Origin of the sequence: Cellulomonas sp. GbtcB1, assembly GCF_019091725.1 — a bacterium.
Lineage (GTDB): Bacteria > Actinomycetota > Actinomycetes > Actinomycetales > Cellulomonadaceae > Cellulomonas.
The window spans coordinates 1-42,792 of sequence record NZ_JAGXJG010000038.1 but is presented as its reverse complement, the minus strand read 5'-3'; the positions used below and the strand labels follow the sequence as shown (position 1 = coordinate 42,792).

32 protein-coding genes are annotated in these 42,792 nt (G+C 75.8%); 11 read left to right on the top strand and 21 right to left on the bottom strand.

All coding sequences use genetic code 11. The features are described 5' to 3' along the window. Positions 1-689 precede the first annotated feature (689 nt). The 11 genes from KVT14_RS13790 to KVT14_RS13740 form a co-directional block, all read right to left on the bottom strand. Positions 690-1,112, bottom strand: coding sequence for a DUF1801 domain-containing protein (locus tag KVT14_RS13790; RefSeq protein ID WP_217616191.1), 423 nt, complete (start codon positions 1,110-1,112; stop codon positions 690-692). A 160-nt stretch (positions 1,113-1,272) separates the two neighbouring features. Further along, the gene (locus tag KVT14_RS13785) at positions 1,273-2,457 is read right to left on the bottom strand and encodes an aminoglycoside phosphotransferase family protein (protein ID WP_308161074.1); all 1,185 of its coding nucleotides are present in this window, start codon (positions 2,455-2,457) and stop codon (positions 1,273-1,275) included. A gap of 296 nt (positions 2,458-2,753) precedes the next feature. Then, a complete protein-coding gene (locus KVT14_RS13780; protein ID WP_217616190.1) occupies positions 2,754-3,587 on the bottom strand; it encodes an EI24 domain-containing protein in 834 nt (277 codons plus the stop codon). A gap of 9 nt (positions 3,588-3,596) precedes the next feature. Further along, positions 3,597-5,123 carry an MATE family efflux transporter gene (locus KVT14_RS13775; RefSeq protein WP_217616189.1) on the bottom strand — a complete coding sequence of 509 codons (1,527 nt, stop codon included), beginning with the start codon at positions 5,121-5,123 and terminating at the stop codon, positions 3,597-3,599. Between the two features lie 172 nt (positions 5,124-5,295). After that, positions 5,296-6,054, bottom strand: a complete 759-nt coding sequence (locus KVT14_RS13770) for a CoA pyrophosphatase (protein WP_308161073.1) — start codon at positions 6,052-6,054, stop codon at positions 5,296-5,298. Beyond that, entirely contained in the window at positions 6,051-6,755 is a 705-nt protein-coding gene (locus KVT14_RS13765) for a type 1 glutamine amidotransferase (protein WP_217616188.1), read from the bottom strand. The genes KVT14_RS13770 and KVT14_RS13765 overlap by 4 nt, the downstream gene beginning before the upstream one ends. 129 nt (positions 6,756-6,884) lie before the next feature. Continuing rightward, a complete protein-coding gene (locus KVT14_RS13760) occupies positions 6,885-8,339 on the bottom strand; it encodes a GuaB1 family IMP dehydrogenase-related protein (RefSeq protein ID WP_217616187.1) in 1,455 nt (484 codons plus the stop codon). A 94-nt stretch (positions 8,340-8,433) separates the two neighbouring features. After that, positions 8,434-9,354 (bottom strand): carbohydrate ABC transporter permease, encoded by a 921-nt coding sequence (locus tag KVT14_RS13755; RefSeq protein WP_217616186.1) that lies wholly within the window; start codon positions 9,352-9,354, stop codon positions 8,434-8,436. Next, the gene (locus KVT14_RS13750) at positions 9,351-10,535 is read right to left on the bottom strand and encodes a carbohydrate ABC transporter permease (protein WP_217616185.1); all 1,185 of its coding nucleotides are present in this window, start codon (positions 10,533-10,535) and stop codon (positions 9,351-9,353) included. Before KVT14_RS13750 ends, KVT14_RS13755 begins: the two co-directional genes overlap by 4 nt. 4 nt (positions 10,536-10,539) lie before the next feature. Continuing rightward, complete coding sequence (locus KVT14_RS13745) at positions 10,540-11,814, bottom strand: extracellular solute-binding protein (RefSeq protein ID WP_217616184.1); 1,275 nt, start codon at positions 11,812-11,814, stop codon at positions 10,540-10,542. 44 nt (positions 11,815-11,858) lie between these two features. Next, the gene (locus KVT14_RS13740; RefSeq protein ID WP_217616183.1) at positions 11,859-12,887 is read right to left on the bottom strand and encodes a LacI family DNA-binding transcriptional regulator; all 1,029 of its coding nucleotides are present in this window, start codon (positions 12,885-12,887) and stop codon (positions 11,859-11,861) included. A 192-nt stretch (positions 12,888-13,079) separates the two neighbouring features. On the opposite strand from KVT14_RS13740, the gene KVT14_RS13735 reads away from it, so the two are divergent. From KVT14_RS13735 to KVT14_RS13710, 6 genes are all read left to right on the top strand, one after another. Beyond that, positions 13,080-15,149, top strand: coding sequence for a glycogen debranching N-terminal domain-containing protein (locus tag KVT14_RS13735; protein ID WP_217616182.1), 2,070 nt, complete (start codon positions 13,080-13,082; stop codon positions 15,147-15,149). Between the two features lie 146 nt (positions 15,150-15,295). Beyond that, positions 15,296-17,188: a 1-deoxy-D-xylulose-5-phosphate synthase gene (gene dxs / locus KVT14_RS13730; protein ID WP_217616181.1), complete on the top strand. Its 1,893-nt coding sequence runs from the start codon at positions 15,296-15,298 to the stop codon at positions 17,186-17,188. A gap of 140 nt (positions 17,189-17,328) precedes the next feature. Then, complete coding sequence (pflB, locus tag KVT14_RS13725) at positions 17,329-19,596, top strand: formate C-acetyltransferase (protein ID WP_217616180.1); 2,268 nt, start codon at positions 17,329-17,331, stop codon at positions 19,594-19,596. A 118-nt stretch (positions 19,597-19,714) separates the two neighbouring features. After that, positions 19,715-20,602, top strand: a complete 888-nt coding sequence (gene pflA / locus KVT14_RS13720; protein ID WP_217616179.1) for a pyruvate formate-lyase-activating protein — start codon at positions 19,715-19,717, stop codon at positions 20,600-20,602. Positions 20,603-20,696: 94 nt separating this feature from the next. Continuing rightward, a complete protein-coding gene (locus KVT14_RS13715) occupies positions 20,697-20,957 on the top strand; it encodes a hypothetical protein (RefSeq protein ID WP_217616178.1) in 261 nt (86 codons plus the stop codon). Between the two features lie 5 nt (positions 20,958-20,962). Further along, entirely contained in the window at positions 20,963-21,292 is a 330-nt protein-coding gene (locus KVT14_RS13710) for a CopG family transcriptional regulator (protein WP_217616177.1), read from the top strand. 23 nt (positions 21,293-21,315) lie between these two features. On the opposite strand, the gene KVT14_RS13705 is transcribed toward KVT14_RS13710, so the two are convergent. The 4 genes from KVT14_RS13705 to KVT14_RS13690 all read right to left on the bottom strand — a co-directional run bounded on the left by KVT14_RS13705 (position 21,316) and on the right by KVT14_RS13690 (position 26,626). Continuing rightward, a complete protein-coding gene (locus tag KVT14_RS13705) occupies positions 21,316-23,517 on the bottom strand; it encodes a 3-hydroxyacyl-CoA dehydrogenase NAD-binding domain-containing protein (RefSeq protein WP_217616176.1) in 2,202 nt (733 codons plus the stop codon). 403 nt (positions 23,518-23,920) lie between these two features. Further along, positions 23,921-25,246: an HRDC domain-containing protein gene (locus KVT14_RS13700; RefSeq protein ID WP_217616175.1), complete on the bottom strand. Its 1,326-nt coding sequence runs from the start codon at positions 25,244-25,246 to the stop codon at positions 23,921-23,923. Between the two features lie 74 nt (positions 25,247-25,320). Then, positions 25,321-25,896 (bottom strand): LuxR C-terminal-related transcriptional regulator, encoded by a 576-nt coding sequence (locus tag KVT14_RS13695; protein ID WP_246855068.1) that lies wholly within the window; start codon positions 25,894-25,896, stop codon positions 25,321-25,323. Positions 25,897-26,044: 148 nt separating this feature from the next. Continuing rightward, on the bottom strand, positions 26,045-26,626 hold the full coding sequence (locus KVT14_RS13690) for a DUF3000 domain-containing protein (protein ID WP_217616174.1): 582 nt from the start codon (positions 26,624-26,626) through the stop codon (positions 26,045-26,047). Positions 26,627-26,737: 111 nt separating this feature from the next. Between KVT14_RS13690 and gndA the strand changes: the two genes are divergently transcribed. Then, positions 26,738-28,177: an NADP-dependent phosphogluconate dehydrogenase gene (gndA, locus tag KVT14_RS13685; RefSeq protein ID WP_217616173.1), complete on the top strand. Its 1,440-nt coding sequence runs from the start codon at positions 26,738-26,740 to the stop codon at positions 28,175-28,177. Continuing rightward, positions 28,174-29,445, top strand: a complete 1,272-nt coding sequence (locus tag KVT14_RS13680) for a hypothetical protein (protein ID WP_308161072.1) — start codon at positions 28,174-28,176, stop codon at positions 29,443-29,445. The genes gndA and KVT14_RS13680 overlap by 4 nt, the downstream gene beginning before the upstream one ends. Positions 29,446-29,533: 88 nt before the next feature. On the opposite strand, the gene KVT14_RS13675 is transcribed toward KVT14_RS13680, so the two are convergent. Together KVT14_RS13675 and KVT14_RS13670 are read right to left on the bottom strand one after the other, a co-directional pair. Then, positions 29,534-30,019, bottom strand: coding sequence for a hypothetical protein (locus tag KVT14_RS13675; RefSeq protein ID WP_217616172.1), 486 nt, complete (start codon positions 30,017-30,019; stop codon positions 29,534-29,536). Positions 30,020-30,079: 60 nt separating this feature from the next. Next, positions 30,080-30,871 (bottom strand): dihydrofolate reductase family protein, encoded by a 792-nt coding sequence (locus KVT14_RS13670; protein ID WP_217616171.1) that lies wholly within the window; start codon positions 30,869-30,871, stop codon positions 30,080-30,082. Between the two features lie 31 nt (positions 30,872-30,902). Here KVT14_RS13670 and zapE point away from each other — a divergent pair, with 31 nt between their 5' ends. Next, entirely contained in the window at positions 30,903-31,958 is a 1,056-nt protein-coding gene (gene zapE / locus KVT14_RS13665) for a cell division protein ZapE (protein WP_308161071.1), read from the top strand. A 97-nt stretch (positions 31,959-32,055) separates the two neighbouring features. On the opposite strand, the gene treZ is transcribed toward zapE, so the two are convergent. The 3 genes from treZ to glgX are packed head-to-tail and all read right to left on the bottom strand — an operon-like array spanning position 32,056 to position 38,695. Further along, a complete protein-coding gene (gene treZ, locus KVT14_RS13660; protein ID WP_308161070.1) occupies positions 32,056-33,894 on the bottom strand; it encodes a malto-oligosyltrehalose trehalohydrolase in 1,839 nt (612 codons plus the stop codon). Beyond that, on the bottom strand, positions 33,891-36,422 hold the full coding sequence (gene treY / locus KVT14_RS13655) for a malto-oligosyltrehalose synthase (protein ID WP_217616169.1): 2,532 nt from the start codon (positions 36,420-36,422) through the stop codon (positions 33,891-33,893). Before treY ends, treZ begins: the two co-directional genes overlap by 4 nt. Beyond that, on the bottom strand, positions 36,419-38,695 hold the full coding sequence (gene glgX / locus KVT14_RS13650) for a glycogen debranching protein GlgX (RefSeq protein WP_217616168.1): 2,277 nt from the start codon (positions 38,693-38,695) through the stop codon (positions 36,419-36,421). Before glgX ends, treY begins: the two co-directional genes overlap by 4 nt. Before the next feature lie 273 nt (positions 38,696-38,968). Here glgX and KVT14_RS13645 point away from each other — a divergent pair, with 273 nt between their 5' ends. Together KVT14_RS13645 and KVT14_RS13640 are read left to right on the top strand one after the other, a co-directional pair. Further along, positions 38,969-39,178, top strand: coding sequence for a hypothetical protein (locus KVT14_RS13645; protein ID WP_147796510.1), 210 nt, complete (start codon positions 38,969-38,971; stop codon positions 39,176-39,178). A 116-nt stretch (positions 39,179-39,294) separates the two neighbouring features. Next, a complete protein-coding gene (locus KVT14_RS13640; RefSeq protein ID WP_217616167.1) occupies positions 39,295-40,479 on the top strand; it encodes a bifunctional 2-polyprenyl-6-hydroxyphenol methylase/3-demethylubiquinol 3-O-methyltransferase UbiG in 1,185 nt (394 codons plus the stop codon). On the opposite strand, the gene KVT14_RS13635 is transcribed toward KVT14_RS13640, so the two are convergent. Beyond that, on the bottom strand, positions 40,461-42,792 hold a 2,332-nt coding region (locus KVT14_RS13635; protein WP_217616166.1), incomplete at its 5' end, for a hypothetical protein. The two genes, KVT14_RS13640 and KVT14_RS13635, sit on opposite strands and share 19 nt — an antisense overlap.

Here is a 42,792-nt window from a genome sequence, read left to right as displayed (position 1 = left end):
CTTCAGCGCCGATGGTACTGCACTCGCCAGGGTGTGGGAGAGTAGGACGCCGCCGGACATCATTTCAGAAAGAGCCATCCCTTCGGGGGTGGCTCTTTCTGTTTCCCCGGAAGCGCCGCAGACGGTCATGAGCACCCCGTCGCGCAACACCCCGTCCGCGCACGCGCCCCACCCGTGTCCCGCACCCGTGTCCCGCACCTGTAGCCCGCATCCGTGTTCCGCACCCGTGTCCCGCACCCGGGGGAAGTCCTCGCCGAGAGGGCAGTGGGTGCTCCCTCTCGTGCGCGGGAAGCAGCACCTCCTGCCCGCTCGACGGCTGCTGCGTGACAGTCCACTCGGACGGCGGCGTGCGTGTGGGCGGGGTCGCCCCGCCGACATGGCGCCTCTCGGCTCTGTCCGCACGCGGACGCACAGCCGAGAGTTGCCATCTCGGCGAGCGGACGTTCCCGCGGCGCGAGAGCCGGCCGCATCGACGCGCCGCGTGCAACGCCGCGTCTCCCGCCGAGTGGGCAGGAGATGCTCCCTTCAGGGCGCCGACGGGAGCATCAACTGCCCACTCGGCGGGGGTGGGTGCGGGTGCGGAGCGGCGAGTCTCCATCCGTTGCGTGTGGACGAGTGGTCGCGCGGAGTGCGGAGATGGAGAGTCGGCGCCCGCGGGCGTGTGGGTGATCGCGTGAGTGGGCTCTGGGTCAGGAGCGGGGGTTGGCTCCGCGGGCGTCCCAGCTGCGGACGAGGATCCGCTCGAGCGCCGGCTGATCGACGGCGTCCAGGTCCTTCAGGTAGAGGCAGCCGGTGCCCGTCGTGTGCGGACCCAGCTCCGCCAGGTCGGCGGCGTGCGCCTCCAGACCGTCCATGAGGTAGAGCGTCAGCGCGGTCTTCCTGGGGGAGAAGGCGACCGGCGGCCAGTCGCCCTCGTGCCCGGAGGCGTAGCGGTAGTGCGCGCTGCCGAAGCCGACGATCGACGGACCCCACAGCACCGGGTGCTCGCCGGTGATCCGCTCGAGCAGCTCGCGTGCCCGCACGGCGTCCCGGCGACGGCGTTCGGGCTGCACCGCGGCGAGGAACGCGTCGACGTCGGCGTCGTTCGGCACGGTCTTCGGGGAGTCGGGCATGCGTCCATGATGCCGGAGGCACCTGACGACGGGCGTGCGCTCCGTGGGTCAGCGGTGGGCGATGTGTGCCGGTGCCGTGGGTCGGCGCTCGGCACTCGGTGTCCGCACTCAGTGCTCGCGCCGAGGGTCGGCGGTCGACGGCCGGCGACGCCAGCGGTGGTCAGTCGCCCCGGACGAGACCCGCGATCGCGTGGGATCCCGCGGCGGCGATCACGGGATCGTCGTCGCCGTGCGTCACCAGCGCCGATGCCATGACCAGCGCCCAGCCCGCGGCCCGGCGCCAGCGGCCGGGGTCGCGCGGCCCCCGGGCGTCGGCCAGGGCGTCGGCGCGCTCCCGGAAGGCCGCGCGGCCGTCGGCGTCGAAGGTCAGCCACGCGGTCGCGAGGTCGCACGCGGGGTCGCCGGCCGTCAGGTCGCCGAAATCCAGCAGGCCGGCGAGCCGGCCGTCCGCCGCGACGAGGTTGCCCGGGTGCGGGTCGCCGTGCAGCCACACGGGCGGGCCCGGCCACGCGGGTGCGGCCAGTGCGTCCCGCCAGAGGGCGTCCAGGCGAGCACGACCGGCGGGTGTCCTGGCGGCCGCGCTCGTCGACGTTCCGCCCGCTGCGCCCGCTGCGCCCGCTGCGCCCGCTGCGCCCGCTGCGCCCGCTGCGCCCGCTGCGCCCGCTGCGCCCGTCGCGTCTGTGCTCCCGGGGCCTGTGCTCTGGGCCGTCGTGCCCGTGTCCGTAGCCGCCTCGTCCGTGCTTGCGATGTCCGTGGCTGCGCCGTCCGTGCCGGCGTCGTCCTCCCGCGTCCGCAGCGCGCCCCAGTCGTCCGAGCCTGTGCCCGCCGCCGCCGCGATCGCGCCGTCGAGGTGACCGGCGTCGAGCCGCGCCTGGAGCGCCGCCGCCCGGCCGGCGAGGGCGCCCCCGCGGAACGGGTTCACCGGGGCGCCCGCGGGAGCGGGGACGTGCAGCGCGACCAGCGCCTCGGCGAGCTCGGGCGCCCACGCGGTGCGGTGCGCCACCGGCTGCTGGGCGACGTGCACGCCGTCGACCCACGGCACCACGCTCCAGGACCACGAGAACTGCTGGCCCGGTCGGCCGATCCGCACGGGCGCGGGCACCGGGACGGGGCAGAGCGCGGCCAGTGTCGGGAGCCAGCGCTGCTCGTGCTCGACCAGGTGGGCCGCGAGCTCGCGCCTCGGCAGCCGCACGGCGAGGTCGTCCCCCAGCCGGAAGGTCGCGTTGTCCCAGCCGTGGGCGGCGAGCCGGAGCGGGAGGGCAGCGAGGTCCGGGTGCTGGTCCTGGAGCAGAGCGCGGACGAGCTCGGTGGTCAGGTCCACCTCGGCGGGCGGCTTGACGGGCACGGCGGGCTCCTCGGGTGCGGCACGGCTGGCCCCCGGGCGGGGTGCGCGGGCGGACCGGTCAGGCTACTCGTTCCGAGGGGCGGGGCGGGCTCGGGGTGCCACATCCCGGCGAGCGCGCTCACGGTGTCGGTGCTGGCGTTCGTCCGGGCCTGAGCGTTCGTCCGGGCCTGAGCGTTCGTCCGGGCCTGAGCGCTCGTCCGGGCCTGAGCCCTCGTCCGGGCCTGAGCGGTCGTTCGTGCCCGGCCCGGTCGACCGGGCCGGCCGCTCGCGACGGGCCGCGCAAGCACCGCCCGGCGTCAGCGGCGCTCCGCGTCGTCCCCCGTCGGGAGCGTCAGCGGCGCCGAGCCCGTCCCGCCCGACGGGGACGCCGCCACGGCAGGCGCGCCGGCGGGCGCCGGCCCCGCACCCCGCGGCAGCACGGACTGCGCGAGCAGCGTCGACCCGGCGACCGCGGCGGGCATCGTCGCGACCGCACCGCCCGGCACGAGGAAGCACAGCTGCGTCGCGACGCCGAACCCGAGCGCCCGCGCCCGGTGCGCGCGCAGCAGCGCGTTGCGCTCCCGACGTGAGAGGCCGCGCGCCACGAGGGCGCGGGACGACAGCTCGTGCGCGAGCACCCAGCCGGTGAGCACCACGCCCGCGATCCAGCCGAGGGGCGCGCCGACGAGCGGCACGAGCCCGAGCAGCCCGGCGACGGCGGCAGCGACGAGGCCGCGCGCGACGAGCGCCACACCGTCGACCGCGCCGCGCCACACCCCGGTCGAGCCCTCGGGGACGGTGCCGGTGGTGTCCTGCTCGACGGCGCGCCAGATCCGGTCGTAGAACGGCTCGCCGACCGCGAGAGTGAGTGCGGTGAAGGTCACGACGACCAGCACGACGGCGGCCACCAGGACCACGCCCTGCGCCGCGAGCTCGGCGGTGCGCTCCCAGCCGGGCGACCAGCCGTCGGCGAACGGGGTGAGCGTCTCGCCGACGGCGTCGAGGTTGACCACGAGCGCGATCAGCGCCGCCAGGACGACGACGCCGACGATGACCGCGGGGATCAGACCGCGCGCCATCGCGCCCGGCCGTCGCCGCCACCAGGACCAGCCGCCGCCGAGCAGGCGGGCGCCCGCGAGGAACTCGTGCATGCGGGCAGCCTAGGTGGCGGGCACGTCGTCCCGCCGCCGGGGAGCGTCGTCCGCCCCGGCCGCGGGGGTCGGGACGCCCGGGCCCCGAGCCGGGTCGTGCTCCGCGGGGAGCGGCACGACCGCGTCGACGACCATCGACCCGTCCGTCGGCCCCTCGACCGGCACCGGCACCGGCGTCGCCTCGACCCGGTCGAGCGGCGCGATCGGCTGCTGCGCGAGTGCCCGGTGCGCCCGCAGGTACGCCGGGACGAGCAGCACCACGGCCCCGGCCCACGCGAGCGGGTTGCCCCACACGACGCCGAGGTAGCCGAAGGCCGCGCCGAGCACGATCGCGGCGCCGACCCGCATGACCAGCTCGATGACGCCGGTGAGCGTCGGCACGCCCGTGCGGCCGAGCCCCTGCAGGGCGCCGCGGAGCACGAACAGCACGCCGAGGACCGCGTACAGCGCCGCGTTGACGTGCAGGAACTGGGTCGCCATCGTCACGACCTCCGAGGCGCCGTCGCCGACGAACAGCCGCACCAGCGAGGCACCCGACGCGAACAGCACGACGCCGAGGACGGCCGAGCCGGCGACCGCGAGCCACGACGCCTGGACGACGCCCTGCCGGATGCGGTCGGGGCGACCGCCGCCGAGGTTCTGCGCGACGAACATCGAGACCGCGAGGCCGAGCGACTGCAGCAGGGCGACCGCCAGGCCGTCCACGCGGGCGGCGGTCGTGTACGCGGCGACGGCGTCGGAGCCGAGGGTGTTCAGCCGGACCTGCACGGCGAGCGTGCCGATCGCGATGATCGACGCCTGGAAGCCCATCGGCAGCCCGAGGCGCAGGTGCTCGGCGAGCTCGGCCCGCGGCACCCGCCAGTCCGCGCGGTGCACGTGCAGCACCGGCACCCGCCGACGGACGTACTCCAGGCACAGCACGACCGACAGCGCCTGCGACACGACGGTCGCGAGCGCGGCGCCGCCGACGCCGAGCCGCATCGGCCCGACCATGACCACGACCAGGACGACGTTGAGCACGCACGCCAGCGTGAGGAACCACAGCGGCGTCCGAGAGTCGCCGATCGCCCGGATGACGGCGGCGAGGAAGTTGAAGAACATCAGCGCGCCGGCGCCGAGGAAGCTCACCTGCGCGAACGTCGTGGCCTCGGCCATCAGCGACGACGGCGTCTGCAGCAGCGCGAGCGCCGGCCCGGCCAGCAGCGGTGCGCCGACGGTGAGCAGCACGCTGGTCGCACCGGTGAGGATCGTGCCGGCGGCGACCGAGCGGCGCACGGCGGCCTCGTCCCGCGCACCGAAGGCCTGCGCGGTGGGGATCGCGAAGCCCGAGGTCATGCCCCAGGCGAACCCGAGCAGCAGGAACAGCAGGCTGCCGGTGGTGCCGACCGCGGCGAGCGAGTCGACGCCGAGGTGGCGGCCGACGACGACGGCGTCGGCGAACTGGTAGAGCTGCTGGACGACGTTGCCCACCAGCAGGGGGACGGCGAACACGAGGATGACGCGCCAGGGACTGCCGGCGGTCAGGACCTTGGCCATGACGAGGGTGCTCCGGGGCAGGGCGGGGGTGGGTGAGGATCGGTCGGGCGGGGGGAGGGGCGGTCGCCGGTCGTGCCGTCGCGCCGCAGCGCCGATCGTATCGTTTCGACGGCCGTTGACCAGAGGGTCCGGCGGGCGATTCCACCCGTTCGACGCGCCGCTGCGGGCGACGTCACACCGGCGCGGGCACCGTCCGGCCCTCGTCCCACGGGACCGCCCACCCGACGGCGTCGAGCAGCCGGTCGAGGATGAACGCGGTGAAGCCCCACACGAGCACCCCGTCGGCGTCGAACGCCGGCCCGCGCCACTCGTCGCCGCCCCGGCGCAGCACGGTGGTCACCCGGCGCGCGGGGTCCACCAGGTCCGCCACCGGGACCCGGAACACGCCGACGGTCTCCGCCGGGTCGGTCGCCGCCACCGCCGAGGGCCGGTCCCACCACCCGAGGACGGGCGTGACGAGGTTGCGGCTGACCGTGACGGGCAGCAGCGGCAGCGTGCCGAGCACCCGCACGCCCGCCGGGTCGAGGCCGGTCTCCTCCCGCGCCTCGCGCAGCGCCGCCGCCTCGGGGCCCGCGTCGGTCGGGTCGATCCCGCCGCCGGGGAACGAGACCTGGCCCGGGTGGTGGCTCAACGTGGGGGAGCGGCGGGTCAGCAGCACGTCGAGGTCCGCCGCGACCGCGGGCTGGTCGGCGCGCGCGTCCGCCGCGTCGAGGACGCCGAACAGGACGAGCACCGCGGACTGCCGGACCGGCCGCGCGTGCGACGCCTCCCGCCCGGGCGGCGGTGCGTCGAAGGCCCGCTCGGGGTCGGGAGCCCACACGGGGCGCGCGGCGCACAGGGCGACGAGGTCGGCGAGCGCCCCCGACGCCGCGCCGGCCCCCGACGCCGCGCCGGCCCCCGACGCCGCGCCGGCCCCCGACCCCGCCGTCACCCCCGCTCCCGCACGGCCGTCGCGAACGACGCCAGCCCGAGGTCCGCGCCGGGCCGCAGCGCGGCGAGGTGCTGCCGCGAGCCCAGCCGGATCGCGGCGACCTCGTCGGGCTCCAGGTCGGCGACCATCTGCGGCGTCGACAGCCACAGGTCGAGCACGGTCGCGTCGACCTCGAGGTGGAACTGGGTGCCGACCGCGGACCCGGCACGGAACGCCTGCACGGGGGTGGTCCCCGTCGACGCGAGCAGGGTGGCCCCGGCGGGCAGGTCGACGGCGTCGGAGTGCCAGTGCAGCACGGTCGGTCGCGGGCCGGCGGGGGCGAGCAGCGGGTCCTGCGCGACGACGTCGACGGGCGCGAAGCCGATCTCGGTGCCGTGCCGCCGGTGCAGCGGCGCGCCGAGCGCGAGCGCGAGCAGCTGCATGCCGAGGCAGACGCCGAGCGTCGGCAGGCCCGCGTCGACGGCCTCGGCCAGGAGCCGGCGCTCGGCGGCCAGGCCGGGGTGGCCGGCGTCGTCGTCCGCGTCCTGCGGGCCGCCCATGACGACGAGGCCGGCCAGGTCGGCCACGGCGGGCAGCCGCGGCGACGGGTCGTCGAGGACGGTGCGCGTCGTGATCGGCAGGCCGTCGAGCGCGCGGGCGACGAGGCCCGGCCCCTCGTGCGCGACGTGCGTGAGGACGAGGACGGGACGCGGCTGGCTCACGGGGCGACCCTAACCGGTGCGCGGCGCGGCGCCCGGCGGGACGCGGACGGGCCCGGGCCGGGGCGGTCGCACCCCGGGCCCGGGCCCGTCCGTCACCTCGTCAGGCGGCGCGGTGGCACCGCGCGCCGGTCACCAGCCGTCGGGCAGCGGGCGGCCCTCGTCGTAGCCGGCGGCGGACTGGATCCCGACGACGGCGCGCTCGGCGAAGTCGTCGAGCGAGGTCGCCCCCACGTAGGTGCAGGAGGACCGCACGCCGGAGGTGATCCGGTCGACCAGGTCCTCGACGCCGGGGCGCTCGGGGTCGAGGTACATCCGGGAGGAGGAGATGCCCTCCTCGTACAGCGCCTTGCGCGCGCGGTCGAACGCGGACCCGCCGCGGGTGCGGGCGGCGACGGCGCGGGCCGAGGCCATGCCGAAGCTCTCCTTGTAGAGCCGGCCGCTGCCGTCGGCGTGCAGGTCGCCGGGGGACTCGTGGGTGCCGGCGAACCAGGACCCGACCATGACCTGCGAGGCGCCGGCGGCCAGGGCGAGCGCGACGTCGCGCGGGTGCCGCACGCCGCCGTCGGCCCAGACGTGCTTGCCGAGCTCGCGCGCGGCCGCGGCGCACTCGAGGACGGCGGAGAACTGCGGCCGCCCGACGGCGGTCATCATCCGGGTGGTGCACATGGCGCCGGGGCCGACGCCGACCTTGACGATGTCGGCGCCCGCGGCGATCAGGTCGCGGGTGCCCTCGGCGGTGACGACGTTGCCGGCGACGACGGGGACCCGCGGGTCGAGGGACCGCACGGCCTCGAGCGCGTCGAGCATCTTGCGCTGGTGGCCGTGCGCGGTGTCGACGACGAGGACGTCGACCTCGGCGTCGAGCAGCGCGGCGGCCTTGCCCTTGACGTCGCCGTTCACGCCGACCGCGGCGGCTACGCGGAGGCGCCCCTGCGCGTCGAGCGCCGGGGTGTAGATCGAGGACCGCAGGGCGCCGACCTGGGTCAGCACGCCGACCAGGCGGCCGTCGCGGACGACGGGGGAGAACTTGCGGCGCGAGCCGTGCAGCCGCTCGAACGCGGCCTCCAGCCCGGCGGTGCCGCCGGACTCGACGACGGACAGCTCGACGGTCGTCGGGTCGCCGGACATGACGTCGGCGATCTGGGTGAACCGGTCGACGCCCTCGCAGTCGGCGGGGGTGACGACGCCGACGGGCCGGTCGCCCTCGACGACGACCGCGGCGCCGTGCGCGCGCTTGCCGATCAGGGTGAGCGCGGTGTGCACGGTGTCCTGCGGGGACACGACCACGGCGCTCTCGACGACGGTGTGCTTGGCCTTGACGGACGCGACCACGTCGGCGACGACGTCGGTCGGGACGTCCTGCGGCAGCACGGCCAGGCCGCCGCGGCGCGCCACGGTCTCGGCCATGCGGCGGCCGGCGACCGCGGTCATGTTGGCGACGACGACCGGGATGGTGGTGCCGGTGCCGTCGGTCGACGAGAGGTCGACGTCGAAGCGGGAGGCGACCTCGGACCGGGACGGGACGAGGAAGACGTCGCCGTAGGTGAGGTCGGAGGAGGGCTGGTGCCCGGGCAGGAAGCGCATAGGTGTGTTCCCCTTTCCGCCCGATGCTACCGGGCGCCGTGCGGCACCCACCCGGGACCGCGGGACCCCGCACCGGGGCCCCGCGGGACGGGCACTACTCCTTCACAGCACCGGCGCTCTGGTTCATGATCCGCTTCTGGAAGATGAAGAACAGGACGGCGACGGGGATCGTCATGATCGCCGCGGCGGCCAGCTTCAGCGGGTACTGCGTGCCTTGGGACAGCTGGCCGGACGCCAGCTGGGCGACGCCCTTGGTCAGCGTGACCAGCTGCGGGTCCTGGGACGCGACGATGAAGTGCGACAGCTCGTTCCAGGAGCCCTGGAACGACAGGATCACGATGGTCACCAGCGCGGGCCGGGCCATCGGCAGCACGACGGACCAGAACACCCGGAAGGTCCCGGCGCCGTCCATGCGGGCGGCCTCCTCGACCGACGGCGGGATCGACTCGAAGAAGTTCTTCATGATGAAGATGCCGGCGGCGTCCGCGAGCAGCGGGATGATCAGGCCCGCGAACGAGTTGTAGATGCCGACCTGCTTGATCACGAGGAACTTCGGGATGAGCAGCACGACGTTCGGCACGGCCATGACGGCGACGAGCCCGGCGAACACCAGCCCGCGGCCCCGGAACCGCAGCCGCGCCAGGGCGTAGCCGGCGAGCGAGTTGATGAACACCCGCCCGATCGTCACGACGACGGTGACGACCACCGAGTTCCGGAACCACAGCGGGAAGTCGGACCGCAGGAACAGCCGCTCGTAGGCCGCGGTCGACCAGGTCTGCGGGATCAGCGAGATCGCGTTCTGGGCGGCCTCGGCGTCGGTCTTGAACGACGTCGAGACCTGGATGAGGAACGGGTAGACGTACAGGATCGCGAGGACGACGAGCACCGCGTAGGTGAACGACGTCGCGAGCATGCGGCGCCGGCTGCGGCGCGCCCGCGGCACCGGGCCGCCGGCGGGTCCGGACGCGCCGCTGGACGCACCCCGGGTGCCGCTGGTGACGGTGGCGGCGGTCATCGGTCGCTCCCGGTCGTCGAGGTGGAGGTCGTCGCGCCGGCGCCCGGGCCGCCGGTCGTGGTGGCAGTCGCGGCGACGGCGGCCGGGGGAGCAGGCGGGTCGCGGTGGAACCGCTTGCGGCGGGGCACGTCGCGCTCCCGGAGCACGACCCGCTGCAGGACGGTGAGCAGCACGATGATCGCGAACAGCACGAACGCGATCGCGGCGCCGCGGCCCCACTCGTTGTTCTGGAACGCCGCCGTGTACGACAGGTACGCCGGGGTGAGCGTGGTCTTCGCCGGACCGCCCTGGGTGCCGGTGTAGATCTGGTCGAACACCTGCCAGGTGCCGATCAGGCCGAGGGTCACCACGGTGAACACGGTCGGCTTCAGCATGGGCAGCGTGACCCGGAAGAACCGCTGCCGGGCGTTGGCGCCGTCCATGACCGCGGCCTCCTCGACCTCGGCGGAGACGGCCTGCAGCGCCGCGAGGAACAGCAGCATGAACGTGCCGGAGGTGGTGAAGATCGCCAGCAGGATGAACGCGGTCATCGCCACGGACGGGCCGGCGGCCCACTCCCACAGGGAGATGCCGAGGAACCCGTGCTGCGCCAGCGCGGCCGGCGCCGAGTCGACGCCGAGGGTGCCGAGCAGCAGGTGGATCACGCCCTGCGGGTCGTTGAACCAGTTCGGCCCGGTGATCGACAGCTTCGCGAGGATCGCGTTGATGGTGCCCGAGGCGGAGAACAGGAACAGCCACAGCACCGTGATGGCGACCGACGACGTCACGGACGGGAAGTAGAACGCCGTCCGGAAGAAGCCCTTCCCGCGCAGCGCGGCGCGGTTGACCATCGTCGCGAGGAACAGGGCGAGCGCGGTCTGCAGCGGGACGACGAGCAGGACGTAGTACGCGTTGTTGCGCATCGCCGTGCCGAAGTCCTGGGTGGCGAGGCCGCCGCCGAGCAGCAGGCGCTCGTAGTTGTCGAGCCCGACGAACCCGACGTCCGACGACAGCGGGCTGCCGCGGCCGGTCCAGTCGGACAGGCTGACCCAGAGCGCCATGAGCACGGGCACGACCAGGAACAGCCCCAGGATGACGAGCATCGGGGTGAGGAACAGCCACCCCGACGCGGCCTCGCGGCCCCGGGCGGACCCGGGGCCGCGCGACCGGCGGCGGAGCGGCACCGCCGCCTGTGTGGTCATCGTGTCAGGACGCGTTCTCGTCGAGCACGGCCTGCAGGTTCGTCTGCACCGAGCCGAGGATCGCGGCCGGGTCGCCGGACTTCAGGCCCTCGAGCTGGGCGTTGAAGTCGGTGATGACGTCCGCGGCACCGCGGGCGTTGACGACGTTCTGCGCGAAGTCGGCCGAGTCGATGAACGCGGTCATCTCCGGGAACAGCTCCTTCCAGCCGTCCGCCGCGGACTGCACGGACGGCATGACGCCGAACGCCTCGGAGAACGCGAGCTGCTGGTCGGTGGCCGTCAGGTACTGCACCAGGTCGACGGCGTCGGACTGGCTGGACGAGTCGGCGGCGACGCCCCAGCAGTTGGTGAACTGCAGGGTGCCCTGGCCGGCCGGGCCGGCGGGCAGCTCGACGACGCGGTAGTCGACGTCCGGGTAGTCGTTCTCCATGGCGCCGGTGATCCAGTTGCCCTCGATGGTCATGGCGGCGGCGCCGGTGCCGAACGCCTCGCCGCCCCAGCCGGTGCCGAGGTCGGCGGCGTAGGCCGCGGAGCCCGATGCGAGCAGCTGCTGGACGTAGGTGAGGCCCTCGACGTTCTCGGCGGAGTCGGCGGTGGCCTCGGTGCCGTCCTCGCTGACCAGCGTGCCGCCGGCCTGGGCGAGGAACGCGCCGACGCGGGCGTACTCGCCGGAGAAGCCGAGGCCGACCTGGTCGCCCGTGGTGAGCTTCCCGGCGACGTCGGTCAGCTGGTCCCAGGTGGTCGGGACGTCGGCGTCGGTGAGGCCGGCGGCCTCCCACGCGGCGGTGTTGATGATGAGGCCGAGGGTGGAGAAGTCCTTGGGCGCGCAGACGAGCTCGTCGTCGTAGCTGAACTGCTCGACCAGCGACGGGTAGAAGTCGTCGGCGTTGTCCAGCTCCGAGCCGTACGGGTACAGCGAGCCGTTCGCGGCGTAGGTCTGGAACTGGTCGGCGCTCACGTAGAACACGTCGGCCGGGTCGCCCGAGGCGAAGCCCTGGCTGAGCTCCTGCGTGAGGTCGGAGGCGACCTGCACGGTGGCGTCGACGCCGGACTCCTCGGACCAGGCGGCGACGGCGGCCTTGACGGCGTCGGTCTCGGCGTCGCCGGACGAGCCGATGAGGATGCTGAGCGAGCCGCCGCCCTCGGTGGACGCGGCGTCGGCGCCGTCGTCCTCGAAGCCGGAGCCGCCGCCGCAGGCGGACAGGGCGAGGATGCCGGCTGCGCCGACGGCGGTGGACGCCAGGAGGCGCCGTCCTCGCACGGGGATGCGGTGCTGCATGGGGGTTCTCTCCTTCAGGGGGTGGTGCACGGAGGGTCGGGTGGTCAGGGGGTGCGGCTGGACGCGCGCTCGACCAGGTGGGGGGCGAGCAGGACCTCGCGGCTGCGGGTCCCCCCGGTGCCGTCGAGCTGGTCGAGCAGCAGGTCGAGCGCGCGCTGGGCGGCCTCGGAGAGCGGCTGGGCCACGGAGGTCAGGCCGACGGCGGCGGCGACGGGGGTGTCGTCGAAGCCGACGACGGCGAGCGTCGTGCCCTGGCTCCGGGCGACCGTGAGGGCGCCGAGGGCCAGGGAGTCGGAGGCGCACACCACGGCGGTGGGCGCGGCGTCGGCGAGCACGCGCTCGATCGCCTGGGCGCCGGCGGCGACGCCGTCGGGGACGCGGGCGTGCAGCCGGCGGAGCAGGGAGCCGTCGTGCCCGGCGTCGACCATCGCGGCGGCCCAGCCGCCGGCGCGGTCCTCGCCGACGTCGGAGCCGTCGGGCCAGCCGAGGTAGGCGATCCGCTCGTGGCCGAGCCGGCGCAGGTGGGCGACCGCGGCGCGGGTGCCGGCGGCGCCGTCGACGTCGACCCACGGGTGCGCGGCGGCGCCGTCGGGACGGTCGCCCCAGGGCCGGCCGAACGTCACGAACGGCACGTCCCGCTCCGCGAGCCAGGCGGCCCGCTCGTCGTCGCGGTGGGTGCTGGTGAGGACGAACGCGTCGAGGTCGGCGGTGTCGAGCAGCTCGCTGTACTGCGCGATCTCGCCGGCGTCGTCGGGGGCCGTGAACAGCATGACCCGGTACCCGCGGGCCTGGGCGCTCTCGGTGAGCGCGTGCAGGAACCGGTCGAGCACGGCGCCGTTGATGCCGTCGTGCACCGGCTCCAGGCGCAGGCCCAGCACGCGGGACCGGCCGGTGCGCAGCTGGCGCGCGGCCGAGGACGGCCGGTAGCCGAGCGCGTCGATGGCGGCGCGGACCCGGTCGGTGGTGTCGGCGCGCACCAGGTGCGGCGCGTTGAGCACGTTCGACACGGTCTGGCGGGACACGCCGGCGCGCTGGGCGACGCTCTCCAGCGTGGGCCTCGTCGTGGCGTCCATGGGCGCTCCCTCGCGTCGCTCGGTGTGCATATGATCGTTCCAAGTTGCGATTGGAACGCTCAAACGGTTGCCCCTAGAGTTGCCAGCGCCCCCGGGCCTGTCAAGCCGGGCGGGGCCGCCCCGGGTCACGATCCTGTCTCGGCGGGCCCCGCCACCGACCACCGCACACCCCTCCCGAACGACGAGGTACCCATGGAGCTCCAGCCCCTGCTGCACGACCTGCTGGTCGCGGTCCACGCCCCGACGCAGGCGTGGTCGGACGCCGACGGCCAGATCGGCCTGGCGGACGGACGCGGCGCCCAGGGCGTCTACCACGGCGACGTGCGGGTGCTGGCCGGCGCCCGGTTGACCGTCGGCGGCACCGCGCCCGAGGCTGTCGCGTCCGGCGCGGACGGCCCCGGGCGCGCCCGGACGGTGCTGCTGGCGCGCTCGGTCGACGGCCCCGGTGCGGACCCGACGGCCCGGCTGGAGCGGCTGCGCGAGGTGGTCCCGGGCCGGGTCACGGAGACCCTCACGCTGTCCTGCTCGACGGCGGAGCCCGTGGCGGCGCGCCTCGAGGTGGCGCTGCGCCCGGACGGCACGCCGATGGACTGGATCAAGTCGGGCGCGGCGGTCCAGGCGGCGCCGGCCCCGGAGCGCACCGCCGACGGCGCGCGCTGGCAGGCCGACGCCGACGTGGCGGCGGTGCTGTCCGCGCCGGGCGCGGACGTCGCCGTGGCGGCCGACGGGACCGTGCGGCTGGCCTGGGACGTGAAGGCGACGACCGGGGAGCCGGACGCGGTCGCCTGGACCCTCGACGTCACGGACGCGGCCGGCCCGGTGACGGCGCCCCGCCGCGCGGAGCCCGAGTGGCAGCCCCTGGACGTCGAGGCGGCGGACCGCCGGCTGCCCGCCCTCCTCGACCAGGCCCTCGCCGACCTCGGCACGCTGCGCCTGAGCGCCCGGTTCGCGCCGGACGACGTGTTCCTGGCCGCGGGCGCCCCGTGGTTCTTCACCCTGTTCGGCCGGGACTCGATCTGGGCGGCGCGGATGCTGCTGCCGCTCGGCACCGAGCTCGCGGCGGGCACGCTGCGCACGCTCGCGACGCTGCAGGGCACGAAGGTGGACCCCACCACCGCCGAGCAGCCCGGCAAGATCCTGCACGAGGTGCGCCGCGCCGAGCTGTCTATGCCCGGCGAGGGCACCGTGCTGCCGCCGGTGTACTACGGCACGGTCGACGCGACGCCGCTGTGGGTCTGCCTGCTGCACGACGCGTGGCGCTGGGGCATGCCGGCCGAGGAGGTCGAGGCGCTGCTGCCCGCCATGGAGCGCGCGCTGGCCTGGATGTCCGACCACGGCGACTCGGACGGCGACGGGTTCCTCGAGTACGCCGACGAGACCGGCTCCGGCCTGGCGAACCAGGGCTGGAAGGACTCGGGCGACTCGGTGCAGTGGAAGGCCGGCGGGCTCGCGACCGGACCCATCGCCCTTGCGGAGGTGCAGGGGTACGCCCACGAGGCCGCCGTCGCGGGCGCCGCGCTGCTCGACGCGTTCGGCCGCGAGGGCGGGGACCGGTGGCGCGCCTGGGCCGCCGCGCTGGCCGAGCGGTTCCGGGCGTCGTTCTGGACCTCGGACGAGCGCGGCGCCTACCCGGGCATCGCGCTGGACGCGGACAAGCGGGTCGTGGACACGGTGACGTCGAACATCGGCCACCTGCTGGGCACCGGCATCCTGTCCGCCGAGGAGGAGGCGACGGTCGCCGCGCGGCTCGTCGGCCCGGACATGGACTCGGGCTACGGCCTGCGCACGATGTCGACGGAGTCGGCCGGCTACTGGGAGCTGCGCTACCACGGCGGCGCCGTGTGGCCGCACGACACCGCGATCGTCGTGCAGGGGCTGGCGCGCGCCGGGCACGCCCGGGAGGCGGCGGCGCTCGCGGAGGGGCTGCTCGCGGCCGCGCAGGACTTCGACCAGCGGCTGCCGGAGCTCTACGGCGGCGACGCCCGCGGCACCGTGCCGCGCGCCGTTCCGTACCCGGCGGCGTGCCGCCCGCAGGCGTGGTCGGCGGCGGCCGCGGTGTCGGTCCTCGGCGCGGCGCTCGGGCTGGCGCCCGACGTGCCCGGCGGCCGGCTGACCGTGGCGCCGCCGGTGCCCTCGCCCCTCGGGGCGGTGGCCGTGCGCGGGCTGCGCCTGGGCGGCGCGCCGCTCGCGGTGCGGGTCGGCGCGGACGGCTCGGTGCAGGTCGAGGCGGAGGCCGACGTGGCGGTGCACCTGCGGTCCTGACGGCCGCGGGCGGCTCCGGCGCGGCGGTCGCGCCGGAGCCGCCCGCCGGTCGCGGGCACGTCGCCCGCGCCCGGGGCGACCCCGCCCCGTAGGGTGGGGGCCTCTCGTGCGCGAGCCGCGCGGACGACGGCGACGGGCGGTGGGACATGGGGCTGCTGGACCGCATCGGGTCCCCGGCCGACCTGCGCGCGCTGTCCGCGGGGCAGGTCCGGGCGCTGGCGGGGGAGATCCGCGGCTACCTGGTCGACCAGGTGTCCCGCACGGGCGGGCACCTGGGGCCGAACCTCGGCGTGGTCGAGCTGACGATCGCCCTGCACCGGGTGTTCGAGTCGCCGCGGGACACGCTGGTGTTCGACACCGGCCACCAGTCCTACGTGCACAAGCTGCTGACGGGGCGGCAGGACTTCGGCCGGCTCCGCAAGAGCGGCGGGCTGTCGGGCTACCCCAGCCGGGCCGAGTCCGAGCACGACGTCGTCGAGAACTCGCACGCGTCGACGGCGCTGTCCTGGGCGGACGGCATCGCGCGGGCGAACGCCCTGGCCGGTCGCGGCGACCGGCACGTGGTGGCGGTCGTCGGCGACGGCGCACTCACCGGCGGCATGGCCTGGGAGGCGCTCAACAACATCGCGGACGGCACCGACCGCCGCCTGGTGGTCGTCGTGAACGACAACGGCCGGTCCTACGCGCCGACGATCGGCGGGCTGGCGCTGCACCTCGACGCGCTGCGCACCACCCGCGGGTACGAGACGGTGCTGTCCTGGGGCAAGCGCGCGCTGCGCCGCTCCGGGCCCCCCGGGCGGGTGGCGTACGACGCGCTGCACGGCCTGAAGAAGGGCATCAAGGACGTCGTCGCCCCGCAGGGGATGTTCGAGGACCTCGGCCTGAAGTACGTCGGCCCGGTCGACGGGCACGACGAGGCGGCGGTGGAGTTCGCGCTGCGCCGGGCCCGGTCGTTCGGCGGGCCGGTGATCGTGCACGTCATCACGGAGAAGGGCCGCGGGTACTCGCCGGCCGAGCAGGACGTCGCGGACCGGTTCCACGCGGTCGGCCAGATCCACCCCGAGACCGGGCTGCCGGTCGCGCCGTCGCGGTTCGGCTGGACGGGCGTGTTCGCGGACGAGATCGTCCGGATCGGCCGCCGCCGGCCCGACGTCGTGGCGATCACGGCGGCGATGCTGCAGCCGGTCGGGCTCGCGCCGTTCGCGGAGGCGTTCCCCGCCCGCACGTTCGACGTCGGGATCGCCGAGCAGCACGCCGTGACGACGGCGGCGGGCATGGCGTTCGCCGGGCTGCACCCGGTGGTCGCGGTGTACGCGACGTTCCTCAACCGCGCCTTCGACCAGGTGTTGATGGATGTGGGCCTGCACCGCGCCGGGGTGACGTTCGTCCTGGACCGCGCCGGGCTCACCGGCGACGACGGCGCGTCGCACAACGGCATGTGGGACATGGCGCTGCTCGGGGTCGTCCCGGGCCTGCGGCTGGCCGCGCCGCGCGACGAGGACACGCTGCGGGCGGCGCTGCGCGCGGCGGTCGACGTCGACGACGCGCCCACGGTGGTGCGGTACCCGAAGGGCGCGCTCACCGAGGCGCTTCCGGCGGTCGACGACGTCGACGGCGTGGACGTGCTCGCGCGGCACGGGGGCACGGGGACCGACGACGCCGCGCGGTCGGTGCTGGTGTGCGGCGTCGGCTCGATGGCCCGCACCGCCCTGGCGCTCGGCGAGCTGCTGGCGCAGCACGGCCTGCGGGTGACGGTCGTGGACCCGCGCTGGGTGCTGCCCGTGCCCGCGGCACTCGTGAAGCTCGTGGGGGAGCACGACCACGCGGTGACGATCGAGGACGGCGTGCGCGAGGGCGGCGTCGGGTCGGCGCTCGGGCTGCGGGCGCGGGACGCGGGCATCCCGACGCCCGTCCAGGCGTTCGGGGTGCCGCGGCGGTACCTCGAGCACGCGAGCCGGGACGAGCTGCTGACGGGACTCCGGCTGACCGCGCCGGACCTCGCGCGCGACGTGCTCGCGGCGCTCCGCGCGACCGCCTGACGGGACCTGGGTCCGGGACGTGAGCACCGTCACGCGGCCGTTCCGCGCCCCTGACGAGGGCGGGGGACCTCGGTCCCAAGACATCCCATGACCTCGTGAATAGCGTCGCAAGTACGACGCACTCAGCGAGGGAGCTTCAGATGTCCACCACCGCAGTACCCACGACCGGGTCCGACGCCACCGCGCCGGCCTGGGACGGTTTCGTCACCGGACCCTGGTGTGACGGGATCGACGTCCGCGACTTCATCCAGCGCAACTACACGCCGTACACCGGCGAGGCCGACTTCCTCGCCGGCCCCACGGAGCGCACCACCGGCATCTGGGCGAAGCTCAGCGAGATGTTCCCGGCCGAGCGGGCCAAGGGCGTCTACGACATCGACAACCACACGCCGTCGACGATCGTCTCGCACCCGGCCGGCTACATCGACCAGGACAACGAGCTGATCGTCGGCCTGCAGACCGACGCCCCGCTCAAGCGCGCCATGATCCCCAACGGCGGGTGGCGCATGGTCGAGAAGAGCCTCGAGACCTACGGCTACGACGTCGACCCCGAGGTCGCCAAGATCTTCACCACGTACCGCAAGACGCACAACGACGGCGTCTTCGACGTCTACCCCCCGAACGTCCGGGCCGCGCGCTCGTCGCACATCATCACCGGCCTGCCCGACGCCTACGGCCGCGGCCGCATCATCGGCGACTACCGCCGCGTCGCCCTGTACGGCGTGGACGCGCTGATCGAGGCCAAGCGCCTCGAGCGGCACGAGATGGACATGGAGCCGTCGGTCGAGGACGTCATCCGCGACCGCGAGGAGAACGCGGAGCAGATCCGCGCGCTCGTCGAGCTCAAGCAGATGGCCGCGTCCTACGGCTACGACATCTCCAACCCGGCGACCACCGCCCGCGAGGCCGTCCAGTGGCTGTACTTCGCCTACCTGGGCGCCGTGAAGGAGCAGAACGGCGCGGCCATGTCGCTGGGCCGCACCTCGACGTTCCTCGACGTGTACCTGCAGCGCGACCTCGCGTCGGGCGCGATCACCGAGGAGTTCGCGCAGGAGCTGATCGACGACTTCGTCATCAAGCTGCGCATCGTCCGGTTCCTGCGGACCCCCGAGTACGACCAGCTGTTCTCCGGCGACCCCACCTGGGTCACCGAGTCGATCGGCGGCATCGGCGAGGACGGGCGCCCGCTCGTCACCAAGTCGTCGTTCCGGTTCCTGCAGACGCTGTACAACATCGGCCCGGCCCCGGAGCCGAACCTGACCGTGCTGTGGAGCAACCGGCTGCCCGAGGGCTTCAAGAAGTACTGCGCGCAGGTCTCGATCGACACCTCGGCGATCCAGTACGAGTCCGACGACCTCATCCGCACCTCGTGGGGCGACGACGCGGCGATCGCCTGCTGCGTGTCCCCGATGCGGGTCGGCAAGCAGATGCAGTTCTTCGGCGCCCGCGTCAACATCGCCAAGGCTCTGCTGTACGCCATCAACGGCGGCCGCGACGAGGTGTCCGGCAAGCAGGTCGCGCCCGTCTCCGCACCGGTCGAGGGCGACGTCCTCGACTACGACGACGTGGCGGCGAAGTACGACAAGCTGCTCGACTGGCTGGCCGAGACCTACGTCGACGCGCTGAACTGCGTGCACTACATGCACGACAAGTACGCGTACGAGCGGCTCGAGATGGCGCTCCACGACCGGCAGATCCTCCGGACCATGGCCTGCGGCATCGCCGGCCTGTCGGTCGTGGCGGACTCCCTGTCGGCCATCAAGTACGCGAAGGTCACGCCGGTGCGCGACGAGGACGGCCTGGTCACGGACTACGTGATCGAGGGCGACTTCCCGACGTACGGCAACGACGACGACCGTGCGGACGACATCGCCGTGGGCATCACCAAGGCGTTCATGGAGAAGATCCGGCAGCACAAGACCTACCGGAACTCCCTGCACACCCAGTCGGTGCTGACGATCACCTCGAACGTCGTCTACGGCAAGGCCACGGGCAACACCCCGGACGGCCGTCGCGCCGGCGAGCCGTTCGCCCCGGGCGCCAACCCGATGAACGGGCGCGACTCGCACGGCATGCTCGCCTCCGCGATGTCGGTCGCCAAGCTGCCGTACTCCGAGGCGATGGACGGCATCTCGCTCACCTCGACGGTCGTGCCCTCGGGCCTCGGCCGCACCAAGGACGAGCAGGTGGCGAACCTGGTGGGCCTCATGGACGCGTACAACGTCTCGTCCGGCTACCACCTGAACGTCAACGTGCTGAACCGGGACACCCTCGAGGACGCCATGGAGCACCCCGAGAACTACCCGCAGCTCACCATCCGGGTGTCGGGCTACGCCGTGAACTTCGTGCGGCTCACCCGCGAGCAGCAGCTCGACGTGCTGTCCCGGACGTTCCACGGCGGCGTCTGACGCCGCACCGGCGGACCACCGCCCGGTCCGGGGGAGCAGCCCCGGGCCGGGCGGCCCCGCCCCGCACGACCCGTACCACCCGCACCACCCAGCAGGACCCCGCGAGGAGGTCGCGACCATGAGCAGCAGCCAGTCCGTCGTCGGCGAGGTCGGCGCCCCGGTCATCGAGCTGGGCCTGCCCGTCACGGGCGGCTCGCACGAGCGGTCGACGGCCGGCACCGCGGGGCTCGCGGTGAGCGACGCGGAGCGCAGCGAGAAGTTCGCGCAGATGCGCGCCGGCGAGCTGGGATCGCTGCACTCCTGGGAGCTCGTCACCGCGGTCGACGGCCCCGGCACCCGGCTCACGACCTTCCTGGCCGGCTGCCCGCTGCGCTGCCTGTACTGCCACAACCCCGACACGATGGAGATGCGCCGCGGCGAGCCCGTGCTCGCCGAGGAGCTGCTGCGCCGGATCCAGCGGTACGTCCCGGTGTTCGCCGTGACCGGCGGCGGCCTGACGATCTCCGGCGGCGAGCCGCTCATGCAGCCCGCGTTCGTCGCCCGGCTGCTGCGCGGGGCCAAGGAGCTCGGCGTGCACACCGCGATCGACACCTCCGGCTACCTGGGTGCGCACTGCTCGGACGCGATGCTCGCGGACATCGATCTCGTGCTGCTCGACGTGAAGTCGGGCATCCCGGAGACGTACAAGAGGACCACCGGCCGGGACCTGCAGCCGACGCTCGACTTCGGCCGCCGGGTCGCCGCGAGCGGCACCGAGATCTGGGTCCGGTTCGTGCTGGTGCCCGGGCTCACCGACGCGCCGGAGAACGTCGACGCGGTCGCCGACTACGTCGCCTCGCTGTCCACGGTCAGCCGAGTCGAGGTGCTGCCGTTCCACCAGATGGGTCGGGACAAGTGGCAGAGCCTCGGCATGGCGTACGAGCTGGAGGACACCGAGCCGCCGAGCCCCGAGCTGGTGGCACGGGTGCGGCAGCAGTTCCGGGACCGCGGGCTGACGGTGTTCTGAGCCGTGCACGTGCCGGACGCCGACATCCGCTGCTTGTCGTCGTGTCCACTTGTGGTGGACACAATGTCCACCGGGATGCGACAGTGACGTGGGCGTGACCTGGGCGGCGAGCGCCGACGAGCACGGGATCCCGCACGACGAGGCGCTCTACGCCATGGCGCACGCCCGTGTCGTGGTCCGCGAGTTCGGCGAACCTCGTGTCGGACCGGTGGCGCCCACGCTGTTCATCGGGCCGAGCCGGTTCGGCGACCTGGAGGTGCTGGCCGACGTGAGCCCGCCGGACCGGGTGTGGATCTTCCACGTGATGCGGCTGCGGGAGTCGACCCGTACGCGTGTCGGGTACCAGGAGGGGTGAGCAGCATGACCGAGCACGACGAGGCCCGCGCGGCGATGTTCGCCGCGGACCCGGCCGCGTGGGGCGAGCCCCGCGAGGTGCTGACGGGTGCCGACGCGTCCGCCTTCGGCAGGTCGGTCCTCGAGGCCGCGGGTGTCGACGTGGGTGCGGTCGAGCGCTCGGTCGGGCGACCCCGGGTCGGCGGAGGCCAGGGGCGGCGCGGGGTGCGGTCGCCGCGGGTGAACGTGACGATCAGCGCTGCGCAGGAGGCCGCGATCGAACGCCTCGAGCAGCAGGGCCTCACCCGCAGCCAGATCGTGCGGGACGCACTCGACCGGTACCTCGCCGCCGGCTGACCTGCCCCCCGGCACTCCGGGTGTCAGGCCGCCGTCGCGCTCGCGTCGGCGACGCCCGGCGGGAGCAGCCGGTGGCCGAGCACCCGCTCGGACCAACCGGTGCGGTCCAGCCAGGGGCAGATCCCGCCGAGGTGCGCGGGCCAGCCGGCGCCGAGCAGCATCGCCAGGTCGACCTGGTCCGCCGACGGCACGACGCCTTCGTCCAGCAGGGCGCCGATCTCCTCGGCCAGCCCCCGGGCCACGCGGTCGAGGACGGCGGCCTCCTGCTCGGCACGCGTCCCGGCGGCGGTGGGCGCGCCGAACGCGTCCTGGATCGCCGGGTCGACGACGGGGAGCCCCGCGGGGCCGGGCGTGGCGACGGTGCGGCCCTGCTCGACCAGCGCGTCCAGTCCGGGCGACCGGGGGTAGCGGTCGCCGAGCTCGTCGTGCAGCGTCACGAGCACGTGCCGGGCCACCGGCAGGCCGACGAGCTGCAGCAGCGCGAACGGGCTCATCGGCAGGCCCAGCGGGCGCAGCGCGGCGTCGGCGGCCTCGACCGGTGTGCCCTCCTCGACCGCGCCGAGCACGTCGGCCAGCATCCGCAGCAGCACCCGGTTGACGACGAAGCCCGGGCGGTCGGTGGTGCGCACGACGGTCTTGCCCGCGCGCCGCGCGACGTCGACCGCGGTGGCGAGCGACGTGGCGTCCGACGACGGCGTCGCGACCACCTCCACCAGCGGCATCTGGGCGACCGGGTTGAAGAAGTGCAGCCCGACGACCCGCTCCGGGTGCGCGAGGCTGTCGGCCATCGCGGTGACCGACAGCGCGGACGTGTTGGTGGCGAGCACGCAGTCGGGGCGGACGAGCGCCTCGACCTCGGCGAACACGGCCCGCTTGACGTCCAGCACCTCGGTGACGGCCTCGATCACGAGGTCCGCGTCGGCGAGGTCGGCCAGGTCGGTGCCGACCCGGACGCCGTCGAGCAGCGCGCGGCCCGCGTCCTCGGCCAACCGGCCGCGCGACACGGCGGACTCGACCAGGTCGCGCACGCGCTCCCGGCCCGCCGCGGCCCGCTCCTCGTCGACCTCGCGCATCGCCACCGGCACGCCGAGCCGCGAGCCGAGCAGGACGGCGAGCTGCGCGGCCATCAGGCCGGCGCCGACGATGCCGACCCGGCGCACCTCGCGCGGCGCGGCCTCGTCCGCCTCGGCGCGAGCGGCCCGGCGGGCGCCGCGGCCGGTGAGCTCCGCGGCGTACAGGGCGGCGCGGGCCTCGTCGGACGCCAGCAGCCGGGAGAGGGCGTCGTCCTCCGCGCGGAAACCCGCCTCCCGGTCGCGGGAACCGGCGCGGGCCAGCAGGTCCAGGACGTGGGCGTAGGCCGGGGCGGCGCCGTGCAGCCGGGCGTCCAGGGTGGTGGCGGCGCGGGCGAGCGGGTCGGGGTCGCCCTCCGGCACCGGCGGCACCGTCGCGGCGCGGCGGTCGGGGGAGCCGGCGCGCAGCACGCCCGCGGTCCAGGCGAGCGCGGACTGCTCGAAGCCCTCGACGGGGAGCACGGTGTCGACCAGGCCGAGTTCCAGGGCCTGCTCCGCGGTGGTGAGCCGGTTGTTCGCGAGCGGGCGCAGCACGGCGAGGTCGACGGCGGCAGGCAGGCCGACCAGGCGGGGGAGCAGCCACGACCCGCCCCAGCCCGGCACGAGCCCGAGCGACGCCTCCGGGAGCCCGATCGACCGGATCCCCGCGGCCGCGACCCGGTGGTCGCAGTGCAGGGCCAGCTCGAGGCCGCCGCCGAGCGCGTGCCCGGTCAGCCAGGCGAACGTCGGCACCGGCAGCTCCCCCAGCGGGCGGAGGGCGGCGTGACCGGCCTCGGCGAGGGCACGGGTCTGATCCAGGCCGTCGAGGCGCCGGGCGACGGAGAGGTCGGCCCCGGCGACGAAGCAGCCCGGACGCCCGGTGACCGCCACGGCGGCGATCTCGCCGGCCTCGGCGCGGGCGCGCACGGCGCCCAGGGCCTCCCGGAGGACGGTGAGGCCGCGCGGGCCGAGGGTCGTGGGGCGCCGCTCGTCGGTCGCCGTGAGCGTGAGCAGGGCCAGCACGCCGGCGCCGTCCGGCAGGTCGACGTCCCGGGCGGTGACGCGCAGGACGTGGTCGTCGGCCTCGGCGGGCAGCGCGCCCGGCGCGGGTGTGCCGGGCGCGTCGGGGTCGCGCGGGGCGGACGACGGGGACGGCTCTGTGGCGGCGTGGCGCATGCGGCACTCCCTGGGGACGACGGTGTCCGGTCGGAACACCGTGACCCTAGCCGCGCCGGTGCCCGCTGTCGCGGTGCCGGGGCGACGGCGCGCCGCCGCGCCGCAGGTCAGCACGCCGACCCGACCGCGCCGTGCGGCGTCGGGTGCCGACCCGACCGCCGAGCGAGTACGGGACACGTCGAGCGAGTAGTCGGCGGGTGCTCGCTCGACGTGTCGGTTGCCCGCTCGGCGCGGAGCAGGCGGGCGGGCGCGTGCCGCGGAGCACGCGGGCGCACGGGTGCCGCTGGGCCGGTCGCGGGGCCCTGCGGGGCGGCCGCCGCACGCCGCCTACGCTGTCCGGCCCCGCCCGCCACGATCGGCGTGGGCGCGGCCGGAGAGCGTAGGCCGGGTGCAGCCCGGGCCGTCAGGCCGGGGTCGCCACCGCCGCGAACGCCTCCGCCAGGCGCGGGGCCAGCAGGCCGATCTGCCACGGGCGCGCGCCGCCGGCGGCCAGGCGCTCGGCCAGGTGCGCCTCGTCGGCCGGGGTCGGCGGGGTCCAGCACACCCGGCGCAGCAGGTCCGGCTGCAGCAGGTTCTCGGCCGGCACGGTGTGCGTCTCGGACAGCTCGGCGACGACGGCGCGCGCCGCGGTCAGCCGGGCGGCGGCCGCCGGGTCGCGGTCGGCCCAGGCGCGCGGCGGCGGCGGGGCGTCGGTGCGCGGTCCGCGGCTGCTGGGCAGCTGGTCGTCCGGGAGCTGGAGGCCGGTGTCGATCGCCCGCTGCCAGAGCGCGGCGCGACGCCGGGTGCCCTTGCCGGAGAACTGCGGCAGCGCCACGAGCTGGGGCACGGACCGGGGGAGCGCCTGCGCGGCGGCGACGATCGCGGCGTCGGGCAGGACGCGGCCGGGGGAGATGTCCCGCTGCCGGGCGTTCTCGTCGCGGGTCTCCCACAGCGAGCGGACGACGGCGAGCCGGCGGGGGTCGCGGATGGCGTGCACGCCGGAGACCCGGCGCCACGGCTCGACGCGCGGCGCGGGCGGCGGGGCGAGGCGCACGGCCTCGAACTCCTCGGCGGCCCACTGCGCCTTGCCGGCGACGGCCAGCCGCTCGGCGAGCACCTCGCGCAGCTCGACCAGCACCTCGACGTCGAGCGCGGCGTACCGGAGCCACTGCTCGGGCAGCGGCCGGGTGGACCAGTCGACGGCGGAGTGCTCCTTGGCGAGCCCGAGGCCGAGGAGCTCGGCGACGACGGCGGCGAGGCCGACCCGCTCGAGCCCGAGCAGCCGGGCGCCGAGCTCGGTGTCGAAGACCCGCAACGGCCGCATGCCCTGCTCGGCGAGCGCGCCGAGGTCCTGGGACGCGGCGTGCAGCACCCACTCGACGCCCACCAGCGCGTCGGACAGCGGGGACAGGTCGGGCAGGGCGACCGGGTCGATCAGGGCGGTGCCGGCGCCCTCGCGGCGCACCTGCACCAGGTAGTTGTGCTGGCCGTACCGGTAGCCGGAGGCGCGCTCGGCGTCGACGGCGACGGGGCCGGTGCCCGCGCCGAACGCCTCGACCACCCGGGCGAACGCCTCGGGGGTGTCGACGACGGCGGGCACGCCCTCGGCGGGCTCGGTGAGGGGGACGACGGCCGCGGGCTCGTCGAGCCCGGCGGGCTCGGTGGCGTCCGCGGGGACGTCCTGGTCGGCGCCGGCCGGGGCGCTGGTCTCCTCGGCCGGGGTACCGGCCGGGTGCGGGACTGACTGCATGGGACAACCGTAGGCCGTCGGGGCGCCGCTCCCGGTCCGGCGCGCAGGCGCGGCGTCCGGCACGGGCCCGGCGCTCAGGCGAGCAGCCCGGTGCGGATGGAGATGGCGACCAGCGCGGCGCGGTCGCCGGTGCCGAGCTTGCGCGAGATGCGCGCGAGGTGGCTCTTCACGGTGAGCGCGGACAGGCCGAGCTCGTCGCCGATGGCGCGGTTGCTGAACCCGTCGGCGACGAGCCGCAGCACGCTGAGCTCGCGCGAGGTGAGGTCGGGGCGGGTGCGCGCGAACGGCGACGGCACCGCGCCGGGGGCGGCACCGGGCTGGCCGACGGTCGCGTTGGGCTCGGTGGCGACGGCGCCGCGCAGGCCACCCGTCAGCAGGCCGACGAGGTCGCGGCGCCCGGCGCGGCGGGCGAGCAGGATGACGCGGCCGGAGCCGCGGCGGCGCAGGTTGCGCACCAGGGTCTGGCCGTCGCCCTCGGCGAGCTCGGTGACCACGACGCACATCTGGCCGAGCGGCCGCCGGCGGGGGTCGGTGCCGGTGCCGGCACCCTGCGAGCCGGGGCGGCGCGCCTGCGTGGCGACCGCGCCCGCACGGGCACCCGGGACGCCCGGCGCCAGGCCGGTGCCTCGTCGAATCGGCTCGATGCTCACTGCTGTGCCCCCTTGACGGTCCACCACTTGCCCCCTCTATCGGCCCGCCACCCCGGTGTCTTGAGCAGATCGGGTGACATCGTGACCCGGCCGTGACCCGGTTGTCACGGGTGCCTCCGCCCCGGTGCCGCCCCGGCGGCCCACGAGGTCAGTGCCGGGGACCGAGCGCGACGACGCCCTCGGGTAGCGGCGGCAGGCCCGCGACCGTGCACAGCAGCGTGCCCCAGGCGCGCAGGTGCGGGGCCAGGTCCTCGTCGCCGGCCGTCCAGGAGGCGCGCAGCTCGAGCTCGCAGAGCTCCGGGCGCTCGTCCAGGGCGCCGAACGACTGCGACAGCACCCGGGTCACCGTGCCGCCGGCCGCGCGGGCGTCGACGCCGGCGGACGCGAGGGCGTCGGAGAACCAGCTCCACGCGACCTCGGCCAGCAGCGGGTCCTGGCCGACCTCCGGCTCGAGCGTCGCGCGCACCAGGGTCGCGAGCCGGAACGCGCCGTCCCAGGCCTCCTGGCCCGCGGGGTCGTGCAGGACGACGAACCGGCCGGACGCCAGCTCCTCGGCGTCGGGGTCGCGGCGGCCGCTGCGGACGTCGGCGACGAGGGCCGCGGTGTACGGGGCGATGCGCGCGGGCCCGGGCGCCTCCTCGAGGGAGACCTCGGGCCGCAGGGTGACGCCCCGCAGCGACCGCAGGGCGCGCAGGAACTCCGGTGGCGCGTCGCGGGGGCCGGTGCTCACAGCGCCGAGCGTAGGGGCGTCGCTCTCGACCTGCGGTCGCGGCACGCCGGGCGGCGACGCCCCGGACTAGGGTGAACCTGCCCTGGCACCCCCTCGAAGGAGCACCCGCGCATGTCTGCACCCGCCGCACAGATCGGCGTCACCGGCCTCGCCGTCATGGGCCGGAACCTCGCCCGCAACCTGGCCCGGCACGGCTACACGGTCGCGGTGCACAACCGCTCGCAGGCGAAGACCGACTCGCTGATCGCCGACCACGGCGACGAGGGCACCTTCGTGCCGTCGGTGACCACCGAGGAGTTCGTGGCGTCGCTGGAGCGGCCGCGCAAGGTCATCATCATGGTCAAGGCCGGCGGCCCGACCGACGCGGTCATCGACGAGCTGGTGCCGCTCCTCGACGAGGGCGACATCGTCATCGACGCGGGCAACGCGCACTTCCCGGACACCCGCCGCCGCGAGGCCGCGCTGCGGGAGAAGGGGCTGCACTTCGTCGGCACCGGCGTGTCCGGCGGCGAGGAGGGCGCGCTCAACGGCCCGTCGATCATGCCGGGCGGCTCCCGCGAGTCGTACGCGGTGCTGGGCCCGATCCTGGAGGACATCTCGGCCAAGGTCGACGGGACCCCGTGCTGCACCTACGTCGGCCCCGACGGCGCCGGCCACTTCGTCAAGATGGTGCACAACGGCATCGAGTACGCCGACATGCAGCTGATCGCCGAGGCGTACGACCTGCTCAAGCAGGGCCTGGGCGCGTCCGCGGCCGAGATCGCCGACATCTTCCGGACGTGGAACGAGGGCGACCTCGAGTCCTTCCTCATCGAGATCACCGCCGAGGTGCTGTCGCAGGTCGACGCCGAGACCGGGTCCGCCTTCGTGGACGTCGTGCTCGACCAGGCGGAGCAGAAGGGCACCGGCCGCTGGACGGTGCAGAACGGCCTGGACCTGGGCGTGCCGATCACCGGCATCGCGGAGGCCACGTTCGCCCGCGCGCTGTCCGGCTCCGTCCCGCAGCGCACCGCCGCCCGCGGCACGCTCCCCGCGCACGCCGGCGCGTTCGAGGTCGCGGACCGCGACGCGTTCATCGAGGACGTCCGCCTGGCGCTGTACGCGTCCAAGGTCGTCGCGTACTCGCAGGGCTTCGACCAGATCGCCGCCGCCTCGGCAGAGAACGGCTGGGACATCGACCGCGGTGCCATGGCGCGCATCTGGCGCGGCGGCTGCATCATCCGCGCCCGGTTCCTCAACCGGATCACCGAGGCGTACGAGCGCGACGCGGACCTCCCGCTGCTGCTCGCCGACGAGTACTTCACCGGCGCGGTGGGCAACGGCGTCCCCGCGTGGCGCCGGGTCGTGGCCCAGGCCGCGCTGGCCGGCGTGCCGACGCCGGCGTTCTCCTCCTCGCTGTCGTACTACGACGGCGTGCGGGCGGAGCGGCTGCCGGCGGCGCTGATCCAGGCGCAGCGCGACTTCTTCGGCGCGCACACCTACAAGCGCGTCGACAAGGACGGCACGTTCCACACCGAGTGGTCCGGCGACCGCGCCGAGCACGAGGCGTGAGCGCGGCGCACACGGCGCCGGGCACGGAAGGGCTGCGCGACCTGCAGCCCGTCATGCTCGGCGCCGACATCGGCGTGTACGCGCTCGCGCGGGCGTTCCACGAGGCGTACGGCGTCCGGTCGATCGTGGTCAGCGGGGCGGCTCTCGGGCCGGTCGCCGACTCGCGGATCGTCGACAACCGGCTCGTCGCGGACGGGCACGACCCGCGCCAGCTGGTCGACGCCGTGCTGGAGGTGGCCCGGGAGCACGGCGGCAAGCGGCTGGTGCTGCTCGCCAACTCGGACTGGCTGGTCCGGGTGGTCGTGCAGCACCGCGCCGAGCTCGAGCCGCACTACGTCGTGCCGTTCCTCGACGAGGACCTGATGGACCGGCTGTCGGACAAGGCGACCTTCGCCGAGATCGCCACCGACCTCGGCCTCGCCGTCCCGCGGACGATCGTCCAGGACTTCGCCCTCGCGGACGACCCGGCCTGGGCGCCGGTCCCCGTGGACGTCGGCTACCCGCTGATCGCCAAGGCGGCCAGCAGCGCCGACTACCAGGAGGTCGAGTTCCCGGGGAAGAAGAAGGTCTTCGAGATCGCCTCGGCCGACGAGCTCGACGCGCTGTGGGCGTCGCTGAAGGGCGCCGGGTTCCGCGGGCGGTTCGTCGTCCAGGAGCTCGTGCCGGGCGACGACACCCAGATGCGGTCGATCACCGCGTACGTCGACTCCCGCGGCTCGATCACCCTGCTCGCGTCCGCGCACGTGCTGCTCGAGGAGCACACCCCGTCCGGCCTGGGGAACCCGGCCGCGATGGTCGTGACCCGGGAGCAGGGCATGCTCGACCAGGCGGCCGCGTTCCTGCGCGGCGTCGGCTACGTCGGGTTCGCGAACTTCGACGTCAAGGTCGACCCGCGCGACGGGTCGTTCCGGTTCTTCGAGGTCAACCCGCGCATCGGCCGGAACAACTACTACGTGACGGCCGCCGGGGCGAACGTCGCGCGGTTCCTGGTCGAGGACCGGGTGCTGGACCGGGCGGTCGAGCCGGTCGTGGTGGACACCGAGGTGCTGTACTCGATCCTGCCGCACCGGCTGCTGCTGAAGTACGTCCTGGACCCCGCCCTGGCCGGGAAGGTCCGCGGGCTGATCAGGGCCGGGCGGGTGGCGCACCCGCTGCGGTACCGGCGCGACGCCGGGCTGAAGCGGCGGTGGTACGTGCTCGCCGCCGGGCTGAACCAGGTGCGCAAGTTCCGGCGGTACTACCCGGAGCCGACGAGCACCGGGTTCTGACCCCGGCGCCCCCGCGCCACGACGCACGACGGCCGGCCCCCCCGAGGGGGCGCCGGCCGTCGTGCGTGCGGGCGTCGCGGTCCCGGGCTCAGCCGAGCTCGGACGTCCCCGAGTACAGGTGCAGCACCGGCACGTGCAGCTCCTCGCGGGCGCGGGACGCCCAGTCGCGGTGGAACGTGTCCTCCAGCGCGTGCGGGTAGGTCACGACGACCACCTCACGGGCGCCCTCGGACGCGACGGCGGCGCGCAGCGCGGGCAGCGGGTCGTCGTCGACGACCGTGCCGGACGCGCTCACGCCGGCCTCGGCGAACGCGGCCAGGCTGTCGGCGAGCTGCTCGGCCGCGTCGGCGGTCGCCTCGGTCGGCTCCGGCTCCCGGCCCAGGACGGTGTCGAGCGCCTCGCGGAGCTCGCCCATGCTCAGCTGGTCCACGAGGGACACGAGCACGTTGCGCTCGGTGTCGGCGGGGACGAGCACGCGGTACTGCAGCTGCTCGCCGTCGTGCAGCGAGACGATGTGCGCGACGTCGGCGGCGGCGAGGGTGTCCTCCGTGAGGACCAGGATCGTGTCGGTCACGGATCGACCCTAGCGGGCGTCGGCGCTGCTCACCCGGTCACGCGGCCGCGCGCCGCGGGGTCAGCCGGCCGCGCCGAGCACCCAGCGGCCGAGCAGCATCCCGTCGCTGTGCAGCAGGTGGGCCGGGCGGGCGGGCAGCGGGTCGAGCCACTCGGGCGCCTGCACCGCGCGGAGGCCCGGCCCGCCGACGAGCAGCGGGCTGGTCGTGAGGCAGAGCTCGTCCACCAGCCCGGCGCGCACCAGGTCGGTGAGCAGCCGCGGGCCGCCCTCGGCGAGCACCCGGGTCAGGCCGCGGTCGGCGAGCGCGGCGAGCGCCGCGGCGAGGTCGACGTCGTGGTCGCCGGCCACCAGGACCCGGTCGCCCCCCAGCTCCGCGCGCAGCTCGGCGAGCCGCGGGTTCGAGCCGACGGTCACGACGTACGGCGGCCGGTCGGTGCCCCGCAGGCCCTCGGGCAGCTCGCCGGACGCCGTGACCAGGGCGAGCTCCAGGTCGGGCGCCTGGCCGCGGGCGGCGCGGGCGGCCCGCAGGTCGGCCGGCATCGCGAGCGGCGTGTAGTGCTCGGCCCGGGCCGTCCCGGCACCGACCAGCACCACGTCGGCCACCGCGCGCATCACCCGGAACACCCGCCAGTCCGCCGGGCCGTTGATGCTGCGGGACCGGCCGTCGGGGCCCTGGGCCGAGCCGTCGACTGTGGCGATCATGTTCGCCCGCACGGCCGCGGGGCGGCCGGGCGCGGGGGCCGGGTGCGCGTACAGGTCGTGCAGCGCGGGCTCGCCGGCCTCGGGGGCCAGGGTCGCGCCGGCGCGGTCGAGGGGCAGCAGCACGTCCAGGGGCGGGAGCTCGCGGGGCATGGCGGTCAGGCTAGTCGTAGGCTGTGCGGCCGTGAGCCCCAGCCCCGCCACGCCGACGACGGCCAGCCTGACCTCCCGGCGCCCCGACGTCGGCCGCGACCGCCTGCTGGCGGAGCGCGTCCCACCGCCGCACTTCGCCGGCGAGTCCTTCGACACCTACCGGCCCGACCCGGAGTACCCGAGCCAGGCCGCGGCCGTGGCCCGGCTGCGCGAGGTCGCCGCGACGCTGACCGGCGCGGGCGGCTCCGGCGGCCTGCTGAGCCGGCTGCGGCGCAAGCCCGCCGCGGTGCCCGCGGTGTACCTCGACGGCGGGTTCGGCGTCGGCAAGACCCACCTCCTGGCGTCGCTCGCCGCGGCCGTGGGGCCGGAGGCCGCCGCGTACGGCACGTTCGTCGAGTGGACCAACCTGGTCGGCGCCCTCGGGTTCCGGCCGACGGTCGACGCGCTGGCCACCCGGAAGCTCGTCTGCATCGACGAGTTCGAGCTGGACGACCCCGGCGACACCGTGCTGATGTCCCGGCTGCTGCGCGAGCTCACCGACCGGGGCGTCGCGCTCGCGGCCACGTCGAACACCCTGCCCGAGTCGCTCGGCGAGGGCCGGTTCGCGGCCGACGACTTCCTCCGGGAGATCCAGGACCTGTCCGACCGGTTCGAGGTGCTGCGGATCGACGGGCAGGACTACCGGCGGCGCGAGGCGGTCACCGACGCGCCCGGCCTGGACGACGACGCCGTGCGGGCCGCGGCCGCGGGGGTGCCGGGCGCGACGCTGGACGACTTCGGCGACCTGCTGGGGCACCTGTCGACCGTGCACGCGTCGCGGTACGGGGCCCTGCTGGACGGGGTCGAGCTCGTCGGGCTGACCGGGGTCGGGCCGGTGCCGGACCAGGACGTCGCGCTGCGGCTGGTGTCCCTGGTCGACCGGCTGTACGACCGGGACGTGCCCGTGCTGCTCGGCGGCGCGGGGGAGTCCGTGCTGTTCACCGAGCAGATGCTGGCCGGCGGGTACCGGAAGAAGTACTACCGCGCGTTGTCCCGCCTGGGCGCGCTGGCCGAGCGGGGACGCCAGGAGGCGGCGGTCCGCGGCTGACCGCCCAGGGTCATGGGCTGGAAACGGGTGGAGTGTTCTGCCCGACACGCACCGGCGTGTCGGGCAGAACGCTCCACCCGAGGGAGGGCCCGAGGGGTCAGGGGGCCAGGACGGCCACCGAGCGGGGGCCCAGGAGCAGCTGGGTGCCCTCGCCGTCAGCCGCCGGGACGATCCGGGCCGTGGCCCAGGACGCCAGCACCCGCAGGTCCCCCTCCGACGCCAGCGGCACCGTGCGCTCCCCGTCGGCCAGGTTCACCACCACGCGGGCGTCGCCGCGGTGCAGCACGAGCCAGTCGGCCCACGCGCCGTCGACCGGCTCGGCGCCCTCGGCCCAGGTCAGGTCCGTCCGCGTGCGGTCGCCCGACGCCAGGTCCGGCACCTCGCGGCGCAGCCGCGCGAGCGTCCGGTACCAGTCGAGCATCCGCTCGCCGCCGGGCAGCGTCGGCTCGTCCCAGTCGAGCCGGCCCGCCTCGAACGTCGCCGGCGCCTGCGGGTCCGGCACCTCGAAGGTGTCCTCGTCCGCCCCGTACATCTCCGCCCAGCCGTGGCCGCCGAACTCCCGCGACCGCCCCTCGCGGACCGCCTGGGCGAGCTCGGGCTCGGGGTGGTCGGTGACGTACATCCACGGCGTGCGGGCGCCCCACTCCTCGCCCATGAACAGCATCGGCGTGAACGGCGAGAGCAGCACCAGCGCGGCGGACGCGGCCAGCGCCCCGTCGTCGAGCGCGTCCGACGGGCGGTCGCCCAGCGCGCGGTTGCCGACCTGGTCGTGGTCGGACCCGAACACCACGAACCGGTGCCCGTCGACGTCCGGCGGCACCGGCGCGCCCCAGTCCTCGCCGCGGAACGTCGAGTACCCGCCGTCGTGCACGAACACGTCCCGGTACGCCTTGCGCAGCGTCTCGGGCGAGCCGAAGTCGACGTAGTACCCGTGCCGCTCGCCGGTCAGCAGGGCGTGCAGCGCGTGGTGCACGTCGTCCGCCCACTGCGCGGTCATGCCCCAGCCGCCCTCGGCGGTCGGCGTCACGGACACCGGGTCGTTGAGGTCGACCTCGGCGATCAGCGACAGCGGCCGGCCGACCTCGGCCGCCAGGGCCGCGACCTCGTCGGACAGCTGCGCGAGCACGTGCCGGGGGGAGTCGTCGACCAGCGCGTGCACCGCGTCCAGCCGGAGGGCGTCGACGTGGAAGTCCCGGAGCCAGCGCAGGGCGCTGTCCACGATCCACCGGCGCACCTCGGCCGCGCCGTCGCCGTCCAGGTTGATGGCGGCGCCCCACGGCGTGTGGTGCGCGTCGGTGAAGTACGGCCCGAACTCGCCCAGGTAGTTGCCGGACGGGCCCAGGTGGTTGTGCACGACGTCCAGGCAGACGGCCAGGCCGGCGGCGTGCGCGGCGTCCACGAACCGCTGCAGGGCGGCCGGGCCGCCGTACGGCTCGTGCACGCCGTACAGGCTCACGCCGTCGTAGCCCCAGCCGCGCTCGCCGTTGAACGGCGCGACCGGCAGCAGCTCGACGACCTCCACCCCGGTGGCGACGAGGTGGTCGAGGCGCGCCGCGGCGGCGTCCAGCGTGCCCTCGGGCGTGAAGGTGCCGACGTGCAGCTCGTAGACGACCGCGCCGCGCACGTCGCGCCCGGCCCAGCTGTCGTCCGACCACGCGTGCCGGGACGCGTCGAACACCCGGCTCGGCCCGTGCACGCCCGCGGGAGCCCAGGGGCCGCGCGGGTCGGGCCGCGGGTCGCCGCCGTCGAGCACGAACGCGTAGTCGGTGCCGTGCGGCAGGTCGCGGTCGGTCGTCCACCAGCCGTCGCCGGCGGGGGTGAGCGGCACGGTCTCCGCCCCGGCGTCGTCCGCCGCGGGCAGGTGCAGGGCGACGGTGGTGGCGTCGGGCGCCCACACCTCGCCCGGGCGCACGGTGCGGACGGGGGTCTCGGTCACGCGTCGGTCCTCCTCACGAGCAGGGCGACCGGCAGCCGGTCGAGCAGGTCGGCCAGCGGCTGCACGCCGCCGTCGACGGGGCGGTCGGCCAGGACGTCGTGCCAGTCGCCCTCGGGCAGGGCGACGGTGTGCTCGCCCCAGCCGCCGAGCCGGTCGACCATCGCGGCGAGCCGGGTGGCGACCACGGCCACCCGCGGCTCGCCGTCGGCGGTACGCGCGTAGGTGAGCACGTGCCCGGACGAGTGCGGCAGCGGCGTGATGCCGGCGCCGGGGCCGACGAACGCCTCGGGCACGTCGCGGCGGAGCCGCAGGGCGCGCGAGGTGACGAGCAGCTTCTCGTCCGCCAGGTCGCGCGGACCCGCGCCCTCGTCCAGCCGGGCCAGCCGGGCGGCGATCGCGTCGTGGTCGACGGGCCGGCGGTTGTCCGGGTCGACCAGCGCGACCGCGGGCACCTCGGTGCCCTGGTAGACGTCGGCCACGCCCGGCAGCGTGAGCTGGACGAGCTTCTGACCCAGGGTGGCCGCGCGCACGGCGTCGCGGGTGCGGTGCTCCCAGTCGGCGAGCAGCGCGCCGACGCGCTCGTCCGCCAGCGCCCGGGTGGCGACGCCGAGCACCGCGCGCTCGTACGCCTCGTCCGGGCTGGTCCACGACGTGCGGTCCTTGGCCTCGCGGACGGCCTTGGTCAGGTACTCGGTCAGCCGTTCGCCCGCGATCGGGCCGTCGGCGGTCCAGGTGCCTGCGAGGGTCTGCCAGAGCAGGTTCTCGGCGCGGCCGTCGAGCAGCGTGCTCCGGTAGGACGCCGTGGCCTCCCGCAGCCGCCCGACCAGCTCGGCCCACTCGACCGGCAGCTCGGACAGCACGCCCAGCCGGGCCCGGACGTCCTCGCTGCGCTTGGTGTCGTGCGTCGACAGCGTGGTCATGCCGAGCGGGGTCTGCTGCTGGGCGCGCACGGCCCAGGCGAGCAGCTCGGTGGGGGACAGGGCGAACCGCTCGGGCTCGCCGCCGACCTCCGTCAGCGACACCAGGTGCGTCCACCGGTAGAACGCCGTGTCCTCGACGCCCTTGGCCATCACGGCGCCGCAGGTCTGCTGGAACCGGACGACGAGCTCGTCGCGCTGCGGCTCCCGGGTGCGGCCGGCGCTGCCGACCTCGCGGCCGAGCAGGAGGTCGACCAGCACGTCCATGGTGGCGGCGCGCTCGGGGGACAGCCGGGCGCGGGCGGCGCGGGCCGCGTGCTCCAGCACCTCGACGTCGGCGGGGTGCGGGGTGCGGCCCGGCACGACGTAGGCCCGGTACCGGTCCATCGCGACCAGCAGCTCGACCAGGCAGTCGTGCAGCGACCGCCAGGTGTGGTCCCGGAGCCGCAGGTCGCCGCGGCACACCTCGGCGGCGAGCTCGGTGAGCCGGTACACCTCGGCGTACAGCGCGCGGTCCACGATCTGCCGCTTGGCGGTGTCGACCACCTCGGGCAGCGCGTCGGACGACTCGCCGGTCAGGCGGTGCATGAGCGCGCCGAGCCGGGCGCCGCCGCCCGGGTCGACGAACGCCTGCTGGATCCGCCACAGCGCCTCGTAGCCCGTGGTGCCGGCGGTGTCCCAGTCGGCGGGGAGCTCCTCGTCGCCCTGCAGGATCTTCTCGACCACGACCCAGGCGCCGCCCGACCGCTCGCGCAGCCGCTCGAGGTAGCCGCCGGGGTCGGCCAGGCCGTCCGGGTGGTCGATGCGCAGGCCGTCGAGCACGCCCTCGTCGAGCAGGCGCAGCACCAGGGCGTGCGTCGCGTCGAACACGGCCGGGTCCTCGACGCGGATCGCGGCGAGGGTGCCGACGTCGAAGAACCGCCGGTAGTTGAGCTCCTCGTCGGCGACCCGCCAGTACGCCAGCCGGTAGTGCTGCCGCTCCAGCAGCTCGGCCAGCGGCAGCGCCTCGGTGCCGGGGCGGACGGGGAAGGTGTGGTCGTAGTAGCGGAGCACGAGCTGCGGCTCGTCGCCCTGTCCGGGGACGACCTCGTGCTCCAGCCGGAGCTCGCCGGACGCGAGCACGGCACCGATCCGGTCGCCCAGCACCGGCATGAGCACGTCGCCCTCGCCCGCCGACCAGTCGACGTCGAACCACGACGCGTACGGCGACTCCGGGCCCTCGGCGAGCACGGACCACAGGGCGCGGTTGTGCCACGCCGGGGTCGGCACGGCCATGTGGTTGGGCACGATGTCGAGCACCAGGCCGAGGCCGGCCGCGTGCGCCCGGTCGGCCAGCCGGCGCAGGGCCGGCTCGCCGCCGAGGACGGGGGAGACCTCGTCGTGGTCGACGACGTCGTAGCCGTGCGTCGAGCCGGGCGCCGCGGTGAGGATCGGCGACAGGTACACGTGCGTGACGCCGAGGTCGGCCAGGTACGGCACCAGGTCGGCGGCGTCGTCGAGCGTCAGGTCGGCCCCGAGCTGGAGCCGGTAGGTCGACGTGGGGACGGGGCGGCCCGGCGCGGGGAGGCGCCGGGTCGGCGTGCGGGGCTCGGTCCCGCGCTCGACGGTCACTTGCCCCGCTTCCGGTCGGCGGCGCCGTCGGCGTCGGCGGGCGCGGCCGCGGGCGCGCCGGAGGGCGTGCCCGGGGTGCCGGGCAGCCCGGTCGGCGCGGGCGGCTCGGCCCCGGTCGGCAGCGACGTGACCGCCGGCGCCTGCGTGATCGGGTCGACCTGCTGGACCGGCGGGCGCGACAGCACGACGGTCGAGCGGTGCGCGAGCTCGAGGGTGGTCGAGTGCGCGATCTCGTCGCCCGGCTCGAGCTGGTGGTCGCTGTCGAGCGCGACCGTCCACGTCTCGCCGTACTCGGCGTCCGGGAGCGTGAACTGCACCGGCTCCGGCTGGGCGTTGAACAGCACCAGGAACGAGTCGTCGACGATCTCCTCGCCCCGCAGGTCCGGCTCGGCGATCGCGTCGCCGTTGAGGAACACCATGACGGCGCGCGCGAACTCCTCCTGCCACTGCGCGTCGGACATGTGGGTGCCTGCGGGGGACAGCCAGGCGATGTCGCGCAGGTCGGACTCGCCGCCGCGCTCCGGGGCGCCGGCGAAGAACCGGCGGCGGCGGAACACCGGGTGGTCCTTGCGCAGGTGCACGACCTTCCTGGCGTACTCGAGCAGCTCCGTGTCGTGCTCGTCGAGGTCCCAGTTCTGCCACGACAGCTCGTCGTCCTGGCAGTAGACGTTGTTGTTGCCCTGCTGGGTGCGGCCCATCTCGTCGCCGTGCAGGATCATCGGCACGCCCTGGGACAGCAGCAGCGTGGTGAGGAAGTTGCGGCGCTGCCGGCCGCGCAGGTCCAGCACCTCCGCGTCGTCCGTCGGGCCCTCGACGCCGCAGTTCCAGGACCGGTTGTGGCTCTCGCCGTCCCGGTTGTCCTCGCCGTTCGCCTCGTTGTGCTTCTCGTTGTAGGCCGTCAGGTCGGCGAGCGTGAAGCCGTCGTGGGCGGTCACGAAGTTGACGCTCGCGATGGGCCGGCGACCGGTGTGCTCGTACAGGTCCGAGGACCCGGACAGCCGGCTGGCGAACTCCGCCAGCGTCGACGGCTCGCCGCGCCAGAAGTCCCGCACGGTGTCCCGGTACTGGCCGTTCCACTCCGACCACAGGGGCGGGAACCCGCCGACCTGGTAGCCGCCGTCGCCGAGGTCCCACGGCTCCGCGATGAGCTTGACCTGGGAGATGATCGGGTCCTGCTGCACGATGTCGAAGAACGCGCTCAGCCGGTCGACCTCGTGGAACTGCCGGGCCAGCGTCGCCGCGAGGTCGAACCGGAACCCGTCGACGTGCATGTCCTGCACCCAGTAGCGCAGCGAGTCCATGATCAGCTGGAGCACGTGCGGGGACCGCATGAGCAGCGAGTTCCCGGTGCCCGTGGTGTCGAAGTAGTGCGCCTGGTCGTCGTCGACGAGCCGGTAGTACGAGGCGTTGTCGATGCCGCGGAACGACAGGGTCGGGCCCAGGTGGTTGCCCTCGGCGGTGTGGTTGTAGACCACGTCGAGGATGACCTCGATGTCCGCGGCGTGCAGCGCCTTGACCATCGCCTTGAACTCCTGCACCTGCTGACCGGTGCTGCCGAACGCGGCGTAGGCGTTGTGCGGCGCGAAGAAGCCGATCGTGTTGTAGCCCCAGTAGTTCGACAGCCCGCGGTCCTGCAGCGACGGGTCGTTGACGAACTGGTGCACCGGCATGAGCTCGACGGCCGTCACGCCCAGGTTGGTCAGGTGCTCGATGACCGCGGGGTGCGCCAGGGCGGAGTAGGTGCCGCGCATCTCCTCGGGCACCGCCGGGTGCAGCCGGGTCAGGCCCTTGACGTGCGCCTCGTAGATGACCGAGTCGTGGTACTCGTGCTGCGGCGGCCGGTCGTGGCCCCAGTCGAAGTACGGGTTCACGACCACCGACGTCATCGTGTGGCCGGCGGAGTCCTCGGTGTTCCGCTCGTCCTCGGCGCCGAAGGTGTACGAGTACAGCGACGGGTCGTTGTCGATCTGCCCGTCGATGGCCTTGGCGTACGGGTCGAGCAGCAGCTTCGACGGGTCGCAGCGGTGGCCCTGCGCCGGGTCGTACGGGCCGTGCACCCGGTAGCCGTACCGGGTGCCGGGCTGGAGGGCGGGGACGTAGCCGTGCCAGACGAACGCGTCGACCTCGGGCAGGTCCACCCGCGTCTCGTTCCCCGCCTCGTCGAACAGGCAGAGCTCCACCCGCTCCGCGACCCCGGAGAACAGCGCGAAGTTGGTGCCGCTGCCGTCGTAGGTCGCGCCGAGCGGGTAGGGGCGTCCGGGCCAGATCCTCATGCGCGTCAGTCCTCCGGGGGCGGTGGGGGTCGGCGGCTGGTCGCCGCTCCTGGGCACAGCGTGCCAGGGGACCCCCCAGGTGCGCAGGACGAACGCCTCGCGCGCGGTCCGGCGGGCGCCGCCGGAGCCCGCGGCGGGACGGGCGCCGGGGCAGCGGCGGGGTCGGCACTGGGCCGAACGGGCGGCGCGACCCGGCAGTTCACCCCCGGCCGACCTCCCGTTCACCCCGACGGACTATCGCATATCGGGCAATTCGGACGCATGCTCGGACCCATGGCGGAACAGGACGACGCGCGGGTGGTCATCACCAACGCGGACATCGCGGCGGCGAAGCGCGACTGGCAGCTCGCCCGCAACCGCGGGGACCTCCCGGTCCGCGTCGACGCCGCCTACGACCTGTACCGCCGGCTCGTGTCCGCCCAGGCGCAGCAGATCGCCGACACGTTCCGCGCGACGGGGGCGCTGCGCTCCGACCAGGGCTGACCGCACCGCGGGGAGGGCGGCTGCGAGGGGGCCGCGAGGCGCGTGCGAGGAGCGGGGCGCCTGCTGGTGGGGTCCGCCGGCGACCGGCCGGCGGCCCGACCCGCGAGGGGGACCGCATGTCCACGACCACGCCCGCCACGCGCGCGGCCTCGGCCACGCCCGCGACGTCCGCGGCCACCGCGCCACCCGCCGACTCCGCCGAGCCCGCCGCCACCCGCCCCGGCGACCTGCTCGCGCCCGTCGGGCCCAGCCCCGCCGAGGTGGCGGACCGGGTGTTCGCCGCGAGCCTCGGCGCGCAGGAGCTCGCGGCGGTGCACGCGGGCGACCGGCTCGGCTGGTACCGCGCGCTCGCCCGGTCCGGGCCGTGCACCCCGGACGAGCTGGCGGCCCGGACCGCCAGCCACCCCCGCTACGCCCGCGAGTGGCTGGAGCACCAGGCGGCCGCCGGCTTCGTCGTGCCGGCGGCGGGTGGCGCGTTCGCGCTGACGCCGGGCGCCGCCGCGGTGCTCGCGGACGCCGACTCGCCGTCCTACCTGGCGCCGCTGGCCCGGATGCACGCCGCGAGCGTCCGCGTCTCGGACGAGCTGCACGCCGCGTACCGGGCGGGCGGGGGCGTCGCCTGGGAGCGGCTGGGCGCCGACGCGCGCGAGGCCCAGGCGGCGCTGAACCGGCCGTTCCTCCTGCACGGTCTCGCGGACGTCGTCGCGGAGCGGCTCCCGGACCTCGACGACCGGCTGCGTGGCGGTGCCCGGGTGGTCGACGTCGGCTGCGGCGAGGGCTGGTCGTCGATCGGCCTGGCGCTGGCCTACGAGGACGTGGAGGTGACGGGCGTCGACCTCGATCCGGCGTCGGTGGCGGTGGCCCGGCGGCACGCGGCCGCGCGGGGCGTCGAGGACCGGGTGCGGTTCGTCGCGGCGGACGCGGCGACGCTGGCGCGGCGCGGGGCCGCGGGCGGGTACGACGTCGGGCTGGCGTTCGAGTGCGTGCACGACCTCGCCGACCCGGTCGCGGTGCTCGCCGCGGTGCGGACGCTGGTCGCCGACGACGGCTGGGTGCTGGTCGCCGACGAGCGGGTGGCGGAGGAGTTCACGGCGCCGGCCGGGCCGCTCGACCGGTGGTACTACGGGTTCTCGCTCGGGGTCTGCCTCCCGGACGGGCTCTCGCACCCGGGCGGGGTCGGGACCGGGACGGTGATGCGCCCGGCGACGCTCGCCGGGTACGCGCGGGCGGCGGGGTTCGCGGCGACCGAGGTGCTGCCGGTCGAGCACGACCTGTTCCGGTTCTACCGGCTCCGGGGCTGACGTGCGGCGGCGCCGGCGGACGCCGGGCGGGCGGGGGTGTCCGGGGCCGCGGCGGTCCGGACCGCGGGCGCCGGGACGGTCCCGTCCCCGCCCGGCGGTGCGGCGTCGGCCCCGCGCGGCCCCGCGGCCAGCCGGTCGACCGCGGCCCCGAGGTCGTCGTCGGCGCCCGCGTCGACCAGCGTCGCGAGCCGCCGCGTGCCCAGGGCGGCCGCGAGCCCGGCCCGCGCGCCCGCGAGCGCGTCCGCCTCCACGCCGTAGGTCACCGGCAGGTCGGGGGCGGTCACGGCGCCGAGCAGCAGGGCGGACTCCTCGGGCCGGTCGAGCCGCAGCAGCAGGGGCACCGCGTTCCGCAGCGCCGTGAGCAGGTGCGTGCGGTCGCCCGCCGGGGCCCAGTCGCGCGCCAGCGCGAGCAGCTCCTCGAGCGCTCCCGCCGGGTCGGGGCGGCGCGCGACCGCGGCGACGGTGGCCGCGCGCGCGACGCCGCACAGGTACCGGTCGCCGACCGCCTCGGCGAGCTCCCGGGCGTCCGCGAGCGCCGCGACGGCGGCGGCGGGGTCGGTGCGCGCCAGCACCTCGCCGGTGGTGAAGGCGAGCCACGCGCGGTCGGACGGGGCGGCGGCCACGGGGTGCACGGCGCGGCGCAGCACCGCGAGGGCCGCGTCGGCCGCGAGCGGGCGGTCCCGGTACGCGGCGACCAGGGCCGGGTAGGTCAGGCCGATGACGCGGTAGTGCGGGTCGGCCGCGTGCTGCGCCTCCGCGGTGATCCGTCCCCCGAGGGCGACCGCGTCGTCGGTGCGACCCTCGACGAGAGCCAGGTCGGCGAGCACCTCGAGCGCGTGCAGCCGGTCGGCCACGTCCGTGGCCCCGGCCAGCGCGTGCTGCGCCCGGCGGCCCGCCCCGCCCCTGTGCCCCTGCACCAGGGCGCGGGCCGCGAGCGCCGCGAGGACGGCCGGGGCGTCCTCGCGCCCCGGGACGGGCCAGGCCAGCACGTCGGTGCGCAGGGTGTCCACCGCGTGCCGGTGCAGGGCGCGGGTCAGCCGCACCGCGAGGTCCGGGTCGTGCGTCGCGGCCCAGGCGTGGGCGACGCGCAGGTCGGGCAGCAGCGCCGTGAGCCGCGCCCGCGCCTCCGGCTCGCCGGGCCCGCGCAGGGCGCGGTCCGCGTCGCGGGCGACGTCGAGCAGCACGGCCGCGTGCCGGGCGCGCACCGCCTCCGGGGGCGGGCCGACGACCGCGCGCACCGTCTGGAGCATCCGGTACCGCGTCCGGCCGCGGGCGTCGTCCCGGACCAGCAGCGACGCCGCCGCCAGCTGCTCGGCCGTCCGTGCCGGGACGTCCAGCACCCGCGCGGCGAGGTCGGGCGGGCACGCGGTGGCGAACACCGGCCAGCCGTCCAGCGCCGTGCGCGCGTCCCGGGCGAGCAGCTCCCGGGACCAGCCCACCAGTGCCGCGAGCGACCGGTGCCGCGCCGGGGCGTCGCGGCGCGGCTGCACGAGGGAGTCCAGCCGGGCGTCGAGGAGGTCGGCGAGGTCCGCGACGCTCAGCGTCGCGGTGCGGGCGGCGGCCATCTCGACGGCGAGCGGCAGCCCGTCGAGGCGGGCGACGACCCGGGCCACCGGGTCGGGAGCGCCGCGGGGGAGGTCGGTCGCGCCGGGCTGCGGTTCGGTCGCGCGCCCGGACGCGGCCCGGGCGCGGTCCCGGAACAGCCGCGCGGCCGGGGACGCGGGTCCGTCCGCGCCCAGCGGCTCGACGAGCAGCACGTGCTCGCCTGCGACCCCCAGCGGCGTGCGGCTCGTGGCGAGCACCCGGAGCGGGCCGGGCTCGGACAGCAGCAGGTCCACGCACTCGGCGACCGCCCCGGCGACGTGCTCGCAGTTGTCGAGCACCAGGACCGTCGCGCGGGTCCCCGCGGCGGCGAGCACCTGGGCCGGCGGGACGGCGGGGTCCGCGTCCAGGCCCTGCGCGATCGCGGCCGGCACCGCGGCGGGGTCGCGCACCGCCGCGAGCTCGACGAACCGCGGGACCAGCGGGTCCGGCACCCGCGCCGCCGACTCCAGGGCGAGGCGCGTCTTGCCGACGCCGCCGGGACCGACGAACGTGACCAGCGCGCTCTGCGCGAGGAGCGCGCGGGCCGCGCGCAGCTCGGCCTCCCGCCCGACGAACGAGGTCCGCGGGCGGGGGAGCGGCGGGGCGGGCGGGCCGTCGCCGCGCGTGCGGACCCGGTTGCCGTCCGGGTCGGCGGGGCGCGCCGACGGCGCTCCGGCGGCCGCGCGCCCTCCGGCCCTGGGACTGCATCTCCAGCACCGCGCGTGGCGC

Excerpts from the sequence above, each read along its gene's own strand:
- gndA (WP_217616173.1), top strand. The coding sequence starts at position 26,738 with ATGTCTGCACCCGCCGCACAGATCGGCGTCACCGGCCTCGCCGTCATG.
- KVT14_RS13735 (WP_217616182.1), top strand. The coding sequence starts at position 13,080 with ATGGAGCTCCAGCCCCTGCTGCACGACCTGCTGGTCGCGGTCCACGCC.
- pflA (WP_217616179.1), top strand. The coding sequence starts at position 19,715 with ATGAGCAGCAGCCAGTCCGTCGTCGGCGAGGTCGGCGCCCCGGTCATC.
- pflB (WP_217616180.1), top strand. The coding sequence starts at position 17,329 with ATGTCCACCACCGCAGTACCCACGACCGGGTCCGACGCCACCGCGCCG.
- KVT14_RS13740 (WP_217616183.1), bottom strand. The coding sequence starts at position 12,887 with ATGGACGCCACGACGAGGCCCACGCTGGAGAGCGTCGCCCAGCGCGCC.
- KVT14_RS13640 (WP_217616167.1), top strand. The coding sequence starts at position 39,295 with ATGTCCACGACCACGCCCGCCACGCGCGCGGCCTCGGCCACGCCCGCG.
- KVT14_RS13750 (WP_217616185.1), bottom strand. The coding sequence starts at position 10,535 with ATGACCACACAGGCGGCGGTGCCGCTCCGCCGCCGGTCGCGCGGCCCC.
- KVT14_RS13775 (WP_217616189.1), bottom strand. The coding sequence starts at position 5,123 with ATGGCCAAGGTCCTGACCGCCGGCAGTCCCTGGCGCGTCATCCTCGTG.
- KVT14_RS13645 (WP_147796510.1), top strand. The coding sequence starts at position 38,969 with ATGGCGGAACAGGACGACGCGCGGGTGGTCATCACCAACGCGGACATC.
- KVT14_RS13780 (WP_217616190.1), bottom strand. The coding sequence starts at position 3,587 with ATGCACGAGTTCCTCGCGGGCGCCCGCCTGCTCGGCGGCGGCTGGTCC.
- KVT14_RS13670 (WP_217616171.1), bottom strand. The coding sequence starts at position 30,871 with ATGCCCCGCGAGCTCCCGCCCCTGGACGTGCTGCTGCCCCTCGACCGC.
- dxs (WP_217616181.1), top strand. The coding sequence starts at position 15,296 with ATGGGGCTGCTGGACCGCATCGGGTCCCCGGCCGACCTGCGCGCGCTG.
- KVT14_RS13705 (WP_217616176.1), bottom strand. The coding sequence starts at position 23,517 with ATGCGCCACGCCGCCACAGAGCCGTCCCCGTCGTCCGCCCCGCGCGAC.
- KVT14_RS13710 (WP_217616177.1), top strand. The coding sequence starts at position 20,963 with ATGACCGAGCACGACGAGGCCCGCGCGGCGATGTTCGCCGCGGACCCG.
- KVT14_RS13700 (WP_217616175.1), bottom strand. The coding sequence starts at position 25,246 with ATGCAGTCAGTCCCGCACCCGGCCGGTACCCCGGCCGAGGAGACCAGC.
- glgX (WP_217616168.1), bottom strand. The coding sequence starts at position 38,695 with ATGAGGATCTGGCCCGGACGCCCCTACCCGCTCGGCGCGACCTACGAC.
- KVT14_RS13755 (WP_217616186.1), bottom strand. The coding sequence starts at position 9,354 with ATGACCGCCGCCACCGTCACCAGCGGCACCCGGGGTGCGTCCAGCGGC.
- KVT14_RS13760 (WP_217616187.1), bottom strand. The coding sequence starts at position 8,339 with ATGCGCTTCCTGCCCGGGCACCAGCCCTCCTCCGACCTCACCTACGGC.
- KVT14_RS13745 (WP_217616184.1), bottom strand. The coding sequence starts at position 11,814 with ATGCAGCACCGCATCCCCGTGCGAGGACGGCGCCTCCTGGCGTCCACC.
- KVT14_RS13790 (WP_217616191.1), bottom strand. The coding sequence starts at position 1,112 with ATGCCCGACTCCCCGAAGACCGTGCCGAACGACGCCGACGTCGACGCG.